Origin of the sequence: Chitinophaga sancti (assembly GCF_034087045.1) — a bacterium.
In the GTDB taxonomy this organism is placed as follows: Bacteria; Bacteroidota; Bacteroidia; order Chitinophagales; family Chitinophagaceae; genus Chitinophaga; species Chitinophaga sancti_B.
In genome coordinates this window covers 5,468,815-5,526,485 of record NZ_CP139247.1, presented here as the reverse complement: position 1 = coordinate 5,526,485, position 57,671 = coordinate 5,468,815, and the positions used below count along the sequence as shown (strand labels likewise).

Sequence of the window (57,671 nt, the reverse complement as noted above, 5' to 3'; positions counted from 1 at the left end):
CAGGCTTTGAAGTAAACGGAACTTCGTATCCACTCCTGATCGACTGCCAATGGCCCCCTGCGTCGGTATAATATAATGTAAGTTCGGATATGAACGCCTGTTCAAAGGATAATAACAGGCTATCAGTTGTGTTGTTCCGTACATCCAGGCGAAGCCATATTACTTTATCCGTAAAACCGAAATGTAACACGGCCTGCCCGGTAGGGTGCCAGACTGAAGTAATCACATCTTCTATCCGCAACTTACCCGTACTATCCTCCATAAATTGCATTGCGGGGGCAACGGACAATGCCTCGTCGCCCCGCGACCATTGCACGGTTTGTCCGCCAGCGGGTAAGCACCAATGGATCCAGCTTATCAGTATAAGCAGGTATTTCATTCGTGATCCCCCATTGTGAACGGTAATTTGATATTCATTACAAAAGACATTGTAATCACCCATATAAAACAGTAAATACCGAACGGCACATAGCCCAGGTAACCTAACAAAGGCATGTTGAAAATATGGTAGAAATTCACAAAAGGTATACAGTAATCCCAGTAACCCGGGTTATAAGATCCGCCGTGGAACCGTACGGCTATGGACTGGAAATAACTCAGCCTGTTCCAGCATTCCACACAAAGCCCCTGTATAACCCATACGGTAGAAAAAACAATCAGCGGATTCCAGTCCCCCTGTTCGCGGATAGCGCGGAAAGGCGTCCATTTTCCCAGCATGCCAAGCACAATAATCAGGATGGTAAGTGGCCCCAGCCAGAAGGCGTAGAACAGGCTATCCGGTGCGAATACCATACTGAAAAGCAACCCGGCTGCCACAATCAGGATGATGATACGCGCTGTCAGCGACCATTTCACCTTACTGCCCTGCCGGTAACCAGCGTTGATGCGAGGGAAGGTTAGTAGGAGGTGGTACCACTCAAATGCCATGGGAATAAATGCAGAGGAGCCTACAATGGCGTAGAGCAGGAATTCATCCCGCGGCACTATCTCCGCATGCGGATAGAACCAGTTGATATTGATGAAAAAATTAAAATACTCGAAGATGAGCCATCCTGAAATGGAGAGCATCCCCATGGCAAAAAGTTCTGCCATTCCATTTTTCATCAACGATTTACCCCCATTGCGGGCATAGACGATGCCATCCAGCATAAAGATAAAGCCCCACCATAGGGGCAATAATGCCCAGTTCAACAGCCATTTAGGGCCGCTGAGTTTTGCGGCGAATATGACTATAATCGCACCCCACAAAACCAGTCCCAGCCAGAACCACCATGGTAAGCGTGTTTTGGGGGGCCGTGGGGGTGGTGTGGTAGCAGGTCGTATCCCATAAATACGTGGGAAGAAGACAAGTAACAGGTAAGCGATGAACAATAAGGAGGTAATGACAATCACCAGGTAATTCTTATCTGGTTTTACCGTGGGCACCTTTGCCGGAAAATTGAAGAAATCCTGGGGGAGTTCTCCTCCTTCGCGGAGTAGGAGGGCTACATAAGGTGTGTAGAAAATGATGACCAGGGTCAATAATAGGTAACCGACTTTGCGACTATGACTCATAGATTCAGGAGTTATTGAGGTAATACTTGCAAGCTACACTTTACACTGTTGCGCGAAAAGGTGAAAAAATACATTGGGGGAGGGGTATTTTCCCCGGGGTGAATTTTGTGTTTCGAAATGCTACAGGTTGATCGTCCCGGGACTAAGATAATAAAAATTAGGTTGCTGTTCAGGGAGCTTATGCCCGATAAGATCCGGAATATGATCTGATAGTTTATATTGAATAAGAAAAGAGCCCGACATATTACAGGTGGTTTTTTTTTATGTGATTGGGTTGAAAGCTATGTTTAATGCAATAAAGGATAATAGCAATTATTTACAGTGTGGGCTTTATATCAAGCCTGAAGAGTTGGAAGATATTTCAAGCTAGGGCGTCTCATATCCATATCCTTTTTCATTATCGACCCATACTCTCTCCTGTTTCGGATAAGGAATTCCTTTGACTTCCTCAGCTATCTGTAGTTTAAATTGTTCATCAGTGCCCTGGTAGCCGTCTTGGATTAGCTTTGTCCAGCTATACACGTCCAGCTTCTCTTTTTCATGCCATTCAGGAAGACGTCTCACAGAATCTTTATAGAGCTCCCACAGGTTTTGCTGGAATTTCTCTTCTGCTTTCAGTGCTTTTGCTTCTTCCTGTTCAGCCCTGGGACGTTCTTGTACGTATTGCTGTAACGCATCATAGTTTACATTGAAATATTGGTGACAAATCCAGTTTGCCCAGGTCCATTTATCCTGTAGCTCCCATGCAGGGCTTTTGCCTCTTGATTCCATGCTGCTTTTCAGGGGAACACAATCATCGGTATAGAAGAAGTGGTCGCCTTCGCGATTGGTAAAGTGAAATTCGTCGTATAGCATCCATTTCTTTACGGGACGGTTACCATTGGCAGGCAATTGAAAGCTATTTCTCCATTCTTCCTGGTTAATAGGGAAGATGGTGAGGTGCCAATCAGGATAGCCCAGCTGTTGCAGGCCCTGTACCATCATCCACCTGGACTTAGCGGAGGCGCTGACCACGGCTTCAGGGTTTACTGCAGATGTAAGGCTTTTTGTGAGCTGTATTACAGGCTTATTTACCGTTGCAGCAGGCCGGGAAATACCTGCAGAAGAGGTGTTATTGGCGGAAGCTCTGTTAGCAGACTGCGATGTGCGAAGAGAGGTAACGTGCATGGCATTTTAAGAGTTGTTAGATTGAATATACGGTAAATATCTTAGTGTTTTGTGTACTGGGTGTATACCTCTAATGTTTCGTGTTAATAGACCTGAAGACTTATAAGCTGACCCATCAGCATATGGGCTAGATGGATATTATATGTGTATTTATGAAGTATAGATTTGAAGAGAGGATTTGCCCTCACCTCGGGCACGGCAGAAGAATTCGCCAGGCAGCCTACTTATTATGTGATGGATCTGGATAAAACAATGCCAGAGTCAGTTGCTCCCTACATGCCGTCGCAGGATGAAATAGACGCTTGTAAATGGCTTCCTGATAACGAAATTGATTTCTATACACAGGAGTTTAAACGTACCGGTTTTCAGGGCGGATTAAACTGGTACCGTTGTACCACGAGCGGATTAAATAGGTCTGACCTCGAACTTTTTTCGGGTCACACCATAGATGTACCCTCTTGCTTTATTTCAGGAGTCGCTGACTGGGCAACATTTCGTCCGCCAGGCGCATTAGAACAGATGCAGCGCAAGGCCTGTACAAAAATGCAAAGCTTTCACATCATTGAAGGTGCGGGTCACTGGTTGCAACAGGAACAACCTGAACAACTCACCGAATTGATGGTCGATTTTTTGCAGCACGCAAAATAGACGACATCTGATAATAGAATAAATAAGTGGAGCTTACCCAAACGCCTTCAACTCATTTAAAATAAAGAATGGAACCAGGTTAAGCTGGTAGTTTCCGTTTACCAAATGAGTGAATGCAAATGATATGACTGAACCGGTTTTGGAAATACCAGGATTGGAAAGTAATACTGTAAACCTGATGGCATCAATGAATACAGCGGCAAAGATAAAGCCTATAGATATCTATTCCGGAATGCCGGGAAGCGAATACTTACGACTTATTAACTCATATGCCTCATTACGAAAATAACTGTTGCTAATGATCATGAACAATAATGGAGTATTGTTCTAATGTTATTCTTAGTTAACACTCCAATGAGACTCGAACCTCGCTACAGATTGATAATAAATAGTGTGAATGAAAGCTCCAAAAACCAGAAAGCTTCAAGTTCTTGAACTTGAAGCTTTCTGGTTTCCTGTGATCCCGTTGGGACTCGAACCCAAGACCCATACATTAAAAGTGTATTGCTCTACCAACTGAGCTACGGAATCATACCCCAATTCGTTATTGGGAGTGCAAAGATAGGAATTATTTAATATCTCCCAACTTTTTGACAACTTTTTTTAAAACATACTCACAATTTTACCTGCTCTTCACAAACAAAATCTCATATTATCCAATATCCCACTTATTTTTGCGATTGTTAAAAATTTCTAATGCAACAACCTTTCGAAAACAAAGTAGCCGTTATCACCGGCGGAACTTCCGGTATAGGAAAAGCCATCGCAATTGACCTCCTCCGCTCCGGCGCCAAAGTCGCCGTATGTGGCCGTAAGCAGGACGCCCTGCTGGCCCTCAGCGATGAGCTGAAAACAAATGCCCTGTTCACCTATGTCGCCGATGTCAGTAAAGAGGATGATTGTAAAGCTTTTATCGGACAAACGATTGCCCATTTCGGTAAAATAGATATCCTCATCAACAATGCAGGTATCTCTATGCGCGCCCTCTTCAATGGTGTCAATTTGTCTGTGTTAAAACAACTGATGGATATCAATTTCTGGGGAACCGTGTATTGTACAAATTATGCATTACCTTCCATCCTCGAAAATAAGGGAACCATCGTCGGCGTATCTTCCATCGCCGGTTACCGTGGCCTTCCCGGCAGAACCGGTTACTCTGCCAGCAAGTTCGCCATGCAGGGCTTCCTGGAATCGCTGAGAACAGAACTCCTGCATACAGGCGTCAACGTAATGTGGGTGTGCCCGGGTTTTACTGCCTCCAATATCCGCAACACGGCACTGAACGATAAAGGTAACGTACAGGGCGAAACACCCCTCGACGAAGGAAAACTTATGACCGCCGAAGCAGTTGCTTCAGCTATCAATAAATCGATTGCTAAACGTAAACGTACATTGGTATTAACGGGACAGGGAAAACTGACCGTGTTGCTGAGTAAACTACTACCCGGATTTCTCGATGGAATGGTGTACAACCACTTTAAGAAAGAACCAAATTCTCCTTTAAAATAATTGACATTCAATCCGGAACTGACTATAATGCAGTTCCGGATTTGCTTTACACCGCCCCAAACCCTTATCTATACAAGTTCACAGAGTTATACACATCTGAACAAGTATTTTCACATTGACAGTCTCCCGCATCTAAATATTATCTTACTTTGCATTAAAATCAACGCCAGTCTTCAATGGCATCAAATTTGAAGATAAAGCGAATCTAATAATCACGAATGTCCATTATAACACTAACATCAGATATCGGTTTACAGGATTACCTCGTCGGCGCCATGAAAGGGCAGCTGTCGCAGGACTGTCCCGGTGCTCAGTTAGTGGACGTTACTCACCAGATTTCTCCGTTCAACCTGCCGCAGGCTACGTATATCTGTAAAGGTGCTTTCGCGCATTTTGCAGCAGGTACATTTCATATAGTACTCATTAATCTGTTCGATAGAAAAGCAGATCATGTGTTGCTCGCTCAGCACAATGGTCAGTATATCGCCTGCGCAGATAACGGGCTGATTACCATGATTGCAGAAGGGTTACCTGGAGTAGTAGTCAAATTACCGCTCGCAAAAGATCAGGCGAAAGATACCTTTGGGATACTGAAACGTTTTGCCCAGGCATTCAATGATCTCAAAAGCGGTAAGAAATTAACTGACCTGGGAGAACAGGCAAACGAATACGTTATTAAAAATAACTTACAGCCCATGACCGGGCAGGATTATATCGATGGTCAGATCATTCATATCGACAACTTCGAGAATGTAGTGGTGAATATCACCCGCAAACAGTTCGAGGAGCAGCGCCAGGGTAGAAAGTTCTCTATCTTTTTCCGCAGGGATGAAGTCATTTCCTCCCTCAGTGAAACCTATTCCGATGTACCGGAAGGACATAAACTGGCCATGTTCAATGCCGCCGGTTACCTGGAGATCGCTATTAATAAAGGTAATGCTGCCGGTTTGTTTGGTTTACAGGGGTTCCGCAGGGATCAGTTGACGAGTCAGCAGAATACCGGGTACCAGAAACTGTCGTTTTACCAGACGGTCAGGGTTATATTTAACTGATTTTATGCCGGCCCCATGGCCGGCATTTTTGATTTTACCCGGTAAGATGACCCCCTGAATTAAAATAGAATTAAAAAATCCTACCCCAAACCCCATAAATCCCTGTAAATCTTCATTTTTTTTCACTTATTAAAGAAAAAGTTAAAACTGTTATCTCTAATTATCATAATTTGCCACTTTTTCTATTTTTGTCGGACCTAAAACATCTCTATGAATTTTAAAAGGACCAACAACATTGTGGGTTGGGTTATTTGTATCATTGCCTGCACTGTCTATATTATGACTATGGAGGCGACCGGCAGCTTATGGGACTGCGGTGAGTTTATTAGCACCGCCGCTAAGGTGCAGATCCCTCACCCTCCAGGTGCTCCGCTTTTTGTGCTGTTGGGTAGGCTCTTTATTATTTTCTTCGGCCAGAAGCATGCCGCTATTGGTGTTAACACGATGTCTGCCCTTGCAAGTGGTTTTACTATCCTGTTCCTCTTTTGGACCATTACCCACTTCGCACGCCGCCTTATGGTGAAGGCAGACGAATCGATCTCCGGCGAAAAAATGATCGCTATCATGGGCGCAGGTATCGTAGGTGCCCTCGCTTATACTTTTTCTGACTCATTCTGGTTCTCTGCTGTGGAAGGTGAGGTGTACGCTATGTCGTCTTTCTTCACTGCCATCGTATTCTGGGCTATCCTGAAATGGGAACATGAATCCGAAGAGGCTTATGCCGACCGCTGGATCGTGTTCATCGCTTTCATGATGGGCCTCTCTATCGGTGTCCACCTGCTGAACCTCCTCACCATCCCTGCTATTGTGATGGTATATTACTTTAAACGTTACAAAGCGACCCCTATGGGTACCTTCTGGGCGTTTATTATTGGTTGTGCAATAACTGGTCTGATACAGAAATTCATTATCCAGGATACCATCAAGGCTTCCGGTTATATGGACGTGTTCTTCGTAAACTACCTGCACCTGCCTTTCTTCACTGGTTTTGGATTCTACTTTATTGCTATTATTGTAGCCCTGATCTATGGTCTGAAAAATCCAAAATTCGGCATCTACGCTCCATTGATCCTGATCTCTTCCGTAATCCTCATCCCTGCATTCATCGACGCTGATGGTAGCGGTATGATATTCCTGAAGATCATCATCGCAGGTGCGGTGCTGGGTATTCCATGGGTGGTTAAACAGGCTGGTGGTAACCTGCTGGCACAAAATGCGATCCATGCAACCAAACTGACCATCTACTGTACCCTCTTCCTGTTACTGGGTTACTCCACTTATATTACCACCATGGTAAGGTCTACTGCCAATCCGGCTGTGGATATGTATAACGTAGATAACCCAATCTCCCTGGTAGGTTACCTGGGTCGTGAGCAGTATGGTGATTTCCCGCTGATCTATGGCCAGGTATTTACTGCCCGTCCTACCGAATACAAAGAAACCAGCAATGTGTACGCACGCGGTTTTGATGAAAACGGTAAACCTAAATATGTAGTGGCCGGCAAAAAACAGGAACCTGTTTATGCTGCTGAAGATAAAATGCTGTTCCCTCGTGTTTGGGACGCGTCTAACGATCAGGGTCATGCTGACTACTATCGTAGTTTCCTGGGCTTACAACAGGGTGAAAAGCCAACTTTTGGCGACAACGTAAAGTTCTTCCTGGAATACCAGGTTAACTTTATGTACTTCCGTTACTTCATGTGGAACTTTGCTGGCAAACAGAATGATACACAGGGTTATGGTAACGTGAGAGACGGTAACTGGATTTCCGGTATTCCTTTCATCGATAACTTCCTGTATGGTGACCAGTCTGCCATGCCAGATAGTTTGAAGAACAACAAGGGGCACAATACCCTGTTCCTCCTGCCATTCCTCTTAGGTATATTCGGCCTGTTGTATCATTATAAATACCACCGCCGCGATACCCTGGTAGTTGGTCTGCTGTTCTTCTTCACTGGTTTCGCGATTGTATTGTACCTGAACCAGGCTGGTAACCAGCCACGTGAGCGTGACTACGCTTATGTAGGATCTTTCTATGCTTATGCGGTGTGGATTGGACTGGGTGTACTGGCAGTATACCAGTTCCTGAAGAGCAAAACCAAACTGGCAGTTGCAGCGCCAATCGCTACTGTGATCTGTATCCTGGCAGTACCTGTACTGATGGGTGCGCAGGAGTGGGATGATCATGATCGTTCTACCAAGACGATTGCGAAAGATGTGGCTTCTGACTACCTTAATTCATGTGCGCCGAATGCGATCCTCTTCACTGTCGGTGATAACGATACTTACCCGCTGTGGTTTGCACAGGAAGTAGAAGGCGTTCGTACAGATGTACGTGTAATCAACCTGAGCTTACTCGGTGTGGACTGGTATATCGATCAGGCCCGCCAGGCGGTAAACCAGAGTCCAGCTATTCCAATGACATGGAGTGCGGATAAATACCGTGGCGAAAACCACAACTACGTTCAGTTCTATGATGGTGGTAACTTCCCGCAGGATAAATTCTATAACCTGAAAGAAGTCCTGAACTTCATGGGTTCTACTGACAGTCGTGCGATGGTAACCACCCAGAGCAACGAGCAGATGAACTACCTCCCTGTAAAGAGATTGTTCATTCCTGTTGATAAAGCTGAAGTACTGGCTTCGAATACTGTAAGTGCGTACGACAGCAGCCGTATCCTGCCACAGCTGCCATTCCAGGTAAATAAGAACTACCTGCTGAAGAATGACCTGGCTGCACTGGATATCATTGCGACCAATGCATTTAAACGCCCTATCTATTTCACCAGTCCTACCGACCTGGGTCTGAACGACTACCTCCGTATGGATGGTCTGACCTATCGCCTGGTTCCGCTGAAAAAAGAAGAAAGCGAAGATCCAATGGGTGCTGAGAAGAATGTAAACGTGCCGGTGATGTACGATGTAATGATGAATAAGTTCACCTTCGGTGGTGCGAATATTCCAACTACTTACTTCGACGAACCTAACCGTAAGCTGCTTCAGTACCTGAGAAATGCTTATACCCGCCTGGGTACTGCCCTGGCGCTGGATAATAAGAAAGATCAGGCATTACTGGCACTGAACAAGGCGGATAGCAACCTGTTGCAAAGCACGTTCCCTTATGCCATGACTACTCCGGGTCAGATGCATAACTACAGTTCTATGCAGACTGTATATGCGTACTACCTGGCTGGTGATAAGGCGAAGGCTGAACAGATTGCCAGTCTGATCAAGAAGGATTGTCAACAGCAGATCAACTACTACCGTAGTCTGCCTGAGAACAGGATGACCAGCGATTTGCAGCGTGATGGACAGATGGCGCAGCAGTTTATTTCATTACTGGATCGTATGAAATCAGACTTTAGCGATACTGCGCATCATGCAATGCAGGATTTACCTGGTGGTAATGTGATCAGTACAGACGATAGTACGAATTAAAATATACGTCTGGTGGCTATTTGACACCGGCTTGTTTATATATTATTAGTGAGTACAATCCCCGGTTCTTTTAGAGCCGGGGATTTTTTTATTTTATTGGGTACCAAACGCCAAAATATGCCTGGGCAAGTGATTGAAGAGGTGATTTTCAGGCAGGAGGGAAGTTCCGCAGGTTCAGTCATTACCTGACAGCGCCGGGGATTTTTTATTTATTGGGTATCAAACTCCAAAACATGCCTGGGCAAGTTATTGAAGAGGTGATTTTCAGGTAAGAGGGAAGTCCCGCAGGTTCAGTCATTACCTGACAGCGTCGGGGTTTTTTATTTATTGGGTATCAAACGCCAAAATATGCCTGGGCAAGTTATTGAAAAGGTGATTTTCAGGTAAGAGGGAAGTCCCGCAGGTTCAGTCATTACCTGACAGCGGCGGGGATTTTTTATTTATTTGGTATCAAAATCCAACACATGCCTGGCAAGTTATTGAAAAGGTGATTTTCAGGTAAGAGGGAAGTCCGCAGGTTCAGTCATTACCTGACAGCGGCGGGGATTTTTTTATTATCTTAGTAGCTATCAAACCCCAAAACATGCCCGCGCAAACTATTGACGAAGTAATTTCCCGGTTAGAGGAGATCATCGCAACATCTATCACCACAGATAACAGGGCCGGCTATTTCGCCGCCTTATACCACAAAGTCACATGTCGTGTAAAAGAAGGAATTGCAGCAGGAGAGTTTCAAAATGGACCGAGAATGGAAAGACTGGATGTGGTCTTTGCCAATCGTTACATTGCGGCTTATGATGCTTGGACGGCGAAGAATAAAGCCAGTGTATCCTTATCATGGCAAGTGGCATTTGAGCAACTACAAAAGAGATCTGTATTGGTTTTGCAACACTTACTGTTAGGTATGAATGCGCATATTAATCTTGATCTTGGCGTAGCTGTAGTGGAGATAGCGAAAGAATATAATACCCCTTTACAGTTGATTCACCAGGATTTTAATAGTATTAATACTATTCTCGCGGCCTTGAGTTATGAAGTGATCAACGAGCTAAATAGAATATCCCCATTACTGTCTTTACTAGGCAAACATTCAGGCAATAATTCATTGTTAATCCAATTTGCGCTAAGTAATGCGAGAGATGGCGCATGGTGCTTTGCAGAGGATTTGTATAATAGTGGGAATACGATTGCTTCCAGAGATCAGGATATCCATAAACTGGGTGGGAGTATTGTCACCACCAAAGGCTTTATCAAAATAACAGTGTTTTTTATCCATTTATTTGAGCTGAAAAATCCTTCTAAGATTACCAATATCCTAAGGAATTATCAAAAAATGTATATTAAGGTGCGGTGATAATGAGGGGATCACTCTTTTAAAAGGAGGGAATCATTTTAAATAGGGAAACTCTTTAAAGAGAAATCGCATTCAGGAAGGAATTAGTTTAAATAGGGAAACTCTTTAAAGAGGAATCGCATTCAGGAAGAAATCATTTTAAAGGCGGGAAACTCTTTAAAGTGGGAATCGCATTAAGAAAGAAATCATTTTAAAGGAGGAATACTCTTTAAAAATGGAATCGCATTTTGGCGGGGATCATTTAAAAGCCAATCACTTTAAAAAGCAGAGCATTATATTATTAGAATAATATTTGTTATTTTTTCCTTGCTGCTGTCGGTATTACCGGCTAATGTGTAAGCCAAAGAATGAATATGAGATACGTCGTTTTTGCTTTTTTCCTTCTATTCAATATATCTGTCAATGCCCAGTCCACCTACCTTTTCAAACCGGATCGCGTATTTGACGGCACTGTTATGCATGCTAACTGGTGGGTAATGGTGAGGGATAGCCAGATCGTGGCTGCAGGCGATCCTGCCATCATCCAGGTGCCTGAAAAAGCAACCGTTATTGACCTGAAAGGCATGACCCTCATGCCTGGGCTGATAGAAGGCCATTCACATCTTTTCTTGCATCCTTATAATGAAACGAGCTGGAATGATCAGGTGCTCACTGAATCAGGTGCGGAACGTACGGCTCGTGCCGTAGTGCATGCCAGGGCTACGCTCATGGCGGGGTTCACTACTGCACGGGATCTGGGTACGGAAGGGGCGATGTATGATGATGCTGGTTTGAAAGAGGCGATTAATAAAGGTATCATTCCAGGTCCCCGTTTAATCGTTGCTACCCGTGCTATTGTTGCCACTGGTAGTTATGGGCCTAAAGGATACAATGGTGATATTCCGCTTGGCGCTGAAGAAGCTGATGGCATGGATGGTCTTACAAAAGCCATTCGATCTCAGATTGGCCATGGCGCTGATGTGATCAAATTATATGCAGATTACCGATGGGGGTTGAATAAAACACCTGCACCTACGTTTACGGTTACTGAACTCAAGCTGGCGGTAGAAGTAGCTGGTAGTAGTGGTCGGTATGTAGTGGTACATTCCGGCACTGAAGAGGGGATGCGCCGCGCTATAGAGGCGGGTGTGCGTTCTATTGAACATGGGGATGGGGGAACGCCGGAATTATTCAGGTTGATGAAAGAGAAAGGGATTGCATTGTGTCCTACACTTTCTGCTACTGAATCTATTGCCAGTTATAAAGGCTGGCGAAAAGGCATAGATCCTGAAACGGTTGCTATAAAGCAAAAGCACAGGATATTCAATGATGCGATGAAGGCGGGTGTTACTATTTGTATGGGCGGGGATGTAGGCGTATTTGCCCATGGTGATAATAGTCGTGAGATGTTGCTAATGGTAGAATATGGCATGAAACCTATTGATGTACTACATGCTGCTACAGCTGTCAATGCGAGTGTATTTGGGTTGCCACTGCTGGGAAATATCAGGGCCGGTTATGTGGCTGATCTGGTTGCCGTAAAGGGAGACCCGGCGGTAGATATTGAGGCTGTGAAGCAGGTTGCCATGGTGATGCAGAATGGGGTGATGGTGTTGGATATTACCCGGTAATTATACCTTTCTTTGTTGTGAAGGGAGCATCCCTGGTCTTACAGAATCTAAGTCAGTTTTCAGGTTTACCCGGCAATCATGCCATTCATCAGTTGTAAAATGAGCATCCCTGGTCTCGCCAAATCTACGTCGGGATATCCCATTTTACCCCTTTTCCGTGCTTTTCACCTGTCGGAAAGCAGTTTTTTATATTCTTCCGGCGGCAGTGTCATGATGTCGCATTTTACCTGTTAATTGTCTTTTTCACCCCCTGTGAACTGTTTTTAATGATCGTATGTTTACTGTATGGAAACAACGACTTTACAAAGCGATATACTTGTCTATTGTGTCACTGCCAGCTCGTTCCCCGAAGGAGTAAAGCAGGCCCATGAGACCTTACATAGCCTTGTTCCTTTCGACGAAAAAAGGAAATATTTCGGGCTTTCCTGGCCATCCGGAGATGGTCGTATTCTTTACAAGGCTGCGGCTGCGGAACTGCACCCCGGTGAGTTCTCTAAGCATAACCTGGAAACCAAAGTGATCTCAAAAGGAGCGTACCTGTTCATCGACGTTCATGATTTTATGAAAGACATTCCTGCCATTGGCAATGCTTTCCAGCAATTAATTCACGATGGCAGCATTGACCCTGCGGGCTTCTGTATTGAATGGTATATGGGGATGAACCTTTGTCGTTGTATGGTAAAAATGGCGTTTTAAAAAGCGGTAAGGCAAAATAGCTCCGTCATTAAATAGGGCATGGCAGAACAGCACTTTAAAAAGCTATAAGGCAATACAGCTCCGTCATTAAATAGGGCATGGCAGAACAGCGCTTTAAAAAGCTATAAGGCAATACAGCTCCCATTATTAAAAAGGACATGGCAAAACAGCTCTCCAAAATGTTGTATCGCAAAAATTACTTATTAATAACATAATTGATCATCATGAACAATTCCATCTATCCTTGCCTCACCATCAAAGGCAAAATTGCGGAAGCGGCTGACTTTTACTTAGACACTTTTGGAGACGGCGCCATTACCACCTCCAACCCAATCGTAATCACGCTCAATCTGAGCGGTCAGCAATTTATGTTACTCAATGACGGGCCTTCATCCACCCCCAATCCATCCATTTCCTTCATGGTATTGTGTGAAAATGAACAGGAAACAGAAGCCTATTACCTAAAACTGATCACCGGCGGCAGCGCCCTCATGCCATTGGATACCTACCCCTGGAGTTCCAAATACGCCTGGGTGCAGGATAAATTTGGCATCTCCTGGCAGCTGTATACCGGTGGCAAAAACGATATGAACCAGAAATTCTGCCCCACCCTGATGTTCACCGGTACTAATGCCGGCAAAGCAGAAGAGGCATTGCACTTCTATACCGGTTTATTCCCTGAAAATGATATTCAGGGTATTCTGAAATACAACGAAGGAGAGGACAATACCAATTATGTAAAGCACGCTCAGTTCAAAATCAAGAACTTCGTGGCCATGGCCATGGATAGCTCTGCCGAACATGGATTTGGCTTTGTTGACGCCATTTCCCTGGTGGTAAACTGTAAAGATCAGGCAGAAATTGACAAATATTGGGATGGCCTGATCGCCAATGGCGGCCATGAGGTGGCCTGCGGCTGGCTGGTCGATAAATATGGTATCAGCTGGCAGATCGTTCCTGATAAACTGGGTGAATGGATGAAGAATCCAGGTAAGTTCCAGCATGTGATGGGGGCATTGATGAAGATGAAGAAGCTCATCTATACAGAATTGGAGAACGCCTGATCAAAATAGGGGCGGTGATCAAATCGGACTCACGATCAAACCGGCCTTTGGTTATGTTCAAACCGCTGATCAATCCGCCTGATCCAAAAAACTTTTTTTCGCCTTCTAAAACCCCCAACCCCGCGTCCCATCGCGGGGTTTCTTATACAATTGTTTGTTAATATTTAACATCCACTTGTTTGTTTTTCTCATCTGTATTAGTTTGCCTTCCAGATGAGTATTTCAATTCTACACAAATCATTTGCATTACTGATTACCATGATCGCCATCCGATCGCTGACCTTTGCCCAGGTAGTGCAGGTCAAAGGTACCGTGTATGAACGTACGGAACGCTATGGCATGGCAGGCGTGAGCGTAATAAATTCCGCCGGTGGCGGTACGGCCACTGATTCCATGGGGCATTACACCATCCGCATCAACCTCAAAGATTCCCTGAGTTTTTCCTACCAGGGCAAGGTAACCATGAAATTCCCCGTAAAGGAATTGAACGTAAACCGACCCTTTGATGTGGGATTACATGTAGATATCAAAGTACTCCCTACCGTAGTAGTACAGCAAAAAAGCTACAAACAGGACTCCGCCGAATTCAGACAGGAGTACCGCAAGGTATTCGATTATTCCCGCGAATATATCGCCACCGGCATGGGTGGCGTAGGCGTAAACCTCGACCTCCTCTTAAGCTGGCGAAAAGCAAAAAGAATGGAGCATTTCCGCGACCAACTAATTGCTATTGAACAGGATAAATACATTACTCACCGCTTTAATATGCCGCTTGTAAAGCGCCTCACCGGACTGGAATCGCCCGTTCTGGATTCCTTCATGGTCGCCTACCGGCCTAGTTACGAGATGCTCCTGGACTTCGAAAACGAATACCAGTTTTACGAATATATCAAAGGCTGGGGTGCCTACTTCGCTACCAAGTGGAAAAGAGAACATCCACAACCATCCTCACATCCACAACCATCCACACATTCAAATTTATAATCACACCTATATTTTCACCTACAATCACCTACAATTAATTCTCATCCACAACTATAATCACTATATAGACTGACGACGAACACAAATATCCACCCGCGCGGGGATTAACTTTGTATCATTATCTAGAGAATAAATAAAATTCAAGGATATGATAAAAGATGTGACCGCTGTTCCCTTCAAATCAGGTGATTGGAATACTACAATGAACGTATATGATTTCGTTGTAAAAAACATCAGACCTTACCAGGGTGATGCTTCATTCCTGTCAGGTATTTCTGCAAGAACTAACCGCTTGTGGGATACCGTTAAAAAAGAATTGCTCAAAGAAAGAGCGAACAATGGCGTTCTGGCCATTGACACAGAAACCATCTCCAATATGACCGCCTTTGCGCCGGGCTATATTAAAAAGGAGGATGAAATTATTGTTGGCCTGCAAACTGATCAACTTTTAAAACGTGCGATGAAGCCTTTTGGCGGTATCAAGCTGGTTGAATCCGCTGTGAAAGAAAAAGGACTGACAGTATCTTCAAGAGTGATCGACATTTTCAATTATGCTAAAAACCATAATGAAGGTGTGTTCAATGCCTATGACAGCGAAATCAGGGCATTCCGCTCCAAACACGTACTGACTGGCTTACCAGACAACTATGCACGTGGTCGTATCATTGGCGACTTCCGCCGCCTGGCGCTGTATGGTGCTGATCAGCTGATTAAATTCAAGAAAGCTGACCTGAACAAGGTGGGTGGTGAAATGACTGAACACAAAGTGCGTCTGCGTGAAGAGATCAATGCCCAGATCAGTGCGCTGAAAGACATGATCACCATGGCTGCTGCCTATGGTTGTGATGTAGCCCGCCCTGCAGAAAATGCCCGCGAAGCTGTACAATGGGTGTACTTTGCTTACCTGGCTGCTGTAAAAGAACAGGATGGTGCTGCAATGTCTTTGGGTAATGTATCCTCCTTCCTGGATGTATTTATTGAAAGAGACCTACAGGCTGGATTGATCAATGAAGAAGAAGCACAGGAAATCATCGACCAGTTCGTAATGAAACTGAGACTGGTACGTCACTTGCGTCCTGGTAGCTACGACGAGATCTTTGGTGGTGACCCTACCTGGGTAACTGAAGCACTCGGTGGTACACTGCACGATGGTCGTACTAAAGTAACCAAGACTTCTTTCCGTTTCCTGCAGACCCTGTACAACCTGGGTTCTTCACCAGAACCAAATCTGACTGTACTGTGGGCTGACAGTCTGCCAGAAGGTTTCAAACGCTTCTGTGCACAGGTATCTATCGATACTTCTTCTATCCAGTACGAAAACGATGACCTGATGAGAGGTACCCGTGGTTCTGATGACTATGGTATCGCTTGTTGCGTATCCTACCAGGAAATCGGTAAATCTATCCAGCACTTTGGTGCAAGAGCAAACCTGCCTAAGGCATTACTGATTGCCCTGAATGCCGGTAAAGAAGAAATCGATGGTCTGGAAGTGATCAAGAACATTCCTGTGCTGGCCGATGGTCCGCTGGAATACAACCAGGTTTTGGGTGTGTTCAAACAAACTTTGGCAGAACTGGCGAGAGTGTATGCCAAAGCAATGTTTATCATCCACTACATGCATGATAAATATTATTATGAAAGAGCCCAGATGTCTCTGGTAGATACAGATCCTCATATCGACATTGCATATGGTGCTGCCGGTATTTCCATCATAGCAGACTCCCTCTCCGCTATCAAATATGCGAAGGTGACTCCGATCAGGGATGATCGTGGCCTGACCGTAGACTATAAAATTGAAGGAGAATATCCTAAATATGGTAACGATGATGACAGAGTAGATAACATTGCAAAAGAAATCACTCACTTCTTCATCACAGAGCTGCGCAAGCATGCTACCTACAAGAATTCTACACCGACCCTGTCTCTGCTGACCATTACAAGTAACGTAATGTACGGTAGCAACACAGGTGCGACTCCTGACGGACGTAAGAAAGGCGAAGCCTTCGCGCCCGGCGCCAATCCAATGCACGGAAGAGATTGTAGCGGTGCAATCGCATCTCTCAACTCTGTTTGTAAACTGGATTACAAAGATGCACAGGATGGTATTTCTAACACGTTCTCTATGATCCCTAAATCACTGGGTGATACAAGAGACGAACAGATTAATAACCTGGTGACTACCATGAATGGCTACTTTAACAAAATGGCGCATCACCTGAATGTAAATGTGCTGAACCGCGAAACATTGATGGACGCTTACGAGCATCCTGAGAATTATCCTCAGCTCACCATCCGTGTATCCGGCTATGCTGTAAACTTCGTGCGCTTATCCAGGGCGCATCAGCTTGAAGTGATAACACGTACTTTCCACGAGAGTATGTGATCAATTGGGACTAAGTAAGACAACAGCGGATTGCATCTGCAGTCCGCTGTTTTGTCTCTGCCTTCTATCGACCTTCCTTTTTTAGACTATGTTGTACTTTCCTTTACAGGACCTCGAGGCTGCCGCGCTAAACCTCGATGATCCGGAACATTTGCGTATTCACTCTCTTGAAACATTTGGCACTCACGACGGACCAGGCGTTCGAATGGTTGTATTTGTACAGGGATGCCAGTTCCGCTGCGTTTACTGCCAGAACCCTGATACACTTGATGTAAAAGGTGGCATGTTGATTGGCATTGACGAATTGGTGAAAAGAGCAGACCGGCAGCGCACTTATTTTGGAAAGGATGGCGGCGTCACCGTTTCAGGAGGGGAGCCCCTGTTGCAACGCAATAAGATCACTACCTTTTTTAAAGCGCTCCATGAGATAGGAATCAATACCTGCCTGGATTCCAATGGCCGTCTGAATGATGAGGCTACCCATGAATTAATGGAACATACTGACCTGTTACTGCTTGATGTAAAACATATCAATGATGAATGGCATCATAAACTTACCGGCCTGAGTAACCGGAATACACTGGACCTTGCTGCCTACCGTGAATCTACTGGTAAGCGGATGTGGTTGAGGTATGTATTGGTTCCCGGATGGACAGACCAGGTAGAGTACCTGGAAGAATGGGCCAAGCATTTTACAAGATATAAAACAGTGGATAGGGTAGAGATCATTCCTTTTCATCAGTTAGGCAGCCATAAATGGGAATTGCTGAAAATGAATTACCCATTGAAAGGTATAGAGGGGCCTACACTCGAGGGTAAAAAGACAGCTGTACATATATTTAATAAGTACTTTAATAATGTAGTGCTGAAATAACGCCTACGGTAGCAGGAGAAGGTTTCTTCTATTCAGGAAAATGATTTTCTAATAATAAAATGAAGGCATCGGTTAATTGCTAACTGTATGCTTTTTTTGTTTACCCGTCAAAACGATACTTGCGTAAGTAACTCCAATACGCACCTTTAACATCCATAGGTTACAAGATTAAATCCATCCTCTGAAACCCATTTTTCGTCCAATATATTACGGATACATCAAAATTATTCCCACTTTTACAATCTTTAATTTATACCTCTATATGCGAAAATTCCTTTACCTGGCCAGCGTGCTCCTACTTGCGCTGGGCCTGAAAGCGGCCACTCCTGTGGACGATTCGATTGTCATGGCTGAAAAACAATACAGCAAATTCGTAGACTCAGTAAAGCAATCGGAAAAGTGGGAATCTGGTTTGATTCACTTGTCCGGCGGTAAGGCTGATATCAATGTACCTGCGGGCTTTAAATTCCTGAATGCAGCACAGAGCAAGTATATTCTGACCGATTTGTGGGGCAACCCGCCTTCAGTGTCAGATGATATCCTGGGGATGATTTTCCCTGCTAATGCTGATGCCTTTGATTCTACCAGCTATGCTTTTGTGGTGCGATATGAAAACATCGGTTATGTAAAGGACTATGATGCCTCAAAGATCAATTATGACGACCTGCTGAAAGATATTCAAAAGGAAGAAGTGGCAGCAAATACGGAAAGAGTAAAGAATGGTTACCAGCCAATTCATATGATGGGCTGGGCACAATCTCCCTTTTACGACAAGGAAAACAAAGTGCTCCACTGGGCCAGAGAAATTAAATTCGGAGAAGACACGCCTCATACACTGAACTACGAAATCAGGATATTAGGTCGTGATGGGGTGCTTTCTATGAATGCAATATGTACTATGAATGAATTACCGCTGGTAAAAGCTGATATAGATAAAGTGTTGCAAATGGCGAAGTTTACTAGTGGTAATGCTTACAAGGATTTTGATCCAAAAATCGATAAGGTAGCTGCTTATACTATTGGTGGTCTGATCGCTGGCAAAGTGCTTGCCAAGGTAGGTTTCTTTGCCCTTCTTGTTAAATTTGGTGCTGCTTTCTGGAAATTTATTCTTTTAGGATTTATTGCTGTAGGTGGTTTTATCCGAAAGTTATTTACGGGTAAAAAAGAGAAAAACTCTAAAGAGATACCAGCAATAGAAGAAGCCGAAAAACAAGAAGCCGAAAAACAAGAAGACGAGCAGCTGGAATCGGATATTCAGGGCCACGAAATGAAGGATCCAGGGCAGCAGGAATCAGAAAATCAGGAACCCGGAAAACTGGATTCTGAAAAGTAGGATACTGAGAAGCAGAACCCGGAAAACCAGGAACCTGAAAGCCAAGCCCTCTAAATCATCCTCCAACAACACCGTCCCAATCTTTAATAGTTACATACAAAGCCGTCTCATTACCAATATGAGGCGGCTTCTCATTTCACTCTATCCCCCCGCAATCACCAACTCCCTCAACGTTTCATTCCCCGGCAAATCTACCGCCACTACTACAACCTTGCCTCCTGCAGGCAACACCGCTGCTTTATAATACCAATCTACCCCATTCCGGCCCAACACTGCCTTGCCTCTTTCCAGCATCGTACCCGCCGCATCATGTACCCGTACATCCACATCCACGACCCGGAATTCATCTTTCGCAGTCACCACCACATCTGTCTCTTCAAACCTGATATGCTGAATCTCAGGCGATCTGAAAGCATCTTTCACCGCCATATTATAAGCATTCTGCCCAGGTCCAGCCTTTGACTTATAATAAGCCTTTAACTCCGGATCCTTCAGGATCGACTGCGCATAAGCCGCCGCTATTGTCATCTTATACCTTGCTTCCAGCTGTTTTTTCGTCGGCTTTTTCTTTGACGGACCGCGCTTCTTCGCCATTATTATCTGTCCGTTCCGTTCGTAAATCGTGAGTTGATCGCCGAGGGTTCCCCGCACGAGTTGGAGGAGTATGTTGTCTTTTACAAGTGCCATAACAAACAATTTTGAGGTTACAGGAACAATGTTACTACATACGGTGGAACTATAGTGTAACTATAATACCAAATGAGTACTAATACATCACTTATTCTTCACCTCAATATCAAATTGATATACAAGTGTCCTTATAATGTACTTATGGTGATGTAACAGCATCGAAGGTCCACTATAGACAAAGAGGATGTATCACAAGTTGCCGGAAGGCGCTGAAAATTTCATGTACGAAAAATTTCTCCATCAGGTAGGTACCCGAATAAAAATAGGCCGTCTCGAAGTTTTGAGACAGCCCATTCTACAGAGTATTAATACTTACTTTATAAAAAATAACCCCATCCCTCCAAATAAAAAAAACGAAAACCCTGAAAAAATCCGTAATCTGCCGCATCGATCTGATGCCTGAGTAATAATCACCTGCGCCCCCGAAACCGTGTTGAACCCATTTAGCAGGAACCACGACAGCTTTTAATAACCAAAATTTTGTAGTCTGTAACCAGTCAAATTTCAACTCACACTCTAAACCCTTCAAGCTATGCTTTTGCAAAAATTTAGCTTGCTGCTACTGTTATGCCTATGCGCTACTTATGCATTATTCGCGCAGCAAAATGTGACCGGACAAATAAGAGATGCGAAAACCGGTCAGGCAGTACCCGGTGTAACCATCCGGGTAACCAATACCAGCAGGGGCAGCATGACCGACGCCAGCGGTAAATTTTCCATCGCCGTTCCCGCCGGTGCCTCTACGTTAGTGATCAGCTATACCGGGTACAAAACCCAAACTATCCGCCTCACCAACAACCAGGCTATCCTCAACCTGACCCTGGAAGAAGACCTTGCTCACCTCGATGAAGTTGTGGTGACCGGCGCCGCTACCAGCATCAAACGAAGTAATCTTGCGAATGCCGTCGCCACTATCTCTGCCAATCAACTCAGTGGTGTGTCCCCCGCACAGACCTTCGACGCCGCCCTCAGTGGCAAGGTCCCGGGCGCTTTGATCTCTGCCAATTCCGGTGCCCCCGGTGGTGGTTTCACCGTCAAACTCAGAGGTATTACCTCGGTATTCGGCAACTCACAACCGCTGTATGTCGTAGATGGTATCTTCTTTAATAACAGCAGTATCCCTGCCGGCCTCAATGACGTTACCGGCGCCGCTACTGCCGGCAACCCCAATAACCAGGATAACCCCTCCAGCCGTATTGCAGACCTGAGTCCCACCGATATTGAAAATATTGAAATCCTGAAAGGCGCTTCCGCCGCCGCCATGTATGGTGCCAAAGCCGCTGCCGGGGTAGTGATCATTACCACCAAAAAAGGACGGGCTGGCAAAACAAAAGTGAGCCTCAACCAGGAAGCCGGCTTGGTGAAGGTGCGACACCTGATGGGTGTAAGGCCATTTACAGCCGAAACGGCGGCCGATCTTGCCGGGAGTGCGGACAATACTGATCCTGCTGTAATCGCCAAAAGAGAAGCCTATAAAACGCAATTTACCGATGCCCAAAGCGCCGGTAAGATCTTCGATTATGAAAAGGAAATGTTTGGCCAGAAAGGGCAGGTGCTGAACACCAATCTCGCCATCAGCGGTGGTGGAGACAAGACTACTTTCTACCTCTCCGGCAATCGCCGCCAGGAAGAGGGGATTGTAAAAGGTACCGGTTATTTTAACAACTCCGTTCGCCTCAATATTGACTATAAACTCAGTGACCGGGTTTCGCTCGGTGTCACGACTAACTATATCTATTCCTCTGCAGACAGGGGCCTGACCAACAATGATAACAATGGCGTCAGCTATGGCGTAGCGCTGTCTTCTACCCCAGATTTTGTGGACCTTCATCCCAATGCTTTGGGCGAATATCCCCGCAATCCTTTCGCCGCTTCCAACCCGCTGGAAACCCGCGATAAGATGACGAACAATGAAACCACCAACCGTTTTGTAGGTGGAGGTAACCTGGAAGTGCACCTGCAACAAAGCGAGCATTCTCATACCCGGTTTATTGGTCGGGGTGGGGTGGACTTTTTCAATTATAAAACAATGGCCCTCTTTCCCCGTGACCTGCAGTTTGAAGAAAATTCAAAACAGGGACATTCCATCCAGGGCAATACCAATAACCTCAATACCAACCTCGGTGGTTTCCTCGCCAATACTTTTACGCCAACACCGGCTATCAGTCTGACGAGTACTGTAGGCGCCACATTGGAAACCGGGTATTTTGATAACATCGTGACGGTGGCTACCAATATCGTAGCTGGTCAGAGCAATGTCGATGCCAGTGCCAATACCGCTACCCGCCAGTTTCGCTCCAAATTCAGGGACAATGGTGTTTTCATACAGGAAGACCTCTCCCTGATAGAAGCCATCACATTAAGTGGTGGTGTACGTTTTGACCGTTCTACCAATAATGGTGAATACAAAAAGTACTATGCATTTCCGAAAGGTGCTTTCTCTTTCAACTTCACCAAATTGAAAGGATGGTCAGTCGATAATGTCGATAATCTCAAGATCAGGGCTGCCTATGGACAGTCAGGCAATGTACCGCCTTACAGCAGTAAGTTCACCGGCATGCTGGGTAGTAATATCGATGGGCTGCCCGGTGTATTGGTCGATAACCTGCAGGGAAATCCTGATATCAAACCTGAAAGACAGGAAGAGTTTGAAACCGGTTTGGACATCAGTATGCTGAATGGCCGTATTAGCCTGGAAGCAACTTATTACAACAAAAGAATCCAGGACGTACTGCTGCGTCACTCGCTGGCGGCATCTTCCGGTTACAGCGCTGAATGGAAAAACAGTGGCGACCTGAAAAATCAGGGTGTGGAAATAGGATTGAACCTGGTGCCTGTCAATAAGGCAAATATTAAATGGACTTCGTCTATCAACTGGTGGTATAACCGCAGCAAGGTTACCAGACTGGTAATTCCTCCGTATGCGATTGGTGCATTTGGTAACTCACTCGGTACATTCTACCTCGAAGAAGGACAGCCCGCCACACAGATCAAAGGTACGGTGGGTAGTGACCTGAAACTGATCGGGAACTCAGAACCTAAATTCCAGATGAGCTTCTACAATGAAGTGACGGTGTTTAAAAACTGGTCACTGCGTTTCCTGCTGCATTGGAAGAAAGGCGGGGATAATATCAACCTGACCCAGTTGCTTACCGATGCCGGTGCGACCTCCTTCGATTATGATGATATCATCAATGGGCAGAAAGCAGGGGTATACCGCTTAGGTGCCGGCGATGCCAGTATTTATGTGCAGGATGCCAGTTATGTGCGCATCCGCGAAATAGGTTTGTATTACAATGTGCCGTTAAAAAATACTAAAACCATTTCCGGTATCCGGCTGGGTGTATCAGCGAACAATTTCTTTACCTGGACCCATTATGTAGGGTATGATCCGGAAGTATCCAATTTTGGTAGTAATACCATCAGCACTTCTTCCAGCCGTGGTAGCAATGGTTTATCCACAGGGGTGGATGTAATGCCTTTCCCTGCATCGAAGAGAGCCAGCTTCCATATTGGTGTAGATTTCTGATCCTTAAAAAAAACATTGACACATGAAACACAACATAATAGCCCTTTGCATGCTGATATTGCTGAATGCCTGTCAGAAGGGGGAAATAAACAGTCTGAATACGCCGGTGGTGGGTGGTGTAACAGGCAATCCAACCCGAAGTGACTTATTTAATCTCGCTACCGGTGCTGAATCGGGTATGCGTACCAGTATCAATTTTTACCTGGATGCAGAAGGGATTATCGGTCGTGAAGTCTATCGCTTTTCCAGTTCAGAACCCCGCTATACAACAGATTTGTTGGGTGGTGGTACAAAGGTATTGGACAATAATACTTTCTACCTGACCAATCCATGGGCTTCCCGTTACCAGGTGATGCGGCAGTGTTTTATTCTTTTGGAAGCCATTAGTCATACCAGCGGATCTGTAGCAAGTGATGCGCAGAAGAAAGGATTTTCCGGATATGCAAAGACCTTAATAGGTTACCAGTTATTGCTCAATATCAATATGACGGATTCAAGTGGCGCCCGCATTCCAGTGGCCAATGGCGCAGCACAGGGACCGGTGATCACAGATCCGGGTATTGTATTGGATTCTGTTTTGAAGTTCCTGGATGATGGAAAGGCGGACCTTACGGGGGCAGATATTATCTTTCCTTTGTCAGGTGGTTTTGCAGGATTTTCGGATGCGGCGGGATTGTTGAAATTCAACAGGGCACTGGCCGCAAGGGTGCATTTATATCGCAAGCAATGGGTGGAAGCGCTGACTGCATTGAATGAATCGTTCTTTGACCTGGATGGGGATCTTTCGACAGGTGTATGGCATTTTTTCTCTACCAATGGGGGCGATGTATCCAACACTATGTATATCGCACCAAATAGTAATGGGGAAGTGCGGATAGCGCATCCTTCTTATGCCAATGACATCGTGCCGGGTGATGATCGGATCAATAAGACACAGGTACGTAATTCATCTGCCAGTCAGAATGGATTGACGGGCAACAGGGATGTGATTGCCTGGAATTCACTGAATGCGCCTGTGAGCATTATTCGCAATGAAGAACTGATTTTGATCTATGCAGAAGCTAATATTCAAACAAATAACTTTCCGAATGCGATAGTGGCCCTGAACCGTATACGTACAGCCCACAATTTGCCAGCATATGCAGGTCCTGTGACCAGTGCTGCATTGACGATGGAATTGTTATACAACAGGCGGTATTCCCTGTTTATGGAAGGGCACAGGTGGGTTGATATAAGAAGATATGGATTGTTGAATACACTTCCTGTAGACAGAGCGGATGATAATGTGTGGAGTCATTTCCCATTACCACAAAGCGAAAGCAATCAATAATAATAGAAACGCTTCTGTTTTTTTAAGGCAGAAGCGTTTCATATTTATAATATCTCCACCTTAACAGCGCGATGGCGGTCAATGTAAGTGCAATATAAAGGGCCGGTAAGCCTACTGTCAATAAAAAAATATACTGTACACAAAGTACGACTGACAGGATCTTATAGAACTGTGATTTTGTAAAATGTCTGAAGTAGGTGAGACTCGTCATCAGCAACATACTGCTATACCCGCATAAACAAAAGGTAACGGCATCGGTCAGCGGCATGTGTTTGGGTACTAACAGTACTATTAACAATACCTCGGGGATGATCAATATAAAATCCAGTAATGCGTATTCAAGGAATCGCATACTTTGTGATACAGGCATTGTTCTGTAAAAATTCAAATACACATCTTCAAATTCCCTGCATCTGTATACCAATATGCCATTGCCTAAAATACCTAAGCTTATTACAATAAAGATGGTTTGTCCATCATAATATTTCATTGAATTATTGACAGCAATGAGGTATAGCAGGCCACAGGTGAAGATCTTTAATCCTGCCCATGTAACAAGTTGTTTCGTAGCTATGTATCGCAAAAGCATCCCTGTCATAGAGGTGAATTTAAAGGATTTCAATACCGGCGCTTTCCCTTCTGCAATGAGTCTTAGCCTGTTTCCCAACCAGAGCGCGGAGAGTAAGCACAGCAATAATAAATAACCGATCACCAGGCATACACTACCGATATAACCATATTGAATACCCGTTCTTACTATAAAGATCACATACGCCCACACTGGTATCATCAATAATAAAGTGGCCATGAATAGTAATCCTGTCTGCCTTTTTTTACTAAGGTAATTAAATACATGCAGGAACATATTTTCGGGTTTATATATTTCCGTGACCACAAAGGCCGTAAACTTTCTCGTATACAGGAACCAAAGTAAAAACACCATGCCCATCATACCCGCATGTTTGAAAGTACCCAGTACCAGGAATAAATGATATTCATACACGCCTGCGCCAGATTGGGAGTTGACAATAAACACCGTCATGGTGTAAATGAAAATGATCAACCCGCCATTCTCTCTGAAGAAGGGTGAAACCAATGAGCGGAGTAGATATCTTGTCATTTATTGTACGATGCTTTGGTTGATAACTGTGAGTGCCCGCTGTGCATTTAATAAACTGGTATCCAGGTCCTGGTGTGAGCTCATTAAAAATGAAGTGCCGGCTTTCTGGTTGAATTCCAGTATGAGATCAGAGATGAGTGTAAATGAATTTGTATCCAGTGTTGTCAATGGTTCATCCAGTATGATAAGAGCAGGATTGCCGATGAAGGCCAGTAGCAGTGACAATCGTTTGGTCATCCCTGCGGAATATGCGGAGGCTTGTCCCTGGATGAAGTTACCGACATTAAAACGTTCTATGAGGCGATCGATTTCGGATTGTGGTACTTTCCTGATCCGCTGGTACAGGATCACGAGGTCCATGCCTGTCATAAAAGGAGGAAAGAGCGGTTCGGCTGCAGCCCAGCCTATATGTTGCCTGTAAAGGAGGGGTGCATGCCTGAGACTGCTGCCTTTGAGGGTGATATCTCCTTCAAAAGGCACCATGCCGGCAATGATTTTTAATAACGTGGATTTGCCTGACCCATTGGCGCCCTGTATCCAATAGATGCCGGGATCCAGCAGGAGGGAAGGTATATTGAGGATTACTTTTCCCTGATAGGCTTTGCGAACATTTGTGAGCTGAAGCATAGCTATCAATATATAAAAATTATTGATGGATGATGAGACCTCTGCTGTTTTTTAACAATATTTTTTGGATAAAATTTGCTGACCGCAGGTAGGGCCCATCTATTCGCAATTAATATTTTTTCGTATATTCACCTTGATTTTTTAACCCTTAACCATGTCTTTACATACCCAAACTTCATTCTCCATTGATGGGAACCTGTTTTCCTCATTTCATTCACTCAATCTGTACCAGCAAATCAGAGGACATCATTCATTTGAAATTCTCATTAGTTACGATTGGTTGAACAAGTTAGGAAAAGGTCTGTTCAACGCCAGCAAGAACTTTCTTGGCAAAGAAATTAAAATCACCATCAAACCCGCGGATCCATTGAGCACTGCTCAGCCATTGATTTTTGATGGCATCGTTACCGGTATCAATGCCGGCAAGGAAAACGATGGTACTAACGGTTTCTGTGTGATCAGAGGTTTCAGTCCCGACATCCTGCTGGAAAACGATCCCCACATCGCTACATTTGAGCGCCGTCCGCTCAGCGACATCATTGATACTGTGCTGAAATCAGGTGGGCCACTCATGCCGCCGCTGTCGGTCAAACCCAATAACACAGCGTCGCTCAAGTACATCGTTCAGTACAAGGAAACCGCTTACACCTTTGTGTCCCGCCTCGCGGCACGCTATGGTGAATGGTTCTTTTACGACGGTCAACAACTCATTTTCGGGCAGTACAAAAACCGGCAAACTGAATTGATCCACCAGGTGAATTTACTGGATTTTGACCTGGCACTGGATGTAAAGCCAAACAACTTAAAACTGAATGGCTATGACTACCGCCAGGCATCTGTGGTGAGCAATGACACGCAATCACAGGCAGCCAGTGGTACGAACCAATACAGCACCCATATGCAGGAGGTGAGCAAACAACTATATAGCAAACCCTCGCTGTACAAAATGAACTATGGCTTTAGCAGCAGTGCCCAGTCGCAGGTAGACGATCTGACTACCCTGCAGTATAAAGGCAAAGCCGCCAGCATGGTGGTGATAAAAGGCCGCTCCAATGAAACGTCTTTAAGGATCGGGGATTTGATTACTGTAAGAGAAAACTTTCTCTCTACCGAAGATCATGGTCAATTCCTCATTACTTCCTTGCAACATTCCTGTACGGATAATGGTTTGTATGTAAATACATTTGAGGCCATTCCTGCGGATACGGCTATGCCGTACATTGACGTGCATGCCATTCCATATTGCGAGCCACAAAGCGCCACCGTCATTGAGAACCATGACCCCAAAGGCCTGGGCCGTGTACAGGTACGTTTTCGCTGGCAGGATAGCGGTACTACCCCCTGGATACGTGTGCTGAATGCACATAGCGGTTCGGACAAAGGTATTTACTTCATGCCTGAAAAAGGGGAGGAGGTATGGGTAGACTTTGAAGGTGGTAATCCTGAAGCCCCCTTTGTAACTGGTACCACCTACAATGGTACGGCAAAGACTGGTTTTGGTGATGCGCAAAATAACCTGAAGGTGATCAAAACCCGCAGTGGCCATGTCATTCGGCTGGACGATACGGAGGGGAGTGAAAGCATTACTATTACTGACAAGAACAGTAATGTCATTTATCTCAACACCAGCACATCCAGCATCGAAATCACTGCGCCAGAGAATATGACGCTGAATGCCCGCAACATGAACATCAACGTGGGGGAGCAAATGGAGATGAACGTAGGCGGACAGCTGCTCATGAATGTGATGAAAGCAATGGCCGTGAATACGCCACTCATGACGCAGATGATTGCAGACTTCCTGCACATGCAGGCAGGCAAAGCGCTGTTCAATTCAAAAGATGAAATTAAGATAGAAGCCCGGCAGCTCTATGCCGCAGGCCAGAGTCAGATCATGCTGCACAGCGATGAGAAGATACTGGCAAATAGTAAAGGTGAGCTGCACATGAAAGGTGAGCAGGGCAATAAACACTATAATAAAGCAGATACTTACGAAACAGCAAAACCGGAAATTCCGGCTAAAGTGATCGTAAGTTTCCGCCCAAAAAGCGGGTGGACAGGTGAGTATGGTTTTGACTGGTTGCGTATCAAAGATACCAGCATTGTAGGTGATGTAGAATATAAAAAGATTGTAGGTAGCTATGGCAGTGTCTATGCTACCCAGTCGGGCGCTGTGTTTACACAAAGCGATGCCAAATTCAATACACTGAAAACCACCCGTTACAGTCCGGCCCTCATTCCATGGAAGAAGGAAGCGGATGGTAAAACAACGGCGGAATATTACCAGTCATGGTTATGCTTATTCCCTGGTGGTAAGAGTTATAACAATACGAAAGCTACTGTGCAGGTACTGGTGGAAGTAGATGAAGAGCCGGAAAAAATAGCGCTGGAATTCAAGGATGAGTTTATCAAATGCGATAAAAAGGAAATCACACCGAAAAGTAAGGGTAGTCATAAACTGGAACTGACAGTCGAATGTTTGAAAGAATCAGATACTGACCAGGAAATAAAAGTGATGGCTTATACAAAGAAAGCAGATGGTACATTGGATACGCCTAAGCTGGCCGGAAAATTGATTGTAGTCAAAAACAAAGTACGTTATAAAGCAAATGTGGTCTTTGTGAAAGTGAAGACCAGATTTGGTACAAGTGTTAATACTGGTAAGACCACCGGAGAAAAGGCTTTCCTGGAAAAATACATGAACCAGGGTCTAATTTTATTGAACCTGGTAGAAGAAGAACTGGATATGACGGCAGATGCAGCTATCAAAACGAATGCATTGACTACGGCTTCCGGTTCCACTGCTGTGAATGCTTACCCGGGAGGTAAGCAGATCCACGATTCACTGGAAACGGCTTTCAATGCAAAGCATGCTACTTACAAAGATTATTACAAAGTATTCTTCTTTGATGAAGAAGGCGGGTATATGGCAGGCAGCAATTACCAGGGCCTGAATGGCGGCGCTAAAGATATAGTGGCCAAGAGTGTAGTGCTCTTCAATACCCATAATACCGCTACCACCACCCACGAATTGCTACATGCGATGGGGCTGTATCACACGTTTGACAATAGTGGCAGCCATGTGTTCAAGATTGGTGAAACGGAGAATATCATGGACTATTCGCACCAATATGGCAAGGCGCGCATCAGTACCTGGAAGTGGCAGTGGGAGAAGGTGAGAGCGAATGTTGGAAAAGAATAAATCAATCAATATGTATAAAAAGTTCTGGCTGGCCGTACTGATCATCATGCACTCATTTGCGGCCTGTGCACAAACCAAACAAACAAATATGAACAACCGATTCGATATAGAGACCTATAATAAAAACAAACAGGCAGGAGAGTATACCTTTGAGCACGATGGTGTGAAGGTAAGACAGACCGACTTTGATGGTGGATATGCCGAAACGACCAGTAAACCCGATACGTATATTGATCACTATCGTGAATATTATAAAAATGGTACGCTCAAAGAAGAAGGTGACTTGTTTAATAAGAGTGTGTTCCGCCTGGGTACCTGGCGTTTCTTCAATGAGCAGGGAGTGGAACAAAAGTCTGTGAACTACGATGCACCATATACTTTTACCCTCGATAAGGTCCTGGAATTCCTGAAGCGCAATAACCTGTCACTGGCAGATCGCTGGACGAGCATCAATAGAAAATCAGATACGATTGGTGATCGCTGGATAGTGACGCATGAAGACGGGCATATAGGTGGTGCGGATATTCAGCTGAAGCATGTGAACCTGGATGCGGTGACTGGCAAGGTGATTACAATTAAAACATCTACTCATCACGATAACTGATATGCTTACAATTATTACAGATACCGCCCGGATGAAGTGTGATAAAGGTGCGGCGCCAGCTGTGCTCAAGGTCACCAGTCAGTCGTATGTGTATATAGAAGATAAGCTGGTGGCGACGGAGAAGGATAAAGGAGCGAATACGAATATACCGCCGTTTGGGGTGTGTAGTGTAACGCAGAAGCCTTGTATGCCGAAGCCTACGGCATGGATGGATACGACGGTATTGGATGCAATTGGATCAGATAAGGAATTGACAGATAAATCGTATTGTATGTGCGGGTTGGGTGGGAAGATTTCGTTTGCGACTACGGGGCAGAATGGTTTTGCTGCTACGGAAGAATAGAAGGACCGCCAAACGCGCTAGCGAAGCTGGTATTGCCTAAAGGCGTATTTGGGGTTGTCTGAATGCTGTATTTCAGCCGTCGAAAGCCGGCCGTAATACAGCCCAGTAAAAGTTGAGGGAGATTGCGAAGCAATCTCCCTCAACTTTTACTGTTTATTTTTGGGAAAATTAGTACTGATATGATACTTATCCTCCATCTCCCACAATTTCGCCCCTCCTTTAATCCCATCTTTATTCGTAAACAATATCACATTCTTATCCAGTTTAAAACTAATCTTATCCGCATTCCCCCCTCCCAAATACAACCGATCATAATTAAACACCACTTTCAGCACCTCCATCACGCGTTCCATCCGCTTATTCCACTTTTCCAACCCTTCTTTTTCCAACGCCTTATTGCCTATATATTCATCATAATCATGCTCCTTCGTAAAGGGGTGATGTGCCAGTTCCAGGTGCGGCAGCAGGTACCCATCAATCAAAAGTGCTGTTCCAAACCCTGTTCCCAGCGTCACTGCCAGCTCATACCCTTTGCCACTCACAACACCCAGTCCCAGCTGATCCGCATCATTCACCAATCTCACCGGTTTATTCAGCATATCTGCAATGCGCTGTCCCAGATCAATATCCTTCCAGTTCGGATTCCCCAGGTTCGGCGCCGTATACACGATACCATTCCTTACATACCCTGGAAATCCAACAGAGACCTTATCATATTCCGGCATGCCTTGCACCAAATCCTGAATGGTACTTAATACATTCCCGGGGGTTGGCGCCTCCGGCGTCTTTACCCGCTTATACTCCATTTGCCATTCCCCTTTATCATTGAGGATCGTACATTTGATATGCGATCCACCTACATCAATCGCTAAAATATGTCCTGTCTCTGCCATGTTATTAAAAATTTATGCAAATCAATACAAAAGTCACACCGATTTTGTTTATAATAACTTAACACTCACTTTAAACTGACTTCCTAATTTTGTGCGTCAATTTATATGATGCGTTCCAATTCTGAAAATACTGCTGCAATTTTCGACAGGATCTTTAAAGAGACCTGGTCGGGCACTGTTGCATATCTTATAAAAATAAGTAATAATAATGAACTAGCCGAAGACCTGGCGCAGGAAGCCTACCTGAAAGCCTGGCAAAAATTCCACCTGCTTCCTGGAGAAGAAACTGAAATAGCCCGTTACATCCTTGTCATTGCCCGTAATTGTTTTCTTGACCACCTGAAAGTTGCGCTGCGGGAACGTAAACAGCAGGATGCGTATAAGGTAAGTTTCCCTGAATCCGGACATTTTTCTCCGGCTATGACTGTTATAGAAGCTAAAGAACAACAGCAAATCGTTAATCATACTATTAATAATCACGAAGAAACGGTGCGCCGTTATTACCTGCTTAATCGCGAGTACGGATTGACTTACAAGGAGATCGCCCTTCAGGAAGGGGTGTCTGAAAAAACGGTGGAACGGTATATAGGCAGAGTACTCCGCTCGCTTCGTTCACGTCTGGCTACTATCTTTTTTATCTGGTAAGGGGTTTCATTCCTATTGGGAGCACCCAACGTCATGAATTTTTATCAGGTAACAATTCCTTAACCTACTTTCCTGTCGGTGCCCATTTTAATTCGCCGTTCTTATATAAAACGACGTCTCTTAAATGAATATTTCCGACATCAGGCACAGACTGGCAGACTATCAGGCAGGCAAATTGGATGCTGCAGGGAAGCAGGAATTACAGCAGGCATTAGAAGGCTTGTCTGAACAGGAATTGTCGGAACTATTTCCCGTAGATGCATTTGTAAACAATACAGCACACCAGTTGCCAGAGGCAGAAATTGATGCTGCACTGGCACGCTTTCGGTATAACAGGCAACCGGCTGTAAAACTGGCTTCATTAAAAGTAAAACCTGTTTTGTTAAAAAATGTCAGCCGTTACGCCGCCATCTTCGTGTTATTATTGGGGAGTAGTTTTTTAATACGTAAAGGAGTATTAAACTGGGAGCAAAAAGCAGCGCGCCGCTTTCGTACAATGCGTATAGCAGATGGTAATCATGGGTCCATCACCTTGTCTGATGGGAGTCGGGTCACTATTAATGGCGGATCCATCTTGTATTTCCCGGAAGAATTTGAAGATAGTGCACGTATAGTATATGTAGAAGAAGGAGAAGCTTATTTTGAAATTGCCAGAGACGCCAAACGACCATTCTATGTAAGGTCACCACAACTCAATGTAAAGGTATTAGGAACGTCTTTTACCGTCAGGGATTATAAAGATGAACACACAGCCATCGTAAACGTAAATAGCGGTAAAATCGGCTTAAAAGGACTCGTTTTGAGCGCCGGTATGGGATTGACCGCAGATAAAAGAAACGGGACATTTATAAAAGAGCAAATTGATACTGCTAATACAACCGCCTGGATCAGGGGAGAATTGATTTTCCAGGATGCAGGTTTACAACAGGTCTTACAGGTATTGCAGCATAAATACGCTGTTCACTTTGAGGTAAAGGATGCCACCTTATTAAAAAGGAAATACACTGCCACATTCCGGAATAACACGATCGAAAACGTCATGCAACAGTTAAAATTGATGAGCAGTTTCCAGTACACAATTACAGACAATCAAATAGTTATCAGGTAAAAAAATGCACCCTGCGGTAACAGGGCGCTAAAATTCAGTACAAGCTAAATTTTAAAATGAATGGACAAATGTACAAAAAAGCGGGGATGCCCGTTAGGGATTTCCTACCCCAAACTTTCTGTATGGGTAATATTCTTCTTTGTAGCATGGCTGCCCAACATCAATGCACAAACCATTGAAAAGAAGCTGGACCTCACGGTGAGCAACCAGCCACTGAAAGATGTATTTCAGTACATCCAGAAAAATAGCCGTTATCTCATTAATTATAGTCCTAATGATGTAGATGCTAATGTACGGGTCAGCATTAAGATCTTCGACGCCACAGCTAAGGAAATACTGCATGCTGCACTGGCCAATACAGGTTATGTATTCACCCAAACCGGCAATACATTTATCGTAACCCGCAAACCTGAAGACATTGTGATACGGGGGCGCATTTCTGACGAGCGGGGAGAGCCGCTGGTAGGGGTGAATGTGCGTATTAAAAGCGGTAATATCGGTACTATTTCCGGCCCGGACGGTAATTACTTCGTGAAGGTACCCGGCAATAATCCTACACTCGTATTCTCTTTTATTGGTTATATCACCCGCCAGGTAGCGGTAAATGAATCTCAGAAACTGGACCTGCAAATGGCCCCTGATGCCAAAGCACTGAACGAAGTGGTGGTGACAACGGCATTAGGTATCAAAAGAGAAGAAAAAGGCCTTGGTTATGCTACCACAGTGGTAAAAGGTGAGCAGCTCACTAACGCTTTGTCTAACAACTGGACAGACGCCCTTTCCGGAAAAGTTGCAGGCCTTAACCTGGTTCGTTCCAATGCGGGACCTACCGGTTCTAACAAAATCATTCTTCGTGGTGAGAACAACCTGAATGGTGACAACGAAGCCCTCATCGTGGTAGATGGCGTGGTGATCAACAATGGTAGCGGACGCCGTACAGGAATAGATGGTGAGACACCTTATGGTACAGGATCTGACAACATGCCTGCCGACTATGGTACAGGTTTGAACGACCTGAACGCAGAAGATATTGAATCGGTTACCGTACTGAAAGGTCCGGGTGCTGCAGCGCTCTATGGTCAGCGTGGTGCAAACGGTGCGGTGATCATTACCACCAAAGCAGGTACACCCCGTAAAAGAGGGTTAGGTGTTACCTTCAATAGCAACGAATCGCTGGAACAGGTAAACCGCTGGCCGGAGTTGCAATATGAATATGGACAAGGTTTGGACGGCGCCGCCTATTATTCCTACGGTACTTCTGCAGATGGTGCCAGCACCAGTGGTACCAGCTCGGCTTATGGCCCAAAGTTCGACGGACAGATGTTCTTTCAGTACGATCCTGTTACACAAAAGGTAGGTACGGAAAGAACGTTGTGGAGACCTTATACAAATCAGTTACAGAAATTCTTTCAGACCGGCAAGACTTTTACGAACAGCATTAGTGTAGATGGTGGTACGGACAAAACCACTGCGCGTTTTTCTTTTACAAACGTAAACAACGACTGGATTGTACCAAACACGGGTTACACACGTAATACCGTTGCTATGTCTGTGCATTCAAAGATCAGTGACAAACTGACCATCTCTTCCAAAGTTAACTATACAAATAAAGGGAGTGATAACCTGCCCGGTTCAGGTTATGGAAACCAATCGCTGATGTATTGGTACATCTTCTGGCAACCCAATGCAAGTATAGACTGGTTGCGCGACTACTGGGTGAAAGGACAGGAGGGCCGTGCTATTAAGTACCCTTTTAGTTCTTATCCTGAAAACCCGTTTGCCGTAGCAAATGAGTTCATCAACAAAACAAACCGTAACGGTATTACAGGGAATGTGCAGGCTACTTACAACTTCACCAAAGAACTGAGTTTACTGGTGAGAACATCCATTGACTTTGCTTATGACCAGCGTGCGCAGGAGCGTCCTTATGATGCAGGTGCGAAACTACCAAAGGGAAGTTATCGTACACAGAATATCTTTTCTATGGAAGCGAGTAGTGACTTCCTGTTGAAGTACAGCAAGCGGATAAACGAAGATATTGAATTCTCTGCCACAGCTGGTGGAAGCACCCTGACAAATAATTATAATAAAGATGAAACCCGTGCGGATTCACTGACATTCCCGGGTATCTTCACTTTCTCCAATGCAGCGGGTCCTTTGGTGACCATGCCCTACAGGAGTAAATATGCCATCAATAGTTTTTATGGTATGGTGACGGGTAGTTTCAGGGATTATTTATTCCTGGATCTTACCGGCAGACAGGACTGGACCAGTACCCTGGCTACGCCTGACCGTACGACTAATTCCGGGTTCTTTTATCCTGCGGCCAACCTGAGTTTTGTGGCATCGGAAGTATTGCATATGCCCAAGGCGATCAACTTTGCAAAGGTACGCTTTTCTGCATCCAGCGTAGGTAGTGGTGGTACGACTGCTTACCTCACCTCGTACAATTATTTATCAGCGGGTAGTTTGTACAATGGAGGGTTGTCAGCGCCAGACCTGTTGACGAATCCGAACCTGAAGCCACTGCGTACCATTACCTATGAAGTAGGTGCGAATATACAGTTCCTGAATAACAGGTTCGGTATTGATATAGCGGTGTACAGGGGAAATACAAAAGATCAGCACTTAAAGCGGGTGGTAGACCGTGCATCTGGTTTTACACAGGTATTGATCAATGCGGGGGATGTGAGAAATGAAGGGATAGAAATCGCCCTGAACACAACACCTGTGAGTGTGAAGAATGGATTTTCGTGGAGTTCTAATGTTGTATTCTCAGCGAACCGTAACCGTATTATGAGCCTGGCCGATAGCTCTGTCGTACTGAGAACAGGTCCTGTAGGCGGTGGTCAGATTGTGGCAAAAGTAGGTGGTAGCATGGGCGATCTGTATGGCCGTGGTTATCAGCGTGCGCCGGATGGTCAGGTTATTTATGATGCCAGCACAGGAGTAGCGTTGTTGACAGAAGATGTAAAATATCTTGGTAACATCCTGCCAAAAGCAAAGATCGGCTGGACGAACGATTTCAGGTATAAGGGTTTCAATCTGCACCTGCTTTTTGATGCACAATATGGTGGTGTATCGCACTCGCTTACACACTATAAAATGGCAGAACAGGGTAAGCTGAAAGAGACGCTGCCGGGCCGTTACAACGGGATAGTAGGAAATGGTGTAGTGGCGACTACTGATGGCAAATATCGTAAGAACGATGTGATTGCAACGGATATAGACGAATACTACCGTTCACACTATGGTGTAGACAATGCAGAAGGTAGTGTGTTTCGTACAGACTTTATCAAATTCAGGGAAGCACGTATCGACTATACATTCAGCAAGGGATTGGTGAAAAGGTTGGGATTCCAGCGTGCCACAGTAGGTGTGTATGGACGTGACCTGTTCATCTGGTCACCATGGCCGATGTTCGATCCTGAATTTGGTACTCTTTATGGTTCTGACATCCTGCAGGGTTTTGAGATCGGTCAGTTCCCATCTACACGTACCCTTGGTTTTAATCTGGTAATTGGACTTTAATATTCGACATGATGAAGCAATTTACATACATACTTTTACTGGGTATTATATTGAGTTCCTGTACGAAAAATTTCCAGGATACGAATACGAACCCGAATGGTACACCTGAAGCTTTGCCATCGCAGTTGATGGCGCCGGCACTGGTGAACACGCTTACATATAACATGCTGCGTAACCGCAACTTCAACAATGAGCTGATGCAGGTGACGGTGAACATGAGTGATGCAGAAGGGCAGGTGTTCCGTTACGATTTTCGTTCAACCTGGTCAGATTACCTGTACAATGGTCTCTATTCTGAGTTGACCAACTTCAAGGATATGTATACCATATCCAGCCAGGAGTTGAACTACAATAAATCTTATATGGGGATCTCGCTTATTTGTCAGTCATGGATCTATTCCATACTTACAGATACTTATGGGGATATTCCTTATTTCCAGTCTAACCTGGCAAAAGATAGCCTGATCTATGAGCCCCGCTTTGATGCGCAGCGTGATATTTATCTCGATATCTTCAAAAAACTGGATACAGCAAATACATTGCTGAGTGCGGGTACAGCTATAACAGGTTCGAGTGACCCTGTGTATAATGGGGATGTAACGAAATGGAGGAAGTTTGGTAACTCACTTTACCTGCGTTTGTTATTGCGTGTGTCAGCAAAGTCGGATTCAGCTATTCTAAAAATTAAGGATATCGTGGAGACGAATAGCAGTAACTATCCAATTATGTCCAGCAATAATGAATCTGCGATATTGCGCTGGACGGGTGTGGGGCCTTATTCATCGCCGTATCTGGCAGTGCGTGAGCAGGATTTTCGTTCACCGGGTATCGCGAGTTTCTTTATTGATAATCTTTCTCAGTGGAATGATCCACGTATTGATATACCTACTTATGGTACGGGAGGTTTTAACAGGTGGGGCATCGCGCCTTATTCCGGTTCTTATCAGGGTGTGCCAAGTGGGTATTCACCGGGAGAGAATCCTGTGAAGAAATGTTATTTCTATTCCAATACATCGGCAGTTTCTCTCATGACAGAACCAATGACGGGGATGATGATGAACTATGCAGAGTTGGAATTTATACTGGCAGAAGCAGCGGCGAAAGGATGGATCAGTGGTTCGGCAGAGACGTATTATAATACAGGTGCACTCAACAGCATTACCCAGTGGATCCCTACCTGGCCTGTATCCATCACAACCTGGCTGGCAGCGGCAGATATTGAGTGGCTGGATGATGAAACGCTGGATCAGAAGATGGAGAAAATACATAAGCAAAAGTATTATGCGTTGTTCCTGACGGATATGCAGCAGTGGTTTGAGTATCGTCGTACGGGGCATCCTGACTTACCAAAGGGTGCGGGGTTGCGGAATAATGGTGTGATGCCTGCGAGAATGACTTACCCGGTGTATGTGCAGTCCACCAATCCGACGAACTACAAGCTGGCGATAGCCAGTCAGGGACCAGATGAAATCAGTACACAGGTATGGTGGCAGAAACCATAACAATAAAATCATTTTACAATGAAGAAATTCTTAGTATACTTACCATTCATATTATTCATTTGGGGTTGTGAAAAAAGTGAGACCTATCCCGGTGGAACCATCAGCCCTTACATTTCGATATACGATATCAGGAATCTGTATAAATCAAAACCCGTTACACTCAGCAAAGAAAATATGCTTGGCTCTACCAGTATAGCAGCCATGGTCGTATCAGATCATAGCGGAGGCAATTTGCCTGCCGGGCTGCTGATTGTACAGGATGCGCGTCGTTTGTCAAAGCTGAGAGGAATTGCGATTCAATTGGGGGATGTAGCGAATAGTTATGTGCCGGGTGATTCAGTGTTGATCGATGTGCAGGGCGCTGTATTGGAAAAAGCGGATGGTATGCTGGAACTGACAGGGGTATCGTTGACAAAGATGAGGAAGATTTCTTCTGGCAATACGATCCCGGTAAACCGTGTTACGACAGCAGCAATACTGGCGAATCCGGGTGATTATGAAAGTACGTTGGCGGTGGTTGTAAAAGGTGGGTTCGATCCATTGCCAGCAAAGGGAGATGTATTGAAAGGCGATAAAGTATTGAATGATGGTTTTGGTAATTTGTTGTTACGTACAGCAGATACCAGCGCGTTTGCGAATAACGCTGCGCCGGTGAGTGCAAACTTCTATGGTATAGTATTCGTAGGTGGGGACAATACGCCTGTGTTCCGTATGCGTACGGCAAAAGATTTGACTGTATTGAGTGCAGAAATTTCTATAGCACCTGTGCTGATCACTGGTTTTATGTCGGATGCAAGTGGTGGGGATGGTAATTATGAATATGTGCAGATGATGGCGACGAGGGATATTGACTTTGCAGCTACGCCATTTGCCCTCGTGGTGACAAACAATGCCAATGCCAGCACGCCTACAGGATATCCATCCAAAGGATGGGCGACAGGTGATAAGCGTTCTTACAAGTTTAATCTTTATGCAGGTAAGGCAGCGAAAGGGACGTTCTTTTATGTAGGAGGTATCGGGAAAAAAATTAATGGTTCCAAATCTACAGATATCAGTAGTGCTAACTGGGTACGTACATTTGACTATACGACTACGGGTGGAGATGGATTTGGTACAGCGACGACAGGTTTGATGGCGAATAGTGGGAATGCATTTGGACTGGCAGTATTCCAGGATACAGTGGTGACGGCAGATTCCAGACCGGTAGATGTGATGTGGGTGTCAACGGGTGGTAGTTTGTATACAGCGGGGCCACCGGCGAAAGGTTATCGCATTGCGAATACCGATTTTTATGATATGATCAACCCGATCACGCTGGAAGAACAGCCTTTTTATCGTCAGGGTTCTAATACATTGGCGCTGTCGTACAATACGGCGGATCTGGGGATATTCAATATGCTGGGTGGTGTGTATAATGTATCGCTGGGTAAGTGGGTACAGGCAAGGGCGCAGAATAATAAACAACTGAGTACAACATCAGCGATAACCGATATAGAAGGTGAAGGCGCAACGACGCTTAAATAAGACTGGTAATAATACCAGGGATAACTGATATGGAACGTAAGGGTATAACAACATCAGCGATAACCGATATAGAAGGTGATGGCGCAACAACACTTAAATAAAACGTATGCTTAACAGAAGAAACTTTTTAAAGAATGTAGGTGTGACCGGTTCATTGTTAGCGCTGCCGGCGGCAATAGTGAATGCAAAGCCTTTGCTGCGGGAGAATAATATTGACCTTTCTACAGTGTCGCTCAGGGGCAAGGTGCTATGTGAGGGAAAAGGCGTGGCGGGTGTGCCGGTGACAGATGGGATTAATATTACGCTGACAGATAAGAATGGTGGGTATGAGTTGCAATCAAATGGTACGGCGGAATTTGTGTATATAAGTGTGCCACGAGGGTACGCGTTTCCGGAGGAGCGGAGTATCGCTGCATTTTATCAGGCTATTCCAAAGAACAAGCCATCCTTTACGGCTGATTTCAAATTGGAGAAGTTGAAGGTGGATGATACAAAACACACCTTTGTGGTTTGGGCCGATCCGCAGATGAAGTCGCAGAAAGACGTGGATCAGCTGTTGAAAGAGTCTGTGCCTGATTTGCAGGGGGTGATTAAATCTTATCCCAAGGATACGTTGATACATGGTATTGGTTGTGGGGACCTGGTATGGGATGAGTTTGAGTTGTATCATGGTTATCGCAGGGCGGTGGAGTTGTGTGGGATTCCTTTCTTTAATGTGATTGGTAACCATGATATGGATAATGAGGCGAGAACGGATGATGGTTCTGCTAATACATTTAAGTCTCATTTCGGGCCTACTTATTATTCATATAACAGGGGAGAGGTCCATTACATTGTGTTGGATGATGTGTTCTTTTTGGGAGAAGCTAAAAATTACATAGGTTATCTGACAGAGAATCAATTGCAATGGCTGGATCAGGATCTGGCGCAGGTGAAGGCGGGAAGTATGATTGTATTGAGTTTGCATATACCGACTTATACCGGACAGGCGCGGAGAGAGGGGAAGAAGGATGAACCGGGAGGTGGTACGGTGGCGAACAGGAAGAAGTTGTACAAGATGTTGGCGCCTTATAAGGTGCATATAATGAGTGGGCATACGCATTTCAATGATAATTGGGAAGAGGGGGATATCATGGAGCATAATCATGGAACGGTGTGTGGGGCCTGGTGGACAGGACCGATTTGTAGTGATGGAACGCCGGCAGGGTACGGGATCTATGATGTGGATGGGACGGATATAAAGTGGGTGTATAAGGCTACGGGGTTGCCAAAGGAGAAGCAGTTGAGGATCTATGAGAAGGGTCGGGTACAGGCTGCGCCTGATGAGGTGGCGGTGAATGTATGGAATTGGGATAAGAAGTGGAAGGTGGAGTGGTTTGAGGATGGGGTGAGTAAGGGGGAGATGGAGAGGCGTGTGGCGTATGATCCATGGGCGGTGGAGTTGTATATGGGGCCGGAGTTGCCGAAGAAGCATAAGTTTGTGGAACCTTCATTGACGGATCATCTATTTTTTGCAAATCCATCTGCATCGGCTAAGAAGATAATGGTGAGGGCAACGGATAGGTTTGGGAATGTGTATGAGGAGAGTATGTAATTTTATATGAAAAGATTTTTTTAAAGGGTGGTCAGGAATTGTGCATTCGGCACAATTTCTGACCACCCGCATTTCCCGGAACGGGTTATTTAGTATGCGTAACTTCAGGAACCGGCAATCCTGCTACCGGCACCAGGTCCTCTTTATGAATGAATAACGAAATTGAATGCCCCTTCACCTGCACTTTATACCCTGCTGCATATGTATTCTTATCCTCCGTTTTCCACACACTGGTATCCAGGATCCGCTGCCACTCCTTTGCATACTTTTCTACAGGCAATGCAAACTCAATTGCATCGTGATGTGCATTGAAAATGATATAAAAAGAATCATCCACCATTTTTTCACCCACCTCATTCACGCACCTTAATCCTTTCCCGTTTAAATAAATAGCAATTGATTTCGCATAATATTCTTTCCAATGGTCCTCCTGCATCTCCGCACCATCCGGCAGGAACCATCCAATATCTTCCACTCCTTTAATAGGAATTCCCTGAAACCATCCCGGCCTTGCAAAAACAGGATGATCCTTCCGCAACTGAATTATATTTCTCGTAAACTCCTGCAATTGCAGATCCTGTTTCTCCCAATCCAACCATGATATTTCATTATCCTGACAATACGCATTGTTATTCCCATACTGCGTATTACCCGATTCATCACCCGCTACCAGCATAGGCACTCCCTGTGAAAGGAATAAGGTTGTAATAAAATTTCGCTTGATCTGTGCACGGATATAATTGATGCCTTCATCATTGGTATCACCTTCCGTACCCCAGTTAAAAGAGTAATTATCATTCGCACCATCCCTGTTGTTTTCGCCATTACTTTCATTATGCTTGTCATTATAAGAGACAAGGTCATGCATGGTAAAGCCATCATGGGCGGTAATGAAGTTGATACTAGCCGTTGGCCTGCGATAATCCGCCTCATACAAATCCGGGCTTCCTGTAAACCGGAGGGCAAACTCAGCCAGCATACTATCATCACCTTTCCAGTATCCCCTGATACAATCTCTGTATAGACCATTCCATTCCGCCCAGCCGGGAGGAAATTTTCCTACCTGGTAGCCACCTTCTCCCACATCCCAGGGTTCTGCAATTAACTTGACCTGACTGATCACCGGGTCCTGGTAAATAATTTCAAAGAAAGCACTCAGGCTGTTCACCTCATGTAGTTCCCGTGCTAATGCAGCAGCCAGATCGAAACGAAATCCGTCAATATGCATCTGCTCTACCCAATAGCGAAGGCTATCCATAATGAGGCGCAGTACATTTGGTAACTGTGCATTCAGTGTATTGCCTGTGCCGGTATAGTCCATGTAGTAACGCTTATCTTCAGTAAGCCGGTAATAACTGCAATTATCCACTCCTCTGAAGCTCAGTGTCGGTCCCATATGGTTGCCTTCGGCAGTATGGTTATAAACGACATCGAGGAATACTTCAATACCAGCTTTATGAAGGGCTTTGACCATTTCTTTGAACTCGGTTACCTGCTGGCCTTCGATACCGGAAGAAGAATACCTTGCATCAGGGGCAAAATACCCGATGGTATTATATCCCCAGTAGTTAGTCAATCCTTTCTCTACCAGGTGCCTGTCGACTACAAAGTGATGTACCGGCATTAATTCAACCGCCGTTACGCCTAGTTTTTTGAGGTAATCGATTGTTACCGGATGACCGATAGCAGCATATGTTCCGCGGATCTCTTCAGGAATGTCCGGATGCATTTTTGTAAAGCCCTTTACATGCATCTCATAGATGATGGTGGCATTGTAGGGGATTTTTGGACATTTATCGTTTTCCCAGTCAAAGGCATCATCGACCACTACCGATTTCGGAATATATGGTGCGCTGTCAGCGTCGCTGAAACTCAGGTCTTCTTCCGGGCTGCCTATCTGGTAGCCAAAGAGGGAGTCGTGCCAGTTGATAGTGCCTGAGATGGCTTTGGCGTAAGGATCTAAGAGTAATTTATTTTCATTGAAACGGCTGCCTTCCTGGGGATTGTATGGTCCACTTACGCGGTAGCCATACAGTTGGCCGGGTTGCAGGCCGGATACATGCACATGCCATACCTGATGAAACCGCTCAGTCATTTTGATTCTTTGGGATTCTTTTGGGTCTGAGGGGCTGTTGAACAGGCAGAGGTCTACACCGGTCGCATAATCGGCATAGATGGCGAAATTTACGCCTTTATTATCAGGAGTTGCGCCTAATGGATATGGACTACCAGGGGCAATATGGACTGGTAGTTGTAGGGTTTGTGGACTGTTCTTCATTAATTTATACAGCAATTAGTTCTAGGGCATAAGGTGGTAAAATTCATGCCATTACAATCGTTATTCATATAATAACTGGCAATTATTGCAAAAAAATGATCTTCGTTTGGTGGTGCCGAGGTATTCTTTATTGAAAGCTATATGACAGCGGGGGCAGGTTTTGCGGGTGTGGGCGAGCCAGTGTTGTTTTAGTACAAAAGTTTTTTCCATTCCAGGAAATCGAAGCTGTACTGACGGGCTTCCTGTATGAGTTCTTTCTTCTTTTTAAGGGGTAATTTCCCCACTTTGCTGAGGGGTGGATGTGGTGGCGGTGATTTTTTAAGAAATACATTTTCTATAAGATCTGTCAGATGAATTTTTGTAGTTTTTTTAATACCTGCTGCATATTGATTCCTTTCCCTAATACTCCTTTCAGTAAATCCCCTTCTTTTGCAATTCTATCAGGCATATTGAAGATATCAAAGTGTTGGATAGTTAACCCTTTTCTGACCTCTTCCCATTTGAGTGGGGCAGACACGGTGGCGCCTGGTTTAGGCCTTAGAGAGTAAGCAACCGCCATGGTTTGGATTTGCCTGTTTTGAAGGAAATCTAAGTAAATCTTTCCTTTTCGTTTATTAGGAGAGCGTTCAATACTTGTAATGTCAGGTAGTCTTTTATTGATAACCTGGACGATGAGTTCTGCGAGCATTCGGGATTGGTCAAATGTATACTTTGCACCAAGTGGGATGAGGATGTGCATGCCGGTAGAGCCGGAAGTTTTGATGTAGGAATCAGCGCCTACATCATCAAGTAGCTTTTTTATTTCGAGTGCGGTTTGAATAACTTCGTTGAAGTCATTGGTGTCTGGATCGAGATCGATGAGGCAGTAGTCCGGATTGTCTGGTTTTTTAATGCGGCTATGCCATGGGTTGAGTTCGATGCATCCCAGGTTGGCCATATAGAGTAGGCTGGCTTTGTCTTTGCAGACTAAGAAGTTTTTCGTTTCGCCATCTGATTCGCTGATGTAGGGGAAGGTTTGGATCCAGTCGGCAACTTTGTCTTCTACATTTTTTTGATAGAAGTGGAAGCCTTTGATACCGTCGGGAAATCTGTTGAGGGATTGCGGGCGGTCGATGAGGTAGGGGAGGATGGTATCGGAAATGGCTGCGTAGTAGTTAAGCATGTCTCTTTTGGTGATGTTTTCATCTGGCCAGTAGATTTTGTCAAGGTTGGTGAATTTTAGGAGTTTACCGTCTATTTTGATTTCGACTTCGTTTTGATCTTCCGGGAGGAGGGTGTTAGTGGGCTTTTTTTTTGAAGGGGATTTTTTAGAAGTAGCTGAAGTTTTAGCGGTGGCCTTTGGGGCAGGGGGTGTTGCTTTTGGGGAGGCAGCCTTTTTAGCAGCAGGTTTTTCTGCAGTCGCTTTGGGTGCAGCAGATTTTTTGGGTGTTGCTTTTTTTGCCGTCAGATTTTCTACTACTTTTTCGGGTTTAGCTGTCTTTTTCATAGTCTTTGTTTTTTTATCAGAAACTGGTGCCGCCACTACTTTTTCCTTCTTCTCATTCTTTGCACTTTTATCTTCTCTCAGGCCAAGAAAAATCGGTTGTCTTAAAATGCCTTCTCTTGTCTCCTCTGCAAATTTCACCTCACATACCAGCTCTGGCTTTATCCATGTAGCCGGCATATTGGTTTTAGGCTTTACTTTAAAGGGAGATTTGTCTGTGACCAAAGGTTGGAATTTCTCATACAATTCCTTCAGTGACTTCGTATCAAATCCGCCTCCTGTATGCCCTATATAATGCAATACGCTATTCTTATACTTCCCTAATATCAATGCACCAAAATGTTTGCGGCTATTTCGGCCGGCGGTATAGCCACAGATGATGGCTTCCGTCTGCAGATTGTTTTTAATTTTTAGCCAGCTATCAGTGCGGCGGCCTAAAGAATAGGAACTATCCGCATTTTTAGCCATTACGCCTTCCAGTCCTTTTTTCAAAGCAGCTTTAAAGAATGCGGTGCCCTGACCGTTTTCTCCAGTGATGTGCTCACTGTACCGTACCAGGTTATTATCCTGTGGTAATACCTGCTGTAATATTTCCTTTCTTTCCAGCAAAGGTAGTTGGGTAATATCCTTGCCATCATACCATAGCAGGTCAAATACATAATAAGCCAGTTGAACGGATTTGCCGGTCTTCAGGTAATTTTGCAGCGCCTGGAAATCAGGGTTGCCATTTTTATTCAATGCCACTATTTCGCCATCAATAATAGCTTTTGCATTCCATTCCTTTAGGGAATCAGCAATCACGTCAAACTTTTCGTTGAAGGAAAGCTGGTTCCTGGATAGCATGGTTACATTGCCTTTGTTTATATAGCTGATAGCCCTGTAGCCATCCCATTTGATTTCATAGAGCCAGTCTTTTTTATCAAATGGTTTTTCTGTGAGGGTGGCCAGCATGGGTTTTATTTTTTTCGGCATAGGGGCTTTTTTGCCCTTTGACAGGAGGGTGGAAAAGTCGCCTGCAGGCGGAGCAGCGATTTTTTTAACAGGAGGGTGAGTTGCAGGATCCTCTTTAACGGGCTTTTTAGGCGTAGATTTCGTTTTGTCGACCTTTTCCTCCCTATTACTCTTCCAAACCATTTCCGGGTCTTTTTCCACCTGCTTAAGTGTCCTGCCAGATAAAACCGATTTCTCTTTCTTTGTCACATCCGCTGTTGCGGCATATTCATCCTTTATCTTCATTAGCAACCATGAATTCTCCCCTCTGCCATGTGTTTTCACTAAGGCAAATTCTCCTTTCAGCTTTTCACCCTCTAAAATAAAATGAAGCTTTCCGTTTTCTATGGCATGTAGTAATTCTTTTTCCCATCCCTTTTTATTAAGCCCGCTTATCTGCGGAACATAGGTGCCTTCATCCCAGACAATCACCGTACCTGCGCCGTAGTTGCCGGCTGGGATTACCCCTTCAAAATCTTTATAATCATATGGATGATCCTCTACCATCATGGCGAGTCTTTTCACTTTCGGATCCATTGAAGGCCCTTTTGGCACCGCCCAGCTTTTAAGTACACCTTTCATTTCCAGTCTGAAATCATAATGTAAATGCGAAGCATCGTGCTTCTGAATTACAAAATGCAATTCCTTATTATCACTCTTGCCACCTGTTGGTTCAGGTGTTTTTGAAAAAGTCCTTTTTTGCTTGTACTTAGCTAAGCTCATAGCGATCAAATTTTAACGGGTCATCATAGCGCCTCTTTAAGGGGAAATCATGATGCCTCCAACCGGGCATCATGGTATCTCATTAACGGGGCATCATGGTATCTTTTTAACGGGTCATTATCGAGCCTCTTTAATGAAAAATCATGATGCCTCCAACCGGGCAACATGGTTTCTCATTACCTGGGCATTATCGTGCCTTCTTAACTGGTAATAACAGTTCCGCCGTTGGGATGCAATATTTCTCCGGAAATAAATGCCGCATCTTCGGAAGCCAGAAAAATATAGCAAGGTGCAATGTCTGCAGGGTGAGCGGCATGTCCGAAAAGGGCATCTTTCCCATAGTCAGGGTCAGCTATGTCATAGACAGATGAATCCCATATTGCGCCTGGCGCCACTCCATTCACCCTGATCCCTTTTTTAATTAATTGGGAAGACAAGGCCCTTGTAAAGTTTATAATGGCTTCCTGGGTGGAAGTATTGATAATACTGCTCCCTATTGCCAGGTGTGGGATGGCATGATTGACGAGATGATATTGCGGAACAAGATTTTCCTGTGCTGCATTGTTTACAAGGATATCGATCTTTCCAAACCTGCTGATCGTTTTATCGACAGCTTGTTTGCAACCATCTTCCCGTGTTACATTACAGGAAAGTAAAAGTGCTTGTTTGCCATATTCCCTGATCATGTCAGCTGTTTCCCTGGCCTGGCTGCCATCATCATTGAAAAGGATAGCAACTTCCGCGCCTTCTTTGGCAAACTGTACGGCAATGGCACGGCCAAGACCAGTGTCTCCGCCCTCTATCAGTGCGACTTTGCCTACAAGACGGTGGCATCCGTCTTTTGCCGTGTCGTATAGAATGAATGGGGAGATGGTTGGTTCCGCTTCGCCTTCTGTTTCGTAATCTCCACAAGGCATTTCACGAATATATTTATATCGGGAATTTTGGGTGATTGTTTCCATAACTCAGTTGTTTTAGGTTTTTTCAATAAAGTAATTTAGTTTTCAAAAAAGCGGCTGTGACTGGTAAGTATTTTTGTGTTTGTCTTACTAACTTCCAGAATTATGCCATTGTGGGGGAGGGCTTTATTTATAACCTTTTAGAAACGTTAAATTTGCTGATAATATGCCAATAGATTATATTTTAGAAATGATAGAGGAGCTGGGAAGAGCCATGAGGGCGATTATAGCTCGTAGAAAGGATCAGCCTGCAAAGGCATTGGAGGAGATCAAAGCCGCGTTTAGTGGGACGAAGTTTGGGAGCAAGGCGTTTTTTGATGGTTTAAGTGCGGAGGAGTTAGAGGTTTTTCTAAGGGAGAAAGAGGTGGATTATAGAGCAGTGGATTATATGGTGGATATACTTTTGGAGGAGGCGGAGATTAATAGGGACCTGGTGTTGGAGCAGTTGGCAATGGAGGATCCTAATGCTGAAAAGGGAGATGCAGATCATGAAATCCGATTAGTAGTGGATAGCCCGGAGCAACTAAAATTACTTGCAAAAATACAGGTGCTGATTGATTACACTTTAGCAGTGGAAGCATCGTTAAAAATATACTCACTGAAGAGAGGGCCGCAAAAAGAAAGGTTGAAAGGTTTATCCTCATAATAGAATAGCAATAAAAAAAGCTCCTGTCACATTCCCCAACATTTGTAAATGTTGCTATGGCATTATCATTGCCGTGATATATGGTAAAAACCAAGTATTATGAGCAAGATTATAGGCATTATCGCTGGGAGCCTGCGCAAAGAATCGTTTTCAAAGAAGATTGCCAATGGATTACTTTCCATGGCTCCGGCGGGGTTTGAGTTTAAAATTATCGCCATTGATGAGCTGCCTATTTACAACCAGGACTTTGATGATCATCAAAGTGTGCCGGCTTCCTATGTGGCTTTCAGAAATGCGATACAATCTGTGGATGGGGTTATTTTTGTGACACCTGAGCATAACAGGTCTATACCTGCGGCTTTGAAAAATGCGCTGGATGTGGGGTCCAGGCCTTATGGGAAAAGTGTATGGAATGGCAAGCCCGGTGCTGTGTTTAGTAATTCTCCTGGTAATATCGGTGGGTTTGGGGCAAATCATCATTTAAGGCAAAGTCTTGTTTTCCTGAATATTCCTGTAATGCAGCAGCCCGAGGTATATATTCAGAAATCTAATGAGCTGTTTGATGATAAGGGGAATCTGAAAGAAGGGGATACTAAAGAGTTTATTGCAACGGCGGTGAAAGCGTATATTGATTGGTTTAATAAAAATGCTTAAGAATATTCTGTCCAACTGGTACCCGAATAAAGAATGGGCGTACCGAAACTTCGGGACGCCCATTCTTTTATAAAAACTATTTCTTCAACTTATCTGCCGCAGATACCCATCTTACTTTCAGATCAGGATCCTTCATATCTTTATCAACCGGAAACATCGGATGCGCTATATGTTTATATCCTAACCGCTCCAAATTCTGATCCACACCACCCGGTGTAAGTGCCAGCAACCAATCTGCCCGCATATTATACAATTCAGGTTCCAGATAGCCAATCTTCACCACCACAATATCTGCTTTACGGGGATTCAATCCTAACCTTGTAAAATCTTTCTCTTTGTGATAAGGTTTCCGTTTCTGTGTCACGATGACGTGTACACTTCCTACCTTCACCACGACTTCTACCGCAGCATCTTTATCACCATATTCAATTGACTCAATAGTACCAGACAGTTTCACCGGCCCTGCAAAACGTGCATCCACCTTAGCACCCGCTTCTGCTTCTATATGCTTGCCCACACCCAGTTCTATGGCTTTCTTTACAAAATCGGGGCCTGGAATACTAGCATAAATCAATGTAGGCCCATTCTCTGATTTAAACTCAGGTCGTGCCAGTATCTGCGTCAATGTCCAGGTTACATCGCCCGCTCCACCAGCAGTTGGATTATCACCAGAATCACTGATATAGAAAGGATGTTTGTCACTTTTCACTGCCGCATCCAGCGCTTGCTGCAAGGTGGCGGTCGGTGCTACAAATTCAAATTGTTTGCGCACATCCCAAAAGCTTTTGGCCAGTTTTTCAGCAGCAATAGTCACATTTTCCTTGTCATCACCTGTTACCATTACTACAGCGTGATTACGTGGTTCATCTGCCCATGCATACCCGATCCAGATCGCAGCATCAATAACACCAGGTTGCCTGGAAGCCGGATCTACCTGCGCATACAGGCTTTTACCGGGTTCTATACGGGTAGATGTTTTTTCGCCCGGCAATAAGATTGGCACTGGAATCCAGGCTTTGTAGGCGGGTTTCCCTTTACCGCTTTTCAGACGTTCTACGAGATTACGTATTGCTCTTTCCTTTGTATCCAGTGCATCTTCGTGAGGCGCCATGCGATAACAGGTAATGAGGTCTGTGTTTTCCGCCAGTCTCCAGCTTACGTTTCCATGCAGGTCCATAGATGTACTGATCAGCGTTTTTGTGCCCACAACTTTGCGGATGCGTACTATAAAATCGCCTTCCGGATCTTCCATGCCCACTACACTCATCGCTCCATGAATATCGAAATACAATCCATCGTAAGGGAGGTGTTTCTTCAATGAATCCAGTGTTTTTCTAACCAGCGACTCATACGCCTCTTTGGTCACCGCACCACCCGGCAAAGCATGGCCCGTAATAGTCGGGAACCATATAGCTGCCTTTCGCAGGGGCGAATCTGCAGACATAAACGGATACGTCCTAAATACTTCATTGCCATACTGCGCCTTGAAAGCCGCTTCGTCTGACGTGGCAGGAGAGAAAGTGCTGGACTCGATAGCGAGACCTGCGATGGCTATACGGGGCAGCTTTTGCTGCGCCATGGCGCCACCCAAGAGGCAATAACTTGCCATTAGAAAAAACACGCGTTTCATAAAATTCACTTTTTAGCATAGATTCCTTGAAAAATAATCAAAAAGTGAAAGCTTTATTAAAAAATTGTGTGAATGGTAGGTCATGTTAGATAGCCAGCTCATATAAGTCGGCATATCTTTTTATTAATAATTTTATAAACCGCTTCAGGTATACCTCATTCAGGAAAGTATTGGACCAGTCCTCATACCGCTGGCACTGAATGCCCAGGTAGAAGAAATACATACTTATACCAAAGGCCGGAATCAATGCCTTTTCCTCTTCTGAGATGGTGGTTATGGAAGAATAACCTTCCAGGAAAGCAGCTACCTTTTCTTTACACACCTCCGTATTTTCTCTTTCTGTACTATGTACCTGCAGGATGTAATAGGCCAGATCATAACAGAGCATGCCATTCCCACAAAAGTCAAAGTCGAAAATGGTAAATTCATCGTTAGCAATATTCATGTTGTCAAACCACAGGTCCATGTGCACAGCACCATTTCTCACCCTTGAGTGATCGATGGTGGCGTATAGCTTTAATAAGTAGTCCTGCGCCTGCTGCATCCATTGCATTTCTTCTGTCTCCAATGGGAGATAACCTTTCAGTCTTTCGAAAGAATCCACTACCATGACAGCGGGGGTATAGTCCACTCTATCCAGTTTGAAATTTTCAGTTACCTGGTGAAGGCGTGCAATGGTCGCACCCATTTTGTAATGGAGCGCTGTTGGGTACTGTAAAATTTTTTCTCCATGGGCATAGGAAAACAGCACGCCATACCGCAAGCCTTCCGGTGCATGCAATAGCTGTACATAGTCGTTGTCAAAATCGGCAATAGGATAGGTTACCGGCATTGCATGTGCGCGCAATAGATTTAACAAACGGATCTCTTCTGCAATATCCTTCTTCGTACGCCAGTTGATGCAATATATCCTAAAGATGTACTTATTGTCACCATCCGTTACGAGATAACTGTGATTCACGCCTGCTTTCAGCAATCTGCAGGTCGTATCACGACTCAAATTATATTTTACCTGAAATAAAGGGACCAGATATTGGGCCGACAAAATGGAACTAACTACTGGAAAATGTGTCATGGTATGAATGGGTTTAAACGGGGCCTGTAAAAGTATATAAAAATCACGTATTTTAGCGCCCTACACAAAACAATAACATGACTTCCAAAATACCGGTAACCATCATTACGGGGTTCTTAGGCTCCGGAAAAACTACATTGATCCGCAACCTGATTCAGAACGCCAATGGCCGTCGACTTGCAGTAATTGTCAATGAATTTGGTGAAATGGGCATTGACGGAGACCTGATCAAATCCTGCTGCTCAAATGAAGAAGACGTACTTGAACTGAACAACGGTTGCCTGTGTTGTACCGTGCAGGAAGAGTTTTTGCCAGTGATGCTGCAATTGATGGATAGAAAAGATACGATCGATCATATCATCATCGAAACTTCTGGTCTTGCACTGCCCAAACCGCTGCTGCATGCATTTAACTGGCCTGACCTGAAATCACAGATCACTGTAGATGCAGTTGTCACTGTGGTAGACCTGGTAGGTCAGGCGACCGGCGAAATCTGTGACCGTGAACGCGTACAGGCGCAGCGTGAGGCCGATGACTCCCTGGATCATGAAACACCGATCGAAGAACTTTTCGAAGACCAGCTCTCCTGCGCTGACCTCGTCGTGTTAACTAAGAAGGATCTGCTGGAAGGATTACAGTTTGAAGAAGTAACAGGTATCATCAGCAACAAACTTCGTCCGAATGTGAAGATGGTGACTGCCAACAATGGCGACCTGTCTGCCGACGTACTGTTAGGCGTGCAGGCTGCTGCAGAAAACGACCTGGAAAGCCGTCACTCTCATCACGAGGAAGATCATGCCAATGGCCTGGATCACCATCACGATGACGATATCGACTCTATCGTGGTAACTGTAACGGCACCGCATACCCCGGAATCACTGGTAGCTGCCCTGAAAGAAATGGTGGCAGAGCATGAGATCTACCGTATCAAAGGCTTTATTGATATTCCAAATAAGCCTATGCGCATGGTATTGCAGGGTGTATCTCATCGTTTTGATCATTATTTTGATCGTAAATGGAAGGATGGCGAAGCCCGCAAAACCAGTCTGGTATTCATCGGCGATGAACTGGTGGAAAAAGACCTGTCCGCACTGTTACACGAAAAGTTAAACTAATATGCACCTGATCCCAACAATCCCCGGTGGGTGGAATCCCAACGGGGATGGGGTCTTCCACATACAGCAATCTATAGGAGACGTCGTATTCCTCTCTGCTGCCGATACGGAGATCCATTCACTGAACAATGCTTACAGGGAGTTACACCAAACCCACCCACAGCTCCCGACCCTGCGAATTGCCAACCTGGTATACCTGAAGCAGGAACTGACCATCGATAAATATGTAGAGGAAGTGATCAGCCATTCAAAGCTGGTGATCTGTCGCCTGTTAGGTGGCAGGAATTACTACCCGTATTTGTTCGAAGCTATCAGCATTGCCTGTGAACAGCAAAATATTCCCGTACTCTTCCTGCCGGGATATGACGCGCCGGATGTAGAATTGCTGAATAATTCCACGGTGGATGTGAAGATTGCTGATACCCTATGGAAATACTGTTGTGCCGGGGGAAAGCATAACCTGAAGAATGGGTTGGCTTATATATTTCATCATTGCTTTGATACAGATTTACAATTCGCTCCCCCTCAGAAAATTGCGGACCTGTTTTTATTTCATCCTGAGAAGGGAATGATACCGCCGGAGGATTATATAGCAGATGTAGCCATCCTTGTTTACCAAACGCATTACCTGGCTGATAACCTGGCGCCGGTGAATTATTTGATAAAGGCGCTGGAGGTGAAAGGACTGAAACCTGTAATTGCTTTTGTGAGTAATCTTCGTGATCAGCATAGTTTGCAGGAACTTGAATCTTTATTGAAAGGAAAGGTAAAAGTGTTGATCAACACGACCAGCTTTTCAATCAAGTCTATGGATAAGGATGAAAGTTTCTTATTTGATAATCTTGATGTACCTGTTATACAGGGCATCTTTGCTGCCTGTACCAAAGAGGTATGGGAGCAGAACCTATTTGGTCTGACACCAGTAGATGTGGCGATGAATATTGCATTGCCGGAGATAGATGGTCGTATTATTACGACGGCGATTTCTTTTAAATCTTCTGTGGGCAAGGATGCGCTGACAGATTCAGATATTCTGCAATATAGTACGCATGAAGAGGGTTGTGATTTTGTGGTGGCTTTTGCAAATAACTGGATACAGCTTGGGAAGAAAAAGCAAAAAGATAAACATATTGCTCTTATCATGCCGAACTATCCCAATAAGGATAGCCGTTTGGCAAATGGGGTAGGATTAGATACACCTGCGAGTATTGTGGAAATTCTGCAGGCATTGAAAACAGCAGGGTATGATACAGGAGATTATATTCCAGCTACCAGCGGGGAGTTAATCACACTCATCACGCATTATGTGACGAATGATACGGATACTACGTTGTATCGTCCTTACCAGATTAGTATCGAGAAGGATCGGTTCCAGGAATATTTTGAGCAGTTAGCACCATTGCTTAAAGAGAAGATCCTTGAGCAATGGGGGCCTTCACAGGAAGAGGATTTTATAATTCCCGGGTGTTTGTTGGGGAATATCTTCGTGAGTATTCAGCCTGCACGTGGTTATAACCAGGATGAGAAGGCTATTTACCACTCGCCGGATTTACCGCCTACTTATAGATATCTTGCTTATTACTGTTGGGTGAATGAGGTGTTCAAAGCAGATGCTTTGATTCATTGTGGCAAGCATGGAAACCTGGAATGGTTGCCGGGGAAGAGTGTGGCATTGAGTAAGGAGAGTTGTTTCCCTGCTGTGTTGTTAAGTCCTGTCCCGCATTTCTATCCGTTCATAGTGAATGATCCGGGGGAAGGAACGCAGGCGAAGCGCAGGACACATGCTATTATAATTGATCACCTGATTCCGCCTATGACGAGAGCTGAGAATTATGGTACGTTGACTAAGCTGGAACATTTGATTGATGAATATTACGAGGCGTTTAGTGTGGATCCGAAGCGTACAGCGGTGATTCGTGCGCAGATCACACAGTTGGTGAAAGAGGCGGATCTGGAAACAGATCTGCAGGCAGCCGTTGCTGATATGGATACGTTGTTGTTGAAGCTGGATGGGTATTTGTGTGAGTTGAAAGAGGCGCAGATCCGTGATGGGTTGCATATTCTGGGAAAGGCGCCGGAGGATGAGCAGTTGATTGATTTGCTGATAGCATTGCATAGGGTGCCAGTGGCGGGGCAGAAGGGGATTACGCAGGTGCCGGCAGAGGAGATGGGGTTAGGATTTGATCCTTTAGGGGGGGATTATGAGGTGGCTTTTGAAAGTGCGCATGTGTTATTTAGGGGATGTAGGAACAGGGGGGATGCGGTGGCTGTGTTGGAGGAGATTGTGAAAGAGATGCTGAAGGGAATGGAGATGTTGCATGGAGAGGGGCTTTTGAAAGGTGAGCGTATGCTGAGTGGTCATCATATCCTACAAGGCGAAGACTTCCATCTACCGGCGACCAAAGCATATTGTGAAAATATCTTTACGCATACTTTACCAAAGATTCAACGCACTAAGGAGGAAATCACTCACCTTTTACACGGTTTAGACGCTGGCTATGTTCCCAGTGGTAGCTCCGGTGCACCTACACGTGGTCGTATGGATGTTTTGCCTACAGGGAGAAACTTCTATTCTGTAGATGTGCGCGCTATACCCACACAGGCCGCTTACAGCCTGGGGGTCAAAAGCGCGAACCTTATCATCAATCGTTACATGCAGGAGCAGGGGGATTATCCTGAATCTATAGGGTTGTCAGTATGGGGTACCAGTACTATGCGTACAGGTGGAGATGACATCGCACAGGCACTGGCCCTTATGGGAGTACAACCCGTATGGCAGGCGGCTAACAGGCGGGTGTCTGATTTTGAGATCATTCCGCTTATTCAATTGAGAAGGCCACGCATCGATGTTATGCTACGTATTTCAGGGTTTTTCAGGGATGCATTTCCGGATGTAATTTCTTTGCTGAATGCGGTGGTAGAAAAAGTGGCTTTACTGGATGAACCGTTGGAACAGAATCCTATCCGCAAGCGCTACCTCGCAGAAAAGCAGGAATGGCTCAATAAAGGATTGGATGAAACCAGGGCACATAAAAGATCTCTATTCAGGGTTTTTGGTTCCAAGCCAGGTGCTTATGGCGCAGGGTTACAGGCAGTGATAGATGAAAAGAACTGGCAGACGAGGGAAGATCTTGCTAAAGTATATATCAATTGGAGTGGGTATGCTTATGGTGCGGACCGCACAGGTGAATCTGCGCATGAGGTATTTGAAAAGCGTTTATCTGATCTGCAAATCGTAATGCATAACCAGGATAACCGGGAACATGATATTCTCGATTCGGATGATTATTACCAATTCCAGGGTGGTTTAGCAAATGCGGTGGAAACTATCAAAGGAGAGCAGCCGTCTATTTATTTTGGCGACCATGCACGTCCGGAGACGCCGCGGATAAAGAGTTTAAAAGAAGAGTTGCTGAAAGTATATCGTTCAAGGGTGGTGAATCCGAAGTGGATTGCTGGTGTGAAGCGACATGGTTATAAGGGGGCATTTGAGATGGCGGCAACAATGGATTATCTATTTGCTTATGATGCAACGACTAATATGGTAGATGATTTTATGTATGAAGGGATTACCCAGGAGTACCTGTTCAATGAAGAGAATCGTCAGTTCATCGAACAGGCAAATCCGTGGGCATTGAAGGATATGACAGAACGTATGTTGGAAGCTATTCAGCGGGGAATGTGGCAGGCGCCAAAACCGGAGACGCTGGAGAAGCTGCAAAGTATGTTTGTGGATATGGAGTAGGTCATTACTGCCCTGACCAGCTTTGAAATTGTGCTGTCAGGGCGTAAATCATTACGGCTTGTACGTCTTTGCTTTTGCAGGATGAAGGGAACAATCATTCCGGCTGTTTCTTTCTTTTGTAAAGAAACAGCTGCCATTTTTCTTCCGCTACTCCTGTCTTGTCCATCTCTGCTCTTGCGAGAATGAAGAACAGATCAGATAGTCTGTTTACATACGCGGGTATATAATCTTCAATGGTATCTACTTTCATCAGCGATACCAGTCGTCTTTCGCCTCTTCTCAATTGTGTTCTTACCACATGGCACAAAGCAGAAATCTCATTGCCACCTGGTAATAAGAAGTAATCAGACTTTGATGTCATGGCAGCTTCCAGTTCATCAATCCATTCTTCACAAAAGGCTGCACCGTCTTCCGGCTTTGGATTCGGGTTTTCCTTTTTACAGTCAGAAGGACGGGCCAGATGCG

40 protein-coding genes and 1 tRNA gene (2 of these 41 only partly in view) are annotated in these 57,671 nt (G+C 44.8%); 27 read left to right on the top strand and 14 right to left on the bottom strand.

The annotated features are described in order from the left end of the window. From SIO70_RS22400 to SIO70_RS22390, 3 genes are all read right to left on the bottom strand, one after another. Positions 1-379, bottom strand: partial view of a 7TM-DISM domain-containing protein gene (locus tag SIO70_RS22400; protein WP_320574475.1) — the beginning only. The gene continues 1,451 nt to the left of window position 1, outside the view; the window shows 379 of its 1,830 coding nt (coding positions 1-379); its start codon is at positions 377-379; its stop codon lies off the left edge, out of view. Beyond that, positions 376-1,554 carry a hypothetical protein gene (locus tag SIO70_RS22395; protein ID WP_320574474.1) on the bottom strand — a complete coding sequence of 393 codons (1,179 nt, stop codon included), beginning with the start codon at positions 1,552-1,554 and terminating at the stop codon, positions 376-378. Before SIO70_RS22395 ends, SIO70_RS22400 begins: the two co-directional genes overlap by 4 nt. Positions 1,555-1,920: 366 nt before the next feature. Beyond that, positions 1,921-2,721, bottom strand: coding sequence for a hypothetical protein (locus SIO70_RS22390; protein ID WP_320574473.1), 801 nt, complete (start codon positions 2,719-2,721; stop codon positions 1,921-1,923). A gap of 165 nt (positions 2,722-2,886) precedes the next feature. Between SIO70_RS22390 and SIO70_RS22385 the strand changes: the two genes are divergently transcribed. Further along, positions 2,887-3,369, top strand: coding sequence for an alpha/beta hydrolase (locus SIO70_RS22385; protein WP_320574472.1), 483 nt, complete (start codon positions 2,887-2,889; stop codon positions 3,367-3,369). A gap of 458 nt (positions 3,370-3,827) precedes the next feature. On the opposite strand, the gene SIO70_RS22380 is transcribed toward SIO70_RS22385, so the two are convergent. After that, positions 3,828-3,900: transfer RNA gene (locus tag SIO70_RS22380), tRNA-Lys, on the bottom strand. A 165-nt stretch (positions 3,901-4,065) separates the two neighbouring features. Between SIO70_RS22380 and SIO70_RS22375 the strand changes: the two genes are divergently transcribed. From SIO70_RS22375 to SIO70_RS22325, 11 genes are all read left to right on the top strand, one after another. Beyond that, positions 4,066-4,878, top strand: a complete 813-nt coding sequence (locus SIO70_RS22375) for an SDR family oxidoreductase (protein ID WP_320574471.1) — start codon at positions 4,066-4,068, stop codon at positions 4,876-4,878. Positions 4,879-5,096: 218 nt separating this feature from the next. Then, the gene (locus tag SIO70_RS22370; protein ID WP_320574470.1) at positions 5,097-5,930 is read left to right on the top strand and encodes an SAM-dependent chlorinase/fluorinase; all 834 of its coding nucleotides are present in this window, start codon (positions 5,097-5,099) and stop codon (positions 5,928-5,930) included. A 210-nt stretch (positions 5,931-6,140) separates the two neighbouring features. Beyond that, complete coding sequence (locus SIO70_RS22365) at positions 6,141-9,368, top strand: DUF2723 domain-containing protein (RefSeq protein ID WP_320574469.1); 3,228 nt, start codon at positions 6,141-6,143, stop codon at positions 9,366-9,368. Between the two features lie 583 nt (positions 9,369-9,951). After that, positions 9,952-10,722: a DUF5995 family protein gene (locus tag SIO70_RS22360; RefSeq protein WP_320574468.1), complete on the top strand. Its 771-nt coding sequence runs from the start codon at positions 9,952-9,954 to the stop codon at positions 10,720-10,722. A gap of 353 nt (positions 10,723-11,075) precedes the next feature. After that, on the top strand, positions 11,076-12,332 hold the full coding sequence (locus SIO70_RS22355; protein WP_320574467.1) for an amidohydrolase family protein: 1,257 nt from the start codon (positions 11,076-11,078) through the stop codon (positions 12,330-12,332). A 285-nt stretch (positions 12,333-12,617) separates the two neighbouring features. Further along, a complete protein-coding gene (locus tag SIO70_RS22350; RefSeq protein ID WP_320574466.1) occupies positions 12,618-13,028 on the top strand; it encodes a hypothetical protein in 411 nt (136 codons plus the stop codon). Positions 13,029-13,252: 224 nt separating this feature from the next. Beyond that, complete coding sequence (locus SIO70_RS22345; protein WP_320574465.1) at positions 13,253-14,092, top strand: VOC family protein; 840 nt, start codon at positions 13,253-13,255, stop codon at positions 14,090-14,092. A gap of 213 nt (positions 14,093-14,305) precedes the next feature. Next, positions 14,306-15,076 (top strand): hypothetical protein, encoded by a 771-nt coding sequence (locus SIO70_RS22340; RefSeq protein WP_320574464.1) that lies wholly within the window; start codon positions 14,306-14,308, stop codon positions 15,074-15,076. A 148-nt stretch (positions 15,077-15,224) separates the two neighbouring features. Beyond that, complete coding sequence (gene pflB, locus SIO70_RS22335) at positions 15,225-17,459, top strand: formate C-acetyltransferase (RefSeq protein ID WP_320574463.1); 2,235 nt, start codon at positions 15,225-15,227, stop codon at positions 17,457-17,459. Positions 17,460-17,547: 88 nt separating this feature from the next. Then, a complete protein-coding gene (pflA, locus tag SIO70_RS22330; RefSeq protein WP_320574462.1) occupies positions 17,548-18,333 on the top strand; it encodes a pyruvate formate-lyase-activating protein in 786 nt (261 codons plus the stop codon). Between the two features lie 262 nt (positions 18,334-18,595). Beyond that, on the top strand, positions 18,596-19,666 hold the full coding sequence (locus tag SIO70_RS22325) for a DUF2167 domain-containing protein (protein WP_320574461.1): 1,071 nt from the start codon (positions 18,596-18,598) through the stop codon (positions 19,664-19,666). A gap of 141 nt (positions 19,667-19,807) precedes the next feature. Here SIO70_RS22325 and SIO70_RS22320 read toward each other — a convergent pair whose 3' ends face one another. Then, the gene (locus SIO70_RS22320) at positions 19,808-20,353 is read right to left on the bottom strand and encodes a hypothetical protein (RefSeq protein WP_320574460.1); all 546 of its coding nucleotides are present in this window, start codon (positions 20,351-20,353) and stop codon (positions 19,808-19,810) included. A gap of 535 nt (positions 20,354-20,888) precedes the next feature. On the opposite strand from SIO70_RS22320, the gene SIO70_RS22315 reads away from it, so the two are divergent. Together SIO70_RS22315 and SIO70_RS22310 are read left to right on the top strand one after the other, a co-directional pair. Next, positions 20,889-23,885 carry a SusC/RagA family TonB-linked outer membrane protein gene (locus SIO70_RS22315; RefSeq protein ID WP_320574459.1) on the top strand — a complete coding sequence of 999 codons (2,997 nt, stop codon included), beginning with the start codon at positions 20,889-20,891 and terminating at the stop codon, positions 23,883-23,885. 22 nt (positions 23,886-23,907) lie between these two features. After that, on the top strand, positions 23,908-25,215 hold the full coding sequence (locus SIO70_RS22310) for a RagB/SusD family nutrient uptake outer membrane protein (protein ID WP_320574458.1): 1,308 nt from the start codon (positions 23,908-23,910) through the stop codon (positions 25,213-25,215). Between the two features lie 22 nt (positions 25,216-25,237). Here SIO70_RS22310 and SIO70_RS22305 read toward each other — a convergent pair whose 3' ends face one another. Both SIO70_RS22305 and SIO70_RS22300 read right to left on the bottom strand, forming a co-directional pair. After that, positions 25,238-26,335: a hypothetical protein gene (locus SIO70_RS22305; protein WP_320574457.1), complete on the bottom strand. Its 1,098-nt coding sequence runs from the start codon at positions 26,333-26,335 to the stop codon at positions 25,238-25,240. Then, positions 26,336-26,962, bottom strand: coding sequence for an ABC transporter ATP-binding protein (locus tag SIO70_RS22300; protein ID WP_320574456.1), 627 nt, complete (start codon positions 26,960-26,962; stop codon positions 26,336-26,338). A 154-nt stretch (positions 26,963-27,116) separates the two neighbouring features. Here SIO70_RS22300 and SIO70_RS22295 point away from each other — a divergent pair, with 154 nt between their 5' ends. The 3 genes from SIO70_RS22295 to SIO70_RS22285 are packed head-to-tail and all read left to right on the top strand — an operon-like array spanning position 27,117 to position 31,111. Then, complete coding sequence (locus SIO70_RS22295) at positions 27,117-30,164, top strand: type VI secretion system tip protein VgrG (RefSeq protein ID WP_320574455.1); 3,048 nt, start codon at positions 27,117-27,119, stop codon at positions 30,162-30,164. Between the two features lie 10 nt (positions 30,165-30,174). Next, the gene (locus tag SIO70_RS22290; RefSeq protein WP_320574454.1) at positions 30,175-30,768 is read left to right on the top strand and encodes a hypothetical protein; all 594 of its coding nucleotides are present in this window, start codon (positions 30,175-30,177) and stop codon (positions 30,766-30,768) included. A gap of 1 nt (position 30,769) precedes the next feature. Next, complete coding sequence (locus SIO70_RS22285) at positions 30,770-31,111, top strand: DUF4280 domain-containing protein (protein WP_320574453.1); 342 nt, start codon at positions 30,770-30,772, stop codon at positions 31,109-31,111. Positions 31,112-31,257: 146 nt separating this feature from the next. Here the strand turns inward: SIO70_RS22285 and SIO70_RS22280 are convergent, their stop codons facing one another. Beyond that, positions 31,258-32,004: an ROK family protein gene (locus SIO70_RS22280; RefSeq protein WP_320574452.1), complete on the bottom strand. Its 747-nt coding sequence runs from the start codon at positions 32,002-32,004 to the stop codon at positions 31,258-31,260. Between the two features lie 105 nt (positions 32,005-32,109). Between SIO70_RS22280 and SIO70_RS22275 the strand changes: the two genes are divergently transcribed. From SIO70_RS22275 to SIO70_RS22250, 6 genes are all read left to right on the top strand, one after another. After that, positions 32,110-32,649, top strand: coding sequence for a sigma-70 family RNA polymerase sigma factor (locus SIO70_RS22275; RefSeq protein ID WP_320574451.1), 540 nt, complete (start codon positions 32,110-32,112; stop codon positions 32,647-32,649). 124 nt (positions 32,650-32,773) lie between these two features. After that, on the top strand, positions 32,774-33,757 hold the full coding sequence (locus tag SIO70_RS22270) for a FecR family protein (RefSeq protein WP_320574449.1): 984 nt from the start codon (positions 32,774-32,776) through the stop codon (positions 33,755-33,757). Positions 33,758-33,817: 60 nt separating this feature from the next. Next, on the top strand, positions 33,818-37,288 hold the full coding sequence (locus SIO70_RS22265) for a SusC/RagA family TonB-linked outer membrane protein (RefSeq protein WP_320574448.1): 3,471 nt from the start codon (positions 33,818-33,820) through the stop codon (positions 37,286-37,288). An 8-nt stretch (positions 37,289-37,296) separates the two neighbouring features. Next, a complete protein-coding gene (locus tag SIO70_RS22260; protein WP_320574446.1) occupies positions 37,297-38,790 on the top strand; it encodes a SusD/RagB family nutrient-binding outer membrane lipoprotein in 1,494 nt (497 codons plus the stop codon). 18 nt (positions 38,791-38,808) lie between these two features. Next, positions 38,809-40,314 (top strand): DUF5689 domain-containing protein, encoded by a 1,506-nt coding sequence (locus SIO70_RS22255; protein ID WP_320574444.1) that lies wholly within the window; start codon positions 38,809-38,811, stop codon positions 40,312-40,314. A gap of 106 nt (positions 40,315-40,420) precedes the next feature. After that, complete coding sequence (locus SIO70_RS22250; protein ID WP_320574443.1) at positions 40,421-41,908, top strand: calcineurin-like phosphoesterase family protein; 1,488 nt, start codon at positions 40,421-40,423, stop codon at positions 41,906-41,908. A gap of 85 nt (positions 41,909-41,993) precedes the next feature. Here the strand turns inward: SIO70_RS22250 and glgX are convergent, their stop codons facing one another. The 3 genes from glgX to SIO70_RS22235 all read right to left on the bottom strand — a co-directional run bounded on the left by glgX (position 41,994) and on the right by SIO70_RS22235 (position 48,344). Continuing rightward, complete coding sequence (gene glgX, locus SIO70_RS22245; protein ID WP_320574441.1) at positions 41,994-44,186, bottom strand: glycogen debranching protein GlgX; 2,193 nt, start codon at positions 44,184-44,186, stop codon at positions 41,994-41,996. A gap of 346 nt (positions 44,187-44,532) precedes the next feature. Then, positions 44,533-47,382, bottom strand: coding sequence for a non-homologous end-joining DNA ligase (gene ligD / locus SIO70_RS22240; protein ID WP_320574438.1), 2,850 nt, complete (start codon positions 47,380-47,382; stop codon positions 44,533-44,535). 200 nt (positions 47,383-47,582) lie between these two features. After that, positions 47,583-48,344, bottom strand: coding sequence for an SDR family oxidoreductase (locus SIO70_RS22235; RefSeq protein ID WP_320574436.1), 762 nt, complete (start codon positions 48,342-48,344; stop codon positions 47,583-47,585). 163 nt (positions 48,345-48,507) lie between these two features. Between SIO70_RS22235 and SIO70_RS22230 the strand changes: the two genes are divergently transcribed. Together SIO70_RS22230 and SIO70_RS22225 are read left to right on the top strand one after the other, a co-directional pair. Continuing rightward, the gene (locus SIO70_RS22230) at positions 48,508-48,987 is read left to right on the top strand and encodes a hypothetical protein (protein WP_320574434.1); all 480 of its coding nucleotides are present in this window, start codon (positions 48,508-48,510) and stop codon (positions 48,985-48,987) included. A gap of 99 nt (positions 48,988-49,086) precedes the next feature. Further along, a complete protein-coding gene (locus SIO70_RS22225) occupies positions 49,087-49,641 on the top strand; it encodes an NAD(P)H-dependent oxidoreductase (RefSeq protein ID WP_320574432.1) in 555 nt (184 codons plus the stop codon). A gap of 76 nt (positions 49,642-49,717) precedes the next feature. Here the strand turns inward: SIO70_RS22225 and SIO70_RS22220 are convergent, their stop codons facing one another. Together SIO70_RS22220 and SIO70_RS22215 are read right to left on the bottom strand one after the other, a co-directional pair. Beyond that, positions 49,718-51,271: a M81 family metallopeptidase gene (locus SIO70_RS22220; protein ID WP_320574430.1), complete on the bottom strand. Its 1,554-nt coding sequence runs from the start codon at positions 51,269-51,271 to the stop codon at positions 49,718-49,720. A gap of 85 nt (positions 51,272-51,356) precedes the next feature. After that, positions 51,357-52,346 (bottom strand): phosphotransferase, encoded by a 990-nt coding sequence (locus tag SIO70_RS22215; protein WP_320574429.1) that lies wholly within the window; start codon positions 52,344-52,346, stop codon positions 51,357-51,359. A 77-nt stretch (positions 52,347-52,423) separates the two neighbouring features. Between SIO70_RS22215 and cobW the strand changes: the two genes are divergently transcribed. Further along, a complete protein-coding gene (gene cobW / locus SIO70_RS22210; RefSeq protein ID WP_320574427.1) occupies positions 52,424-53,461 on the top strand; it encodes a cobalamin biosynthesis protein CobW in 1,038 nt (345 codons plus the stop codon). Position 53,462: 1 nt separating this feature from the next. Then, positions 53,463-57,206: a cobaltochelatase subunit CobN gene (gene cobN / locus SIO70_RS22205; protein ID WP_320574425.1), complete on the top strand. Its 3,744-nt coding sequence runs from the start codon at positions 53,463-53,465 to the stop codon at positions 57,204-57,206. Positions 57,207-57,300: 94 nt separating this feature from the next. On the opposite strand, the gene SIO70_RS22200 is transcribed toward cobN, so the two are convergent. Then, positions 57,301-57,671, bottom strand: the 3' portion of a protein-coding gene (locus SIO70_RS22200) for a cob(I)yrinic acid a,c-diamide adenosyltransferase (RefSeq protein ID WP_083726373.1). The gene runs 208 nt beyond the window's last position; only the last 371 of its 579 coding nucleotides appear in the window; the start codon falls outside the window, past its right edge — the gene reads right to left on this strand; the stop codon is at positions 57,301-57,303.

Excerpts from the sequence above, each read along its gene's own strand:
- SIO70_RS22220 (WP_320574430.1), bottom strand. The coding sequence starts at position 51,271 with ATGAAACGCGTGTTTTTTCTAATGGCAAGTTATTGCCTCTTGGGTGGC.
- SIO70_RS22395 (WP_320574474.1), bottom strand. The coding sequence starts at position 1,554 with ATGAGTCATAGTCGCAAAGTCGGTTACCTATTATTGACCCTGGTCATC.
- SIO70_RS22235 (WP_320574436.1), bottom strand. The coding sequence starts at position 48,344 with ATGGAAACAATCACCCAAAATTCCCGATATAAATATATTCGTGAAATG.
- SIO70_RS22280 (WP_320574452.1), bottom strand. The coding sequence starts at position 32,004 with ATGGCAGAGACAGGACATATTTTAGCGATTGATGTAGGTGGATCGCAT.
- SIO70_RS22250 (WP_320574443.1), top strand. The coding sequence starts at position 40,421 with ATGCTTAACAGAAGAAACTTTTTAAAGAATGTAGGTGTGACCGGTTCA.
- SIO70_RS22315 (WP_320574459.1), top strand. The coding sequence starts at position 20,889 with ATGCTTTTGCAAAAATTTAGCTTGCTGCTACTGTTATGCCTATGCGCT.
- SIO70_RS22340 (WP_320574464.1), top strand. The coding sequence starts at position 14,306 with ATGAGTATTTCAATTCTACACAAATCATTTGCATTACTGATTACCATG.
- SIO70_RS22270 (WP_320574449.1), top strand. The coding sequence starts at position 32,774 with ATGAATATTTCCGACATCAGGCACAGACTGGCAGACTATCAGGCAGGC.
- SIO70_RS22365 (WP_320574469.1), top strand. The coding sequence starts at position 6,141 with ATGAATTTTAAAAGGACCAACAACATTGTGGGTTGGGTTATTTGTATC.
- SIO70_RS22225 (WP_320574432.1), top strand. The coding sequence starts at position 49,087 with ATGAGCAAGATTATAGGCATTATCGCTGGGAGCCTGCGCAAAGAATCG.
- SIO70_RS22265 (WP_320574448.1), top strand. The coding sequence starts at position 33,818 with ATGGACAAATGTACAAAAAAGCGGGGATGCCCGTTAGGGATTTCCTAC.
- SIO70_RS22275 (WP_320574451.1), top strand. The coding sequence starts at position 32,110 with ATGATGCGTTCCAATTCTGAAAATACTGCTGCAATTTTCGACAGGATC.
- SIO70_RS22215 (WP_320574429.1), bottom strand. The coding sequence starts at position 52,346 with ATGACACATTTTCCAGTAGTTAGTTCCATTTTGTCGGCCCAATATCTG.
- pflB (WP_320574463.1), top strand. The coding sequence starts at position 15,225 with ATGATAAAAGATGTGACCGCTGTTCCCTTCAAATCAGGTGATTGGAAT.
- SIO70_RS22350 (WP_320574466.1), top strand. The coding sequence starts at position 12,618 with ATGGAAACAACGACTTTACAAAGCGATATACTTGTCTATTGTGTCACT.
- SIO70_RS22325 (WP_320574461.1), top strand. The coding sequence starts at position 18,596 with ATGCGAAAATTCCTTTACCTGGCCAGCGTGCTCCTACTTGCGCTGGGC.
- SIO70_RS22320 (WP_320574460.1), bottom strand. The coding sequence starts at position 20,353 with ATGGCACTTGTAAAAGACAACATACTCCTCCAACTCGTGCGGGGAACC.
- ligD (WP_320574438.1), bottom strand. The coding sequence starts at position 47,382 with ATGAGCTTAGCTAAGTACAAGCAAAAAAGGACTTTTTCAAAAACACCT.
- SIO70_RS22300 (WP_320574456.1), bottom strand. The coding sequence starts at position 26,962 with ATGCTTCAGCTCACAAATGTTCGCAAAGCCTATCAGGGAAAAGTAATC.
- SIO70_RS22295 (WP_320574455.1), top strand. The coding sequence starts at position 27,117 with ATGTCTTTACATACCCAAACTTCATTCTCCATTGATGGGAACCTGTTT.
- SIO70_RS22230 (WP_320574434.1), top strand. The coding sequence starts at position 48,508 with ATGCCAATAGATTATATTTTAGAAATGATAGAGGAGCTGGGAAGAGCC.
- SIO70_RS22390 (WP_320574473.1), bottom strand. The coding sequence starts at position 2,721 with ATGCACGTTACCTCTCTTCGCACATCGCAGTCTGCTAACAGAGCTTCC.
- cobN (WP_320574425.1), top strand. The coding sequence starts at position 53,463 with ATGCACCTGATCCCAACAATCCCCGGTGGGTGGAATCCCAACGGGGAT.
- SIO70_RS22345 (WP_320574465.1), top strand. The coding sequence starts at position 13,253 with ATGAACAATTCCATCTATCCTTGCCTCACCATCAAAGGCAAAATTGCG.
- cobW (WP_320574427.1), top strand. The coding sequence starts at position 52,424 with ATGACTTCCAAAATACCGGTAACCATCATTACGGGGTTCTTAGGCTCC.
- SIO70_RS22360 (WP_320574468.1), top strand. The coding sequence starts at position 9,952 with ATGCCCGCGCAAACTATTGACGAAGTAATTTCCCGGTTAGAGGAGATC.
- SIO70_RS22370 (WP_320574470.1), top strand. The coding sequence starts at position 5,097 with ATGTCCATTATAACACTAACATCAGATATCGGTTTACAGGATTACCTC.
- SIO70_RS22255 (WP_320574444.1), top strand. The coding sequence starts at position 38,809 with ATGAAGAAATTCTTAGTATACTTACCATTCATATTATTCATTTGGGGT.
- SIO70_RS22375 (WP_320574471.1), top strand. The coding sequence starts at position 4,066 with ATGCAACAACCTTTCGAAAACAAAGTAGCCGTTATCACCGGCGGAACT.
- SIO70_RS22260 (WP_320574446.1), top strand. The coding sequence starts at position 37,297 with ATGATGAAGCAATTTACATACATACTTTTACTGGGTATTATATTGAGT.
- SIO70_RS22305 (WP_320574457.1), bottom strand. The coding sequence starts at position 26,335 with ATGACAAGATATCTACTCCGCTCATTGGTTTCACCCTTCTTCAGAGAG.
- SIO70_RS22355 (WP_320574467.1), top strand. The coding sequence starts at position 11,076 with ATGAGATACGTCGTTTTTGCTTTTTTCCTTCTATTCAATATATCTGTC.
- glgX (WP_320574441.1), bottom strand. The coding sequence starts at position 44,186 with ATGAAGAACAGTCCACAAACCCTACAACTACCAGTCCATATTGCCCCT.
- SIO70_RS22310 (WP_320574458.1), top strand. The coding sequence starts at position 23,908 with ATGAAACACAACATAATAGCCCTTTGCATGCTGATATTGCTGAATGCC.
- SIO70_RS22290 (WP_320574454.1), top strand. The coding sequence starts at position 30,175 with ATGTATAAAAAGTTCTGGCTGGCCGTACTGATCATCATGCACTCATTT.
- SIO70_RS22285 (WP_320574453.1), top strand. The coding sequence starts at position 30,770 with ATGCTTACAATTATTACAGATACCGCCCGGATGAAGTGTGATAAAGGT.
- pflA (WP_320574462.1), top strand. The coding sequence starts at position 17,548 with ATGTTGTACTTTCCTTTACAGGACCTCGAGGCTGCCGCGCTAAACCTC.